The sequence below is a fragment of the Streptomyces sp. NPDC029956 genome (assembly GCF_055574655.1).
In genome coordinates this window covers 2,735-59,135 of record NZ_JBVHZJ010000044.1, presented here as the reverse complement: position 1 = coordinate 59,135, position 56,401 = coordinate 2,735, and the positions used below count along the sequence as shown (strand labels likewise).

The following is a 56,401-nucleotide window of genomic DNA, read 5'->3' as shown; positions in this document are numbered from 1 at the left end:
GGCGCGGGCACGGGCACGGGTGTGCGGGGCTCGCGCGGGGTCGCGGGGAGTATGCCCGTTCGAGGCATCGGGATCACCCGGCGACCGGGGGATCACACGGACGCCGAGGGCGAGCACGGTCGCCGGGAGGGCCGAGCGGAACGCGCACGCCGGGCAGGCGATCCGCCGGCTCGGGGCCGGCGGTCCGCCGACGTCACATGAGGCCGGCCCGCGTGACGAACACGGCCAGCAGGACGACCAGGGTCCAGCCGAGGACGTGCTCGAGGAACTTGGGGCCCCGGTCGTCCTTCGGACCGCCCGTCCGGGCGCGGAGGAGGATTCGGGTGGCGGCGGCGGAGGCGGAGGTCATGGCGACCACCTTGCGGTACGGGGGCGGCCCCGGGGTAGAGACGTCGGTCACGTCCCCTGGGATCCCGCCACCGCGACGGACGCCGCCGAGGACCGCGAGTGCCGTGCGCTGCGCGGGCGAGGGCAGGTCGGGGACCCGGAGGCAGGCGGCCCCTCCTGTGCCGGAGACCACGTTCTCAGAGGTCCTCACGCAGAGCGCCGCCGCGCGTCGTGCCGGTGGGGCTCGACGGCCGGCCTCACGTCCGCGGTGCCGTATGCCGCCTGCGGTGGAGGACGCCGGCCGCCAGGGCGCCGACCAGCGCGGGAACCATCAGGACGGCGAGGGTCGGGTTGACGTACGGGGGGATGAGGATGGTGTAGTCGTGGCCGTTCGACGCCTCGCAGACGAGCCGCAGCGGGAGGAAGTCCCCTCGGCGGCCGACCAGCCTCGGCACCTCTTCGGGCCGCTGCCGCTCACACTCCTCCGCCAACTCCTGGTCCTCCAGGAAGAGGATGTGGAGGATTCCCCACAGGTAGACGGCGGTTCCCGCGGCGACGGCCGCGAGAGCCACGTCCCGCCCTGCCGCGGCGGGCGTGCGCCCCAGCCCGGCTCGCCGTGTGAACCGCGAGCCGAGGTACGCCGTCAGGGCCGCCAGCACGAGCGGCCCGACGAGAAGAACGACGAGCAACATGCCGGGGTCATGCCCCACCCAGGGATCGGACGCGCTGGTCATGTCCCGTCAGGCCTCACGGTCAGAACGATGGCACTTCTCTCAGCGACATACGACACCCCCAGGGCGGCAGGCGGCTCGATCTCCCTGCCGACGCCCCGCACGACGTGCGTCGACACACGGGGCGCTCCGTGTTTCACAACAGTCCCAGCGAGGTTCACCACAGTCCGAGCGAGGTTCACCACAGTCCGAGCGAGGTCAGTACGCGGCGCTGGGTCGGTGCCGGCTTGACCGGCCAGAAGATGTAGCAGACCCCTCCCGTGCCGGAGACCACCTTCCCGCTCGCGTTGTACCGCTTCGTACGCAGCCAGATGTTCTCCCACTCGCGCCGCAGGTACACCCGGCGGACGGCCTCGTTGTCGGGCGAGGCGGGGTCGTTCGCGATGATGTCGCCGTCCGCCGTGAAGCCGATGACCGTCATGAGGTGGCCGGAGGTTCCGTACCCCGCCCCGGTCAGTTCCTCCTTGAGGAAGGACTGGGACGTTATGGCCGGGATGCCGGCCCGGATCAGAGTCTCCAGTTCGGTGAGCGAGCTCAGCCGGGTGACCACGGCGTTCATGTCGGGGTAGGTGGCCGCGTAGGCGGCGTTGAAGGGCCAGTTGCCGCAGCCTTCGTACTGGTGGTCGAAGGTGAAGCGGGCCGCGTGGCAGACCTGGGGGTCGGCGAAGGCCGGGTTCACCCAGGCCAGCTCCTCGGCCGACGGCCGACGCCCCCAGTACTCGACGATCATCTGGGAGGAGGTCGGGCTGCACCACGCCTCGCCGCCGTTGTCGTACTCGGGGTACTGCCCGACGTGGGTGTTCTGCGAGTAGCGCGGCACGTCCAGCTCGCGGGCGGGGCCCGGCGCGGAGGCCGGGACGGTGAAGCGGTCCGGGATGTCCGAGGCCATCGCGCCGAGCCGCCGGACCGTGGGCGTGAGCCCGCTGCCCGGGGTGCGGTACAGCGTCAGACGCAGGCGGTACGAGGCCAGCCGCAGCCCGCTCGTCGCGTCGTCGATCGCGAAGGTGTCGGTCCAGACGGTGCTCCTGCCGTCGGTCTGGTCGTCGACCGAGGTCCGTCGAATGTCGCCGTCCCCGGACGCCCAGCGGCCCAGGACGTACCAGGGGGTGGCGGTGGCGTCGGTGTACGTGCCGGACAGCTCGACCTGGAGCCAGGTGCCGGGCGGGGTGTGGGCGTTCCAGGAGGCGATGACCTCGCTGGCGGGCACGGCCGGGGTGTGCACCGGCGAGGTCCAGCTCGCGTACTCCCAGGCGGAGGTCCGCCCGGTGTGCGGGTCGGTGTAGTCGGTGCGGCCGACCGGGGTGGCGAGCACCAGGCCCGGGCCGTGTCCGGCCACCGCCTTCGTACCGGCCGCGCTGCCACATCTCCAGTCCGTGTACGAGGACCAGAAGCGGTTGTCGACGAGGCCGGGCACGGGGGCGTGGCCCCGCCCCGCTCCCTCGCCGGAGTCCGGAGCCGCGCCCGCGGCCGCGGGCGGGCGGTCGGCGGCTCGGTCGGGGACGGCGGCCACGGCAGGAGCGGCCGTGGCGGCCGTTCCGGCGGCCGCGAGGGCCGCTGCGAGAACGGTTCTGCGCGGGGTGGAGCTGGTCATGAACGGTGACCCCCAGTCGAGAACGGTGGGCGTACGAACCTGTGGACGAGCCGGACGAGCGGGCGCGCGGACGGGCCGCGCGCGCCCCACTATCGCGGCTTCCGCCGCGCCTCCGCCAGCACTTCGCCTCGCGTCGCCGCACCAATATTGGTCTCCACCACTGACGGCGGCACCTCCCTGACCTGCGGCGGTCCCCCGCTCCCCTACCCTGGGCCCATGAACGACCTCGATCGCGCGGCCCACGCGCTGCTCCGGCTGCCACCCTCCTGCGGGCCGGTCCGGCTGATCGCGGTCGACGGCCACGCGGGCTCCGGCAAGTCCACGCTCGCCGCCCGCCTCTCCTCCGCCCTGGGCGACGCCCCCGTCCTTCACCTCGACGACCTCGCCACGCACGAGGAGCTCTTCGAGTGGACCGAGCGGCTGCGGGATCAGGTCCTCGATCCCCTCGCGCGCGGCGAGAGCGCGTCGTACCGCCCGTACGACTGGAACCTCCGTCGCTTCGGCGAGGCGCGCGAGCTCCCGCCGGCCCCGGTCGTCCTCGTCGAGGGGGTCGGCGCGGGCCGGGCGGCGGTGCGGCCGTTCCTCGCGTGGCTGCTGTGGATGGAGCGCGGTCCCGAGGAGTCGTGGGCGCGGGGCCGCCATCGGGACGGCCCGGACCAGGCCGCTTTCTGGGACGGCTGGACCGTGGCGGAGACTCGCCATTTCGCCGGGGACCCTTCCCGGGCCTTCGCCGACACCCTGGTACGAGAGTGCCACGAGGGGTACGGCTGGCTCCCCGGGCCGGGTGTGACAGCGGGCGCGGACCAGATCATCACGTACCGTGACGGCTTCATGTCCGTGAACTGAGGGGCCGAAAGTCCGCTTCCGCAAGTGCCTCAACTCCGCTTGACCCAAGGGGCGTACAGGTCTTACGTTCTGAATGTGCGGCTTTTCGGAGCCGCCGCGGACGCGAAGCCCCCGGTTGTTCCCCCGTGATCGGGGGCTTCGTTCTGCCCCTGACGGCCCTCCCGAGGGCCCTTCGCGGCCCCTGACGCTCACCCAGGGTGACCGCTTCCGGATCATGCGCTTCTCCTTAAGTGCGCACCCCCTGCGCAGGTACGATGCCCCCAGGTGCGGTCAAATCCCGTCCATGCGAAGACGGTTGTGGGGGACCCGATGGACATCGGCACGCAGGGCGCGCAGGCCCCGGCCGAGCTCGCCTGGCTGCGCGGAATCGACGCCTACACGATGGGCGCGTATCCGCAGGCGGAGGACGAGTTCCGGACGGCGGTAAGGATCGACCCCGGGATGGCGGACGCCTGGCTCGGGCTGCACGCGCTCCGGGTGGACACCACGACCGCGCTGCTGCGCATGTACCGCAACCGCGACCGCTTCGGAGAGCAGCGGACCCGGTACCGGCGCACTCTCAACTCCTGGTACTGGCTGGGCTGGTGGGTGCAGCCGGTGCTGGAGAGCCCGCGCGACCTGCTGCTCGCGCACGCCTCCCACTGGCTCGACGGACGCCACGTACCGGAGCTGGACCGGGCCCTCGCGGGGCTCCCCCCGGTCGACACCGACCGTCAGGTCCGCTTCCTGCACGCCTGCCGGGCCTATCTCGTCAAGGACTGGGACCAGCTCGTCCGGCACACCGAGACCCTCGTCGACGACCCGCTGCTCGGCATCGAAGCCGGGCTCTTCGGCGGCATGGCCCGGGTGCGCCTGGAGATGTACGGGCAGGCCGAGCCGCTGCTGTCCGCCTCGCTGATGCGCTGCCGCAGCGAGCAGCCCCAGCGCAAGGAGCTGCGGTACTGGTTGGCCCGCGCCCACGAGGGGACCGGGCGCAGCGCCGCCGCGCTGCCCCTCTACCGGGCCGTGCACCGGATCGACCCGACCTTCATGGACACGGCCGCCCGGCTCGCGGCGATCGCCGAGTACGACGGTTTCGAGGGGTACGACGGCGTCGACGACCCGGCCGGGCTCGCGACGGTCGCCCTGGGCACCGCAGGCGGCGGTCTCGGCCAGGACGTCGTGGACACCGCGCCGGGCGCCGAGCCCGACCCGGCCGGCCCGCTGGGCGACGGGGTGCGGCTCGCGCCCGATCCCGTACCGCCGACGGCACCGGTCACACCGCCGGAGACCGTACGCCAGAAGGCTCCGCTGCCGTCCCAGCCGGTGCCGCCGCGATTCCCGGCGGGTCCCACCGATCCTGTGCGGCTCGCGGAGGCACTCGCCGAACTGGAGGGCATGGTCGGCCTGGAACCGGTGAAGCGGCAGGTCAAGGCGTTGTCGGCGCAGCTGGAGATGGCGCGGCTCCGCGCGGATCAAGGTCTTCCCGTCCAGCCGCCCAAGCGTCACTTCGTCTTCTCCGGCCCCTCGGGCACCGGGAAGACCACCGTCGCCCGGATCCTCGGCCGGGTGTTCTACGCCCTCGGGCTGCTCGGCGGCGACCACCTCGTGGAGGCGCAACGGGCCGATCTGGTGGGCGAGTTCCTGGGGCAGACCGCGGTCAAGGCCAACGAGCTGATCGACTCGGCCGTCGGCGGGGTGCTCTTCGTGGACGAGGCGTACGCCCTCTCCAACACCGGCTACAGCAAGGGCGACGCCTACGGCGACGAGGCCCTCCAGGTGCTCCTCAAGCGCGCCGAGGACAACCGCGACCACCTCGTGGTCATCCTGGCCGGCTACCCGGAGGGCATGGACCGGCTGCTCAACACCAACCCCGGCCTCTCCTCCCGGTTCACCACCCGGGTGGACTTCCCCTCGTACCGGCCGCTGGAACTCACCGCCATCGGCGAGGTCCTCGCGGCGGCCAACGGCGACGGCTGGGACGACGAGGCCCGGGAGGAACTGCGCTCGATCAGCGGGCACGTCGTCGAGCAGGGCTGGATCGACGAGCTGGGCAACGGCCGTTTCCTGCGGACCCTGTACGAGAAGTCCTGCGCCTACCGCGACCTGCGGCTCTCCGGCTACGCCAGCACCCCGACCCGGGATGATCTGGCGACCCTCCGGCTCGCCGACCTGATGCAGGCGTACGGCGAGGTCCTGTCGGGCCGCGGCCCGGTGGACCGCGGGCCTCAGCAGGAGCCACCGGGCTACTAGAAGGCGTGTCTCCGCCGGAGGGGCGAGGTGACGTGACGACCGACGGGGCGGGCCCCGGAGGGCCCGCCCCGCTGTGCGCACGGCTCCTACGCGGTGGGCACCCGGTCCGCCACGACCCGGTGTGCGGGGTCGCGGACCTCGCCCACCAGCATCTCCAGGACGTCCTCCAGGGCGACCAGTCCGAGCACCCGGCCCGAGCCGTCCGCGACCTGCGCCAGATGGGTCGCGGCGCGGCGCATCACGGTGAGGGCGTCGTCGAGGGGCAGTTCGGCGCGGAGCGTGGCCATCGGCCGCCAGAGCCGCTGGGGCACCGCCCGCTCCCGTTCGTCCAGGTCGAGGACGTCCTTCACGTGCACGAAGCCCATGAAGGTGGTGCCCGCGTCGGCGCGGACCGGGAAGCGTGAGTACCCGGTGCGTACGGTCAGCTCCTCGATCTCGCGCGGGGTGACCGTCGGCGGGACCGTGATCAGGGAGGACGGTGCGATGAGGACGTCCGTCACCGGGCGGGTGCCCAGTTCGAGGGCGTCCTCCAGGCGCTCCTGCTCGGCCGGGTCGAGCAGTCCGGCCTGCCCGGCGTCCTCGACGAGGCGGCCGAGCTGGACGCTGGTGAAGACCGCCTCCACCTCGTCCTTCGGCTCGACCTTGAACGCCCGCAGGACCAGCCGGGCGCAGGCGCCGAGCGCGGCCGTCACGGGCCGGCAGAGCCGGGCGAAGCCGACCAGGCCGGGGGCGAGCCAGAGCGCGGTCCGTTCGGGCGCGGCCATCGCCAGGTTCTTCGGGACCATCTCGCCGATGACGAGGTGGAGGAAGACGACCGCGGCGAGGGCTATGACGTAGCCGAGCGGGTGGATGAGCCCCTCCGGGACCCCCACCGTGTGGAAGACGGGTTCCAGCAGGTGGGCCACGGTGGGCTCGGCGACGGCGCCGAGCGTCAACGAGCAGATGGTGATGCCGAACTGCGCGGCCGCCATCATCTGCGGCAGGTTCTCCAGACCGTGCAGGACCTGCTTGGCACGGGCGCCGCCGAGCGGCTCGATCTGGCTGCGGCGGACGGAGACGAGCGCGAACTCGGCCCCGACGAAGAAGCCGTTGGCCAGGACGAGGAGAACGGCGAAGAGGAGTTGCAGGGTGCTCATCGGACGGCCTCCGCCGGGACGGGAGCCTGACCGGAGGCCTGGGCCGGAGCCTGGGCGGACGCCCGAGCCTGAGCGGACGCCGGAGCCGATGCCTGGGCCGGATCCGGAGCCGCCGAGGCCGCGACCGGGTCACGGTCGGGGAAGGGGGCGAAGGTGGCCGCAGTCGGGTCCGGGTCAAGGGCGGTACGGACGATCCGCACCCGCTCGGCACGGTACCGGTCGACCTGGCGCACCGACAGCCGCCAGCCGGGCAGTTCGGCCCGGTCGCCGGGGGCGGGGATGCGCCCCAGGAGATCGGCGACCAGCCCGGCGACGGTCTCGTACGGCCCGTCGGGCACGTCGAGGCCTATCCGGCGCAGGATGTGGACCCGGCAGGAGCCGTCGGCGTCCCAGGCGGGCCGGCCGTCCTCGGCGGGAGCGGAGGCCAGTTCGGGCCGCCCGTCGGCCACCGTGTCGTGCTCGTCGCGGACCTCGCCGACGAGTTCCTCGACGATGTCCTCCAGGGTGACCACGCCGGCCGTGCCGCCGTACTCGTCGACGACCACCGCGATCGGCTGCTCACGGCGCAGCCGCTCCAGAAGCGTCTGGGCGGGCAGCGTCTCGGGCACGAGGAGCGGCGGGACCGCGATCCGGCCGACGGGGGTACGCAGCCGGGCGTGCGGCGAGACGGCGAGCGCGTCCTTGAGGTGGACCATGCCGACGATCTCGTCGATGCGGTCGCGGTAGACGGGGAAGCGCGAGAGGCCCGTGGCCCGGGTGAGGTTGAGGACGTCGGCCGCGGTGGCGTCCCACTGGAGGGCGTTCACCTTCACGCGCGGGGTCATGACCTGCTCGGCGGTGAGGCCGCCGAGGGACAGGGTCCGTACGAAGAGGTCGGCGGTGTCCTGTTCGAGGGCGCCGGCCAGCGCGGAGTGCCGGGCCAGGGAAACCAGTTCGCCGGGGGTGCGGACGGAGTCCAGCTCCTCGGTGGGCTCGACGCCCAGGAGCCGTACGAGCCGGTTCGCGACCCGGTTGAGCAGGGAGATCACCGGCCGGAAGAGGGCGGAGAAGTACCGCTGCGGGGTGGCGACGAAGCGGGCCACCTGGAGCGGCCGGGAGACCGCCCAGTTCTTGGGTACGAGCTCGCCGACCACCATCTGGACGGCGGAGGCGAGCAGCATCCCGATCACCACCGCGATCCCGGAGACGGCCCCGGCGGGCAGTCCGGTGGCGGTGAGCGGTCCCTGCAGCAGTCCGGCGAGCGCGGGCTCGGCGAGCATGCCGACGACGAGGGAGGTGATGGTGATGCCCAGCTGGGTGCCGGAGAGCTGGAAGGACAGCTCGCGCAGGGCGGTGACGACGGTGCGGGCGCGCCGATCGCCGGCGGCCGCGGCCCGCTCGGCCTCGGCGCGCTCGACGGTCACGAGACCGAACTCGGCGGCCACGAAGAAGCCGTTGGCGAGGATCAGGACAAAGGCCGCGATGAGCAGCAGAAGGGAGATGATCATGCCGCCGCCTCCTGGGAGGGGGCGGCGCAGATACTACCGGACGATCCGTCCATTGCTGGAGGGAGTCACTCCTCGGGTCGAAGGGTGGCCCCGCGGGCCACGAGACCGCGGCCCTGCACACGCGAGGCGGTGGTGCCGCTCGGCACCACCGCCTCCAGAGTAGTCACGCGAAGGCCCCGAGGGGCAGGGGGTCGGCCCCGGATGGGGGACGGACGGGGGTCCGCCCGGATCCCCGCACGGGGGCGAGGCACCCGGCCGTCAGGCCGTCCCCTCCGCGCCCGTGCCGTGGCTGTCGGCCAGGGCCCGCAGGGCTCGGGCGTCCCGGATGGCCGACTCCTTGGCGATCCCGGGCTGGATGCCCAGCGCCGGCAGGCTGGTGCCGTCGCTGAGGTCGAGGAAGACCCAGGGGTCGCCGGGGCGCAGGTTGACCTTGAGGATCTCCGCCCAGGCCAGTCGCCGGGTCCGGGTGATGTTGACGACCGTGACGCCCTCGTCGTCGGCGACGACCTTGGGGCGGCTCAGCAGCGCCAGACCTCCGGAGATCAGCGCGGCGGTGAAGAAGAAGCTGGCGCGCTCCCCCGGGCCGAGCCGCTCCAGCATCACCGCGACGATGCTGATGACCGCGAAGATCGCGACGCTCATCGTGAGCATGACGACCCGGGTGCGCCCGGGGCGGAACGTGACCGGGAGGACGGGCGTCTGTGCTGGGGACATCGGTGGTTCCTCGGGGCCTTCGGGGCGGGCGGTCCGTGCCGTCAGAGGCGGCAGGCGTGGATGGCGGTGGTGAGGATGGCGCGGGCACCGATCTCGTACAGATCGTCCATGATCCGCTGCGCCTCCTTGGCGGGGACCATCGCGCGGACGGCGACCCAGCCCTCGTTGTGCAGCGGGGAGACGGTCGGCGACTCCAGGCCCGGGGTGAGGGCGACGGCCTGCTCCAGGTGCTCGGCGCGGCAGTCGTAGTCCATCATCACGTACGAGCGGGCGACGAGGACGCCCTGCAGGCGGCGCATGAACTGCTGGACCTGCGGGTTGTCGTCGGTGGCGCCGTGGCGGCGGATCACGACGGCCTCGGAGGTGAGGATCGGCTCGCCGATGACCTCGAGTCCGGCGTTGCGCAGGCTGGTGCCGGTCTCGACGACGTCCGCGATGATCTGGGCGACGCCCAGCTGGATCGCGGTCTCGACGGCGCCGTCCAGGTGCACGACGGAGGCGTCGATGCCCTGGTCGGCGAGGTGCTTGGCGACGATGCCCTCGTAGGAGGTGGCGATCGTCATGCCGCCGAAGCCCTCGGGGCCGTTCGCGGTGCCCGGGCGGGTGGCGTACCGGAACGTGGAGCGGCCGAAGTTCAGCGCGAGGATCTCCTCGGCGCTGGCGCCGGAGTCCAGGAGCAGGTCACGGCCGGTGATGCCGATGTCCAGCTTCCCGGAGGCGACGTAGATCGCGATGTCCTTCGGGCGCAGGTAGAAGAACTCGACCTCGTTGTCGGGGTCGATGACGACGAGTTCCTTGGACTCCTTGCGCTGGCGGTAGCCGGCCTCATGGAGCATTGCCGACGCAGGTCCGGAGAGGGAACCCTTGTTGGGAACGGCGATGCGCAGCATGGGGTGAGCTTCCTTTGCCTGGGAGTGTTCGGAACGGTGGGACGGGTGTGCTCAGAGGTGGGCGTAGACGTCGTCGAGCGAGATCCCGCGGGCGACCATCATCACCTGGACGTGGTACAGCAGCTGCGAGATCTCCTCGGCGGCGGCTTCCTTGCCCTCGTACTCGGCGGCCATCCAGACCTCGGCGGCCTCTTCGACGACCTTCTTGCCGATGGCATGGACGCCCTTGTCCACCAGTTCCGCGGTGCGGGAGGTGGTCGGGTCGCCGGTCTCGGCCTTGAGCTTGAGCTCGGCGAAGAGCTCTTCGAAGGTTTTACGGGTTCCGTTCGCCATGATGGTTCCTAAGAGTACGGGGTAAGGGTCGCGTACCTAGCGCCAGGGTTCGCTGACCGTGCGCAGCGTGGTCGCGGTGGCGACGGCGGCGGTGACGGCCTCATGGCCCTTGTCCTCGTTGGAGCCTTCGAGGCCGGCCCGGTCGAGGGCCTGCTCCTCGGTGTCGACGGTGAGGACGCCGAATCCGACGGGTACGCCGGTGTCGATCGAGACCTGGGTGAGGCCGTGGGTGACGCCCTGGCACACGTACTCGAAGTGCGGCGTTCCGCCGCGGATGACGACGCCGAGCGCCACGATGGCATCGTAGCCGCGCCCGGCGAGGACCTTCGCCACGACCGGGAGCTCGAAGCTGCCGGGGACGCGGAGGAGGGTCGGCTCCTCGATGCCCAGCTCGCTCAGGGCGCGCAGGGCGCCGTCGACGAGACCGTCCATGATCTTCTCGTGCCACTGCGCCGCGATGACCGCGACCCGGAGGTCGCCGCAGTTCTTCACGCTGAGGACGGGTGCGCCCTTGCCGCTCATGTCTCTCCTTGAACCGTCTGTACGAAGGGTTGCGAAAAGCCGGGTACTACTGGTTACCGCAGGTGGAGGCCGGGGAGCCGTCCAGCCAGGGCAGGTCGTGGCCCATCCGGTCCCGCTTGGTGGTCAGGTACCGGAGGTTGTGCTCGCCGGCCGTGACCGGCATGGGCTCGCGGCCCTCGACCGTGAGGCCGTGCCGGGTCAGGGCGTCGATCTTGTCGGGGTTGTTGGTCATCAGGCGCAGACTGCGCACACCCAGGTCGGTGAGGATCTGCGCGCCGGCCGCGTAGTCGCGGGCGTCGGCGGGGAGTCCGAGCTCCAGGTTGGCGTCGAGGGTGTCGCGGCCGCGCTCCTGGAGCTCGTACGCGCGGAGCTTGGACAGCAGGCCGATGCCGCGGCCCTCGTGGCCCCGGAGGTAGACGACGACGCCCCGTCCGGCCTCGGTGATGCGGTCCATGGAGGCCTGGAGCTGGGGGCCGCAGTCGCAGCGCAGCGAGTGGAAGATGTCGCCGGTCAGGCACTCGGAGTGGACCCGGACCAGGACGTCCTCGCCGTCGCCGACCTCGCCGTGGACGAGGGCGACGTGCTCGACGCCGTCCACGGTGGAGCGGTAGCCGTAGGCGGTGAAGTCGCCGTGCGCGGTGGGGAGCTGGACCTCGGCCTCGCGGCGGACGGTCGGCTCGGCGGAGCGGCGGTAGGCGATCAGGTCCTCGATGGAGATGATCGTGAGGCCGTGCTTGCGGGCGAAGGGGACCAGCTCGGGCAGGCGCAGCATGACGCCGTCCTCGCCGGCGATCTCGACGATCGCGCCGGCCGGGCGGAGGCCCGCGAGGCGGGCGAGGTCGACCGCGGCCTCGGTGTGGCCGTTGCGCGCGAGGACGCCGCCGGACTTGGCGCGGAGCGGGAAGATGTGGCCGGGCCGTACGAAGTCGGAGGGCTCGTGGTTGCCGCTCGCGAGCATCCGCAGGGTGGTGGCGCGGTCGGCGGCGGAGATGCCGGTGGTGACGCCGTGGGCGGGGGCCGCGTCGACGGAGACCGTGAAGGCCGTGCGCATCGACTCGGTGTTGTGCTCGACCATCTGCGGGAGCTGGAGACGCTCCAGTTCGTCGTTCTCCATCGGCGCGCAGATCAGTCCGCGGCACTCGCTCATCATGAAGGCGACGACCTCGGGGGTGGCCTTCTCGGCGGCGATGACGAGGTCGCCCTCGTTCTCGCGGTCCTCGTCGTCGACGACGACCACGGGGCGGCCGGCGGCGATGTCGCGGATGGCCTGCTCGACGGGGTCGAGGGCGAGGTCGGTGGCGTCCCAGAGGGGAAGGGCGGCGCTCATGCGTGGGCTCCTTCCAGAGCGTTGGCGGAGGTCGTGCGCGTCCGGAGCCACCAGTCGCGCATGCCCCAGACGACGAGGGCGAAGTAGATGACGTAGACCAGACCGGAGAAGGCGAGGCCGCTGTTGAAGGCGAGCGGGACGCCGACGAGGTCGACGAGGAGCCAGGCGAACCAGAACTCGACCAGACCGCGGGCCTGGGCGACCATCGCGACGAGGGTGCCGACGAAGATGTACGCGTCGGCCCACGGGCTCCAGGAGAGCGACGGGTAGAGGGTGAACAGGCCGCCGACGGCGAGGGTTCCGACGACCGCGCCGGCGAGGAGCAGTCCGCGCTCCTTCCAGGTGGCGAAGCGGACGGCGATGGAGCCGTCCTGGGCCTGCTGCCTGCCCCGGTTCCACTGCCACCAGCCCCAGGCGGCGACGCCGATGACGAGGAGCTGCTTGCCGACGCCGCCGGAGAGGTGGGCGGAGGCGTAGGCGCCGACGAGGATCAGGCCGGAGAGCAGCTGGGCGGGCCAGGTGAGGATGGAGCGGCGCCAGCCGAGCGCGAGGGCTATGAGTCCGATGGTGTTGCCGATCATGTCGGACCACATGATGTGCTGACCGAAGGCGCTGAAGGCCTCGGAGTTGAGCCAGCTCACTTGTCGCTCTCCTTGGCGTTCGGGCCGAGCAGCCGCTCGACGTACTTGGCGATGACGTCCACTTCGAGGTTGACCGGGTCCCCGGACTGCTTGATGCCGAGCGTGGTCAGGTCGAGGGTGGTGGGGATGAGGCTGATGGTGAACCAGTCGTCGGTGACCTCGACGACGGTGAGGCTGACGCCGTCGACCGTGATCGAGCCCTTCTCGACGACGTACCGGGAGAGGTGGGCGGGCAGGCCGACCTTCACGAGCTCCCAGTGCTCGGACGGGGTGCGCTCCAGGATCGTGCCGGTGCCGTCGACGTGGCCCTGGACGATGTGACCGCCGAGGCGGCCGCCGAGGGCCATGGGCCGCTCCAGGTTGACGCGGGAGCCGACCTCCAGGGCGCCGAGGCTGGACCGCTTGAGGGTCTCGGCCATGACGTCGGCGGTGAACTCGCCGTCGCCGAACTCGACGACCGTGAGACAGACACCGTTGACGGCGATGGAGTCGCCGTGCTGGGCGCCTTCCGTGACCAGGGGGCCGCGCAGGCGGAAGCGGGAGGCGTCCTCCAGCTGCTCGACGGCGGTGACCTCGCCCAGTTCTTCGACGATTCCGGTGAACACGGTCAGGCTCCCTTGACGGTGGCGGTGAGGTGCGGGGTGGCGGTGATGCGGAGGTCGGATCCGATGTGCGCGGTCTCGGTGACATCGAGCCGCAACGCTTCGGCGATGGTGGTGATTCCGGCGTCGGCGAGGGCGTGCGGGCCCGCGCCGAGGAGGACCGGGGCGAGGTAGCCGACGACCTGGTCGACGGCGCCCGCGGCGACGAAGGCGCCCGCGAGAGTGGGGCCGCCTTCGAGGAGGACGGAGCGGACGCCGCGCGCGTGGAGGGCGTCCAGGAGGGCCGGTACGGACAGGCCGCGCTCGGCCCTGGGGAGGCGTACGACGTCGGTGTCGTCGAGGGAGGTCCCGGCGTCCTCGGCGACGGCGATCAGGGTCGGGGCCGCGTCGTCCAGGACCCGGGCGCCGGGCTTCACGGCGGTCGCCTCGGTGTCGACGACGACCCGGAGCGGCTGGACGGCCCCCTCGATGCCGCGGACGGCCAGATGGGGGTCGTCCGCGCGGGCGGTGCCGGAGCCGACCACGACGGCGTCGGACTCGGCGCGCAGCCGGTGGACGTCGGCGCGGGACTCGGCGGAGGTGATCCAGCGGGAGGTGCCGTCGGCGGCGGCGATCCGGCCGTCGAGGGTGGCGGCGTACTTCCAGCGGACGAAGGGGCGGCCGTGGCGTACGGAGGTGAGCCAGGCGATGTTGCCGGCCTCGGCCTCGGCCTCCAGGAGGCCCTGCTCGACCTCGGCCCCGGCGGCGCGCAGGGTGTCGGCACCGCCGGTGGCCTGCGGGTTCGGGTCGCCGACCGCGTACACGACCCGGCTGACGCCGGCCTCGATCAGCGCCTGGGCGCAGGGGCCGGTGCGACCGGTGTGGTTGCAGGGTTCGAGGGTGACGTAGGCGGTTCCGCCGCGGGCGAGGACGCCTGCCTCGCGCAGGGCGTGGACCTCGGCGTGGGGGCCGCCGGCGCGCTGGTGGAAGCCTTCGCCGACCACGTGTCCGGAGGCGTCGGTGATGACGCACCCGACGACCGGGTTGGGGCTGGTGGCGCCGAGACCGCGTGCGGCGAGCTCGACGGCGCGTCGCATGGCGGTGATGTCGGCCTGCTGGGCCACCGGGTCCTCCTGCCTCTTCGGGCACGGACTCCGGGGCCTGTCGATGACGACAGAGAACGGAACGACGCCTCGCGCAGGGTGCGCCGAGGCCGCGTCCTCCGGGTACGCCGATCGACGTCGTCGATACGGCGACCAGCGGAGGTACGGCCGACACACCCCTGACAGGGGTCGCCCGCCGCGCACTGCCTCCCATCCGGACTTTCACCGTCGGTCCAGGAATCTCACCTGGTCAACCGGCCGCTGGCTGCGGACGGGTCGCGGACTATACCGCCGGTTCGGAATTACACCGACCCCGGAGTGCGCTGCTGCTGATACAGGGCCAGTGTGCCACGAGCCGCGGGAAGCGATGTGGCCGAGTTCCTGTGGTCTGGCTCACAGAGTCCCACAGAACTCTTCGATGGTCCAGACCTATTGACGCACTGGTCTAGTCCTCTTAATCTCCGTGTCACCTCCTAGGAACGGCCCGGCGGCGTGCGCACTCCACGGGCCCAACACGACCCACCCCTTTGTTCGTTGTGTTCTGTCGACTCCTCCTACGCCCCGCCGGCGTGGGGGGACCCCCACCCCAGGAGGACCCGATCGTGTTGTCCCCCACCGCGAAAAGAGCCTCGCTGCTCTCCTCCGGCGCGGCCGTCGCCGGGCTGCTGCTCAGCTCGCTCTCCGGCGGCGTCTCGTACGCGGCCGACAACGAGTCCTGTCGCCCCGACGGTCTCTACAAGACCCCCGGCGTCGAGGTCCCGTACTGCTCGGTCTACGACGCCGAGGGCCGCGAGAAGATGGGCGCGGACCACCAGCGCCGGGTCATCGGCTACTTCACCGGCTGGCGCGACGGCAAGAACGGCCAGCCCGCCTACCTGGCCAAGGACATCCCGTGGGAGAAGATCACCCACATCAACTACGCCTTCGGCCACATCGGCGGGGACAACAAGCTCTCCGTCGGCACGGACGGTCCGAACAACGCCGCCACCGGGATGACCTGGCCGGGTGTCGCAGGCGCCGAGATGGACCCCGCGTACGCCTACAAGGGCCACTTCAACCTGCTCAACAAGTTCAAGAAGCAGCACCCGAACGTGAAGACGCTGATCTCGGTCGGCGGCTGGGCCGAGACCGGCGGCTACTTCGCGGACAACGGCGACCGGGTGAACTCCGGCGGCTTCTACTCGATGGCCACCAACGCCGACGGTTCGGTCAACCAGGCCGGGATCGACACCTTCGCCGCCTCGTCCGTCGACTTCATCCGCAAGTACGGCTTCAACGGCGTCGACATCGACTACGAGTACCCGACGACCATGAAGGACGCCGGAAACCCGCTCGACTGGCAGTTCGCCAACGCGCGCCGCGCCGGCCTCGTGCAGGGCTACGCGGCCCTCATGAAGTCCCTGCGCGAGAAGCTCGACGCGGCGGGCGCCGCCGACGGCAAGCACTACCTGCTGACCGTCGCCGCCCCCTCCTCCGGCTACCTGCTGCGGGGCATGGAGACCTTCCAGATGCAGAAGTATCTGGACTACGTCAACATCATGTCCTACGACCTGCACGGTGCCTGGAACGAGTACGTCGGGCCCAACGCCTCCCTCTTCGACGACGGCAAGGACGGCGAGCTCGCCGCCGCCAACGTCTACGGCTCGGCGCAGTACGGCAACATCGGGTACCTCAACACCGACTGGGCGTACCACTACTTCCGCGGCTCCATGCCGGCCGGCCGCATCAACATCGGCCTGCCCTACTACACCCGCGGCCACAAGAACGTGCAGGGCGGCACCGACGGCCTCTGGGGCAAGGCCTCCGCGACCACCTGTCCGGCCGGAGCCGGTCTGACCAAGTGCGGTGACGGCGCCACCGGCATCGACAACCTCTGGCACGACAAGGACACCAACGGTGTCGAGTCGCCCGCCGGCTCCAACCCGATGTGGCACGCCAAGAACCTCGAGAAGGGGATCGTCGGCGACTACGTCACGCAGTACGGCTTCCCGGCCAACACCACCCTGACCGGCACCTACGCCCGCAAGTACGACTCGACCCTGGTCGCGCCGTGGCTGTGGAACGCGCAGAAGAAGGTCTTCCTCTCCACCGAGGACGAGCAGTCGGTGGCCGCCAAGGCCGACTACGTGGTCAGCAAGGGCATCGGCGGCACGATGGTCTGGGAGATGGCCGGCGACTACGACTGGAACGCCACCAAGGGCCAGTACGAGATCGGCGACACGCTCACCTCGCTGATGTACGACAAGTTCAAGGCGGCCACCCCGTACGGCGCGAAGAAGTCCAACGCGACCCTGCCGACGCAGGCCGTGAAGATCGACGCGCAGTTCACCGAGTTCAAGCTGGGCGACTCGAACTACCCGATCACCCCGAAGATCAAGATCACCAACAACACGGCGGCCACCCTCCCGGGCGGCACGGAGTTCCAGTTCGACTACGGGACCTCGGCCCCGGCCAACGCCTCCGACCAGTCGGGCTTCGGCACGAAGGTGATCAGCAGCGACCACACGGGCAGCAACGTGGGCGGCCTGAAGGGCGACTTCCACCGCGTCTCCCTGAAGCTCCCGGCCTGGCAGTCGCTGGCCCCGGGCGCCACGGTCGACCTGGCGTTCAACTACTACCTGCCGGTGTCCACCCCCTCCAACTGGACGGTGAACATCAACGGCACGACGTACGCCCTCGCCGGTGACCTGGCGCGCGGCACGACGGTGGTGGAGCCGGGCACGACGACCCCGCCGACCACTCCGCCGACGACGCCGCCCACCACCCCGCCGACGACCCCGCCCACGACTCCCCCGACCACGCCTCCGACGACGCCGCCCACCGGCTGCGGCACGGTCCCGGCGTACGTCGCCGGCACGGTCTACAACGCGGGCAACGAGGTCTCCCACAACGGCCGCAAGTACAAGGCCCAGTGGTGGACGCAGAACGAGACGCCGGGCACGACCGGCGACTGGGGTGTCTGGAAGGACCTCGGTCCCTGCTGACGCACCCCCTCCGAAACCCCCGGCGGCGGAAACATCACGGCCCTTGCCGCCGCCGGGCTCCCACAGCGCCGCGCCCCCCCTGTCCGGGGCGCGGCGCGCCCGCATGTGCGGAGGACGCCGGGGGCGGTCAGTCTGGAGACATGAGCACCATCCTGGTGACCGGTGGCACGGGAACCCTCGGCCGGCCCGTCTGTGAGCGGCTGCGCGCGGACGGCCATGACGTACGGGTCCTCAGCAGGCACTCGCCGCCCTACGCGGTCGACCTCAGGCAGGGCGGGCCGCTGCTCGACCGGGCCGTCGACGGGGTCGACGCGATCGTCCACTGCAGCAACATCCTGCGCGGCGACAAGGACGCCGCGCGCATCCTGATCGAGGCGTCCCGGCGCGCCGCGGTGCCCCATCTGCTCTACATCTCGATCATCGGCGTCGACCGGGTGCCGCTCGGCTACTACCGCACCAAGTACGCGGTGGAACGCATGATCCAGAGCTCGGGCATCGGCTGGACGCTGCTGCGCACCACCCAGTTCCACGACCTGATCCTCCAGCTGCTCCAGGGCCTGGCCAAGCCGCCCGTGATGCTGCTGCCCAAGGAGGTGCGGGATCAGCCCCTCGAGGTGACGGAGGCGGCCGCGCGCCTCGCCGAGCTGGCCGCGGGACCGCCTGCGGGCCGGGTGGAGGACATGGGCGGCCCCGAGATCCGGACCTTCGTCGAGCTGGCCCGCTCCTATCTGCGGGCGAGCGGCCGCAATCGCCGTCTCGTCGAGGTGCCGTTGCCGGGCGGGGCCTACCGGGGGCTGCGGCGCGGCGAGCACCTGGCACCGGACCGCGCGGTGGGGCGCGTGACGTTCGACGAGTTCCTGGCACGGCGGTTCGGCGGGGCGGGAGGTCCGGGCGGGGCGGGCGGGCCGAACGGGTCGCCAGGGCCGTCGACGGGCGCCTGACACCCGCCCGAAGCCCTGGCCTGGCCTGGAGGACTGGGCTGGACTGGGCTGGCCTGGGCTGGCCTGGGCTGGGCTGGCCTGGGCTGGACTGGGCTGGCTTGGACTGGCCTGGCCTAGAGTCCCGCCGTCGGCGCCCCGAAGAGCGCGTCCTGCGCCGCGTCCCGGGCCAGGAGCAGGGCGCCGCGCAGCACCGCCGCACCGCCCAGGGCCGTCGCGCGGACCTCCGTACGGAGCGGGGACAGGGCGGCGAGTTCCGCCTCCACGCGCGCGGCGAGCGCGGCGCCGCCCAGGTGTCCGGTCTCCCCGGCGAGGACCACGCAGCCGGGGTCGAGGACCGCGACGACGGCGGCCGCGCCGATGGCGAGGCGGCGGGCCAGGGCGTCAAGGAAGGCGGCGTGGCCCGGAGCGAGCACATCGGCCGGAGCGAGCACCTCTCCCGGAGCGGGTGCATCGGCCGGAGCGAGCACCTCTCCCGGAGCGGGTGCATCGGCCGGCGCGAGCGACTCCCCCGGAGCGGGCGCATCCCCCGGGGCGAGTGCCCGCGGCCCGGCCTGCCTCCCCTGCGTACCGGCCCGAGGCCACCCCCCGGCATCGCCCGGCGCCAGCGCCTCCGCCGCCGTGAGGCCGTGGGCGGCGGCCAGGGACTCGACGGCCGCCGCGCAGGCCAGCTCGTGGAAGCCGCCGTCGCAGCCGGTGGCCGACGGGAGCCCCGAGGTACCGGGAACGGGCAGGAAGCCGATCTCGCCCGCGCCGCCCGAGGCCCCGCGGCGCAGCCGCCCGCCGAGGACGACGGCCGCGCCGACGCCCTGGCCGAGCCAGAGCAGGACGAAGTCCTCGCGGTCGCGGGCCGCGCCCTCCCGCAGTTCGGCGACGGCGGCGAGGTTGGTCTCGTTCTCGACGAGGACGTGCGCGGGCAGCCGTTCCTGGAGGACGCCGACGAGCCGCCGGTGCCAGGCGGGCAGTCCGGAGGAGTCCCGGAGTTCGCCGGTGGCCGGGTCGATGAGGCCGGGGGCGCCGACGGCCACGCTGTGCAGCCGGTCCGCGCCGGCCTCCTTCACGGTCCGCTCCAGGAGCCCGACCGCGTTCTCGACGGCGGGGCCGGTGTCGCTGTCGTCGCCGACGGGCACGGAGGCCTCGGCGAGGGTGGTGCCGAGCAGGTCGGCGACGGTGACGGAGACCGAGCGGGTCCGTACGTCCAGGGCGGCGAGGTGCGCACGGTCGGCGACGAGTCCGTACAGCTTGGCGTTGGGTCCCCGGCGTTCGGCTCCGGACTCCCCGACGACATGGACGAGCCCGGAGCCCTGGAGCCGCTCGACGAGGTCGGCGACGGTGGGCCGGGAGAGTCCGGTGAGGGTCTTGAGCTGAGTGGCCGTCAACGGGCCTTCGTCCTGGAGCAGTCGCAGGGCGAACCGGTCGTTGATGGCTCGTGCGGTGCTCGGGGATGCGGCCATGCGGCGATCCTCTCAGACGCGCCCGGGTGCGGAGGCCGCCCCGCGGTCTATTTATCAGGCAGGGTTCCTGATAGTTTACGGCCGCACCATCCGGCAACGCCACACCACACCCAGGGAGGGCCCATGGCGGCGGAGACCGTCACCAGCACCGAACGCCTGCGGCGGGCACGCTTCGCCGTCGCCGCCGTCTTCTGCGTCCACGGCGCCGTGACCGGCAGTTTCGCCACCCGAATCCCCTGGATCCAGGAGCACGCGGGCGTGAGCGCGGGGCAGCTCGGGCTGGCGCTCGCCTTCCCGGCCCTCGGCGCCTCCGTGGCGATGCCGCTGGCCGGGGCGATCTCCCACCGGTTCGGGGCGCGCACGGCGCTGCGCGGCCTGCTCACCCTCTGGACGCTCTCCCTGACGCTGCCCGCGCTCGCCCCGAACATCTGGGGCCTGTGTGCCGCGCTGTTCGTGTACGGCGCGACCGCCGGCATGTCCGACGTGGCGATGAACGCGCTCGGGGTCGAGACCGAGAACCGGCTCGGCAAGTCCATCATGTCGAGCCTGCACGGCATGTGGAGCGCGGGCGCCCTCATCGGCTCCGCCGCCGGCACCGTCGCCGCCCACCTCGGTGGCGACGCCCGGCTTCACCACCTGATCGCGGCCCTCGTCCTCACCGCGCTCGGTCTGGTCTTCTGCCAGGGCGTCCTGGACGTGCACAGCACGCCGGACGAGGAGGCGCCGCCGCGCTTCTCGCTCCCGCCGAAGTCCGCGCTGATCATCGGCGCGATCGGTTTCTGCGCGGTGTTCGCCGAGGGTGCCAGCCTCGACTGGTCGGCCGTCTACCTCCGGGACGAGCTGGGCAGCTCCGCCGGGCTCGCGGCCGCCTCCACGACCGCCTTCGCGCTGACGATGACCGTCGCGCGCCTGGCCGGCGACCGGGTCGTGGACCGCTTCGGCGCGGTCCGTACGGTACGGGTCGGCGGCGCCGTCGCGACCCTCGGCGGGATCCTGGTCGTCGTCGCCCCGCACGCCGCCGTCGCCATGGCCGGATTCGGTCTCATCGGGCTCGGGGTCGCGGTCGTCGTCCCCCTCGCCTTCGCCGCGGCCGGGCGCAGCGGCCCGAACCCGAGCCAGGCCATCGCGGGCGTCGCCACCATCACGTACACCTCGGGGCTCATCGCCCCCTCGGCGATCGGCGGCATCGCCGACGCGACCTCGCTGGTCTTCTCGTTCGGCCTGGTCACCCTGCTCGCCCTGGGGCTCGTGGTGGGCGCGGGCGTCCTCAGGTCGGGCGGGCGGGAGGCCACGCCGACGAAGCCCGCCCCGGAGAAGACCCCGGGTCCCGTCGGGTAGCCGTCACGGGCCCGGGCGCCCGGGCAGGGACCGGGGCCCGGGCGGACATCCCCGGCCCTCACCGGCCCGGGGCGGCGCATAGCATGTGGCTGATCTTTTGCGGTCACGACACGGCCGCCGGAACCGGAGAACGGGAGCCACCTCATGAACCTCGGCGTGCGCTGGACCTTGCACGGCGACGGGAAGACACCCGCTCCCGGAGCCGTCGTCCGCCCGGACGAACGGCTCTCCTGGCCCCGCACGGCCGGGCTCGGCGCCCAGCACGTGGTCGCCATGTTCGGGGCGTCGTTCGTCGCTCCGGTGCTCATGGGTCTGGACCCGAACCTCGCGATCATGATGTCGGGTGTCGCGACCGCGATCTTCCTCCTCGCGACCCGCGGCACCGTCCCCTCCTACCTGGGCTGCTCGCTCTCGTTCGTCGGCGTCGCCGCCGCCATCCGGGCCTCCGGCGGCACCAGCGCCACCGTGACCGGCGCGGTCCTCGTCGTCGGCGCGGTGCTCTTCCTCGCCGGTCTCGCGGTCAGGAGGTTCGGCGCGCGGATCATCCACGCGGCGATGCCGCCGATCGTGACCGGCGCCGTCGTCATGCTGATCGGCTTCAACCTGGCCCCGGTCACCGCGGCGACGTACTGGCCGCAGGACCAGTGGACGGCCCTGCTCGTGATGCTGTTCACCGGCCTCGCCGTCGTCTGTCTGCGCGGCTTCTGGTCCCGGATCGCGATCTTCCTCGGCCTGGTCTTCGGCTACGCCGTCTCGTGGATCTTCGACCTGGTCTTCGGCAGGATCAACTCGATGTCCGCGAGCGGCCAGGTCACCGACCACTGGCGGCTCGACCTCTCCGGTGTCTCCCGGGCCGACTGGATCGGCCTGCCCTCGTTCCACGGCCCGAGCTTCGAGTGGTCCGCGATCCTGGTCGCGCTGCCCGTCGTGATCGCCCTGATCGCCGAGAACGCCGGCCACGTCAAGGCCGTCGGCGAGATGACCGGGGACGACCTGGACGACAAGCTCGGCACCGCGATCGCCGCCGACGGCGCCGCCTCGATGCTGTCGACGGCCGTGGGCGGCCCGCCGAACACCACGTACTCCGAGAACATCGGCGTCATGGCCGCCACCCGCGTCTACTCGACGGCCGCCTACTGGGCCGCCGCCGGCTTCGCCCTGCTCTTCGGCCTCTGCCCGAAGTTCGGCGCGGTCGTCGCCGCCATCCCCGGTGGTGTCCTCGGCGGCATCACCGTGATCCTCTACGGCATGATCGGCCTGCTCGGCGCCCAGATCTGGATCAACGCCAAGGTCGACCTGCGCAACCCGCTCAACCTGGTCCCGGCCGCCGCGGGCATCATCATCGGCGTCGGCGGGGTGAAGCTGACCTTCACGGACACCTTCGAGCTGGGCGGCATCGCACTCGGCACGATCGTCGTCATCACCGGCTACCACGTGCTGCGGGCCTTCGCGCCGGCCCACCTCAAGCAGCAGGAGCCGCTGCTCGACTCCGGCACCAGCTCGTACGAGGGCAAGGCCGGCGAGAGCACGACCGGTGGGAGCGCGACCGGCGAGAGCACGTCCGGCGACGAGCCGCTGTCGAAGAACTGAGTGATTCGCCCGTTCTGGGTAAGCCGGGCCGGAGGAGTTCCCTCCCGGGCCCGGCGACTGGGAGCCTGCCCGCATGGCGCAGACCCAGCAGATCGGGCAGAGCGAACAGACACAGCGGGTCGGGCGGCAGCCCGGCCCGTTCCTCGCGGTCGACCCCGTGGTGGACCGGATGCGGGCGTTCCGCTCGGCCTGGCATCCGGCCGACGGGGTCGCCGTCTTCAACCGGGTCTATCTCACGGTCACCGAGGAGATCGGCCACGCCATCGAGGCGGGCGGCTTCGCCGACCGGCGTGCCGCCACCACCCTCGACGTGCGGTTCGCCGAGCGGTACCTGACCGCGGTCGACGCGGCGGCGACCGGCCTCCCCTCCCCCGCCTGCTGGCGGCCGCTGTTCCGCTACCGCCGCCATCCCGGCGTACGGCCGCTCCAGTTCGCGCTGGCCGGGATCAACGCCCACATCGGCCACGACCTGGCCCTCGCGGTGGTCGACACCTGCCGGGTCCTGGAGTGCGCGCCCGCCGACCTGGAGGACGAGTTCGACCGGGTCGGCGACGTCCTGGTCCTCCTGGAGGAGCGCATCAGGGAGGAACTGATGCCGGGCCCGGACCTCCTGGAGGTCGCGGACCCGCTGACACATCTGCTCGGCTGCTGGAGCCTCGACCGGGCCCGCGACGGGGCCTGGCTCGCGGCGCGCTCGCTGTGGCAGCTGCGCGGCCTGCCCGAGCTGGCCGAGGAGTTCACGGAACGCCTCGACCGCTCGGTGGGCCTGGTGGGCCGGATGCTCCTCACACCCCTGACCAGGCCCTGAACCGGGGCCCTGCCGCATCCGGCCGGCCCCGCGCCGTACGGCTCAGTCCTCCGGCAGTTCGACCGGGGCGATCTCGTCGTACACGTCGCCCGGACCCGGGTTCGTGGCGTCGGTGCCGCCGCCGAAGTGGTGCATCACGCCCCACACCGCGTTGAGCGCCGTCTGCACCGCGCCCTCGGCCCAGCCGGCCGTCCAGGAGATGTCGTCGCCCGCGAGGAAGATGCCGCGCTTGTCCTCGGGCAGCCGGTCCTGCATGAAGTGGGTGAACAGGCGCCGCTGGTAGCGGTAGTGACCGGGCAGGTTGGCCTTGAAGGCGCCCATGAAGTAGGGCTCGTTCTCCCAGGAGACCGTCACCGGGTTGCCGATGATGTGCTTCCGGATGTCGACCTTCGGGTAGATCTCGCCGAGCGACTTCAGCATGACCTCCATCCGCTCGTTCGCGGACAGCGGCAGCCACTTCAGGCTGTCGTCGCACCAGGTGTACGACAGGCAGATCGTGGCGGGCTTGTCCGGGCCGTCGTCGAGCAGGTACGTGCCGCGGGTCATGCGGTCGGTGAGCGTCATCGACATGACGTCCCGGCCGGTCGGGTTTCCCCCGTCGTCGACGGCCTCGTCCAACCAGAACGGCCGGTCCACCGGCACGAAGAGCTTCGAGGACTCCATGTAGTGGGTGCGCTCGATCGCCGTCCAGTGGTCGATCGGGAAGAGCGAGTCGTCACAGGCGATCTTGGAGAGCAGCATCCAGGACTGGGCGGTGAAGATCGCCGCCTGGAAGGTACGGATGTCGCCGGAGGCGTCGGTGACGGTGATCCGGTTGCCGGCGGTCCGGTTCAGCCGGGTCACGGCCGGCTTGGGGGTGCCCTCGTGCAGGGAGCTGAGCGAGGTGCCCTGCGCCCAGTGGAGGATCTTCTCCGGCTCGCGCTCCCACAGGCGCAGCGGCAGCTGCTGCGAGCCGCCGACGATGCCGCGGTGGTGGTCGTCCGCCTCGGTGTAGACGACGCGGAGGATCTCCAGGATGGAGTTGGGGAAGTCGGTGTCCCAGCCGCCGGTGCCGAAGCCGACCTGGCCGAAGATCTCGCGGTGCCGGAAGGACTTGAAGGACTCCGACTCGCAGAGGAAGCCGTAGAAGGTCTGGTTGTCGAGCTTCTCGACGAGCTTCGACCAGATCTCGCGGATGCGCGGGACGTCGCGCTCGCGCATGGCCTGGTTCATGTCGGAGAAGTCGGCGCCCTCGTCGAGGCAGGCGTTCCACGCGTTCATCACGTCGCGGTAGACCTGCGGGAGGTCGTCGACGGTGGTGGCGTAGTGCGACTCGCCCTTGAGGTCGACGACGGTCGAGGGGGTCGTCTCGGCCAGCGGGTTCGGGAAGGGCGTGGTCTCCAGGCCGACCAGGTCGATGTAGTGCTGGAGCGCGGTCGAGGAGGGCGGGAAGCGCATGGCGCCCATCTCGGCGGTGAGGCCCTCGGTGCCGGTGCCCTCGAAGCCGACGGTGCGCAGCCGGCCGCCGATCTGGTCGGCCTCGTAGACGACGGGCTTGAGGCCCATCTTCATGAGCTCGTAGGCGGCGATGATGCCGGAGAGCCCGCCGCCGATGACGGCGACCTCGGTGCCGTGCTCGGTCGCCGGTATCTGGCCGAGCCCGGCCGGGTGGGCCAGGAAGTCGTCGTAGGCGTACGGGAAGTCCGGACCGAACATGGTGATCGGCGGCTGGCCGTCGCTGTGGGGGACGGCGGTCGTGGGCACCGTGGACGTCATGGGGTACGGACTCCTTGCACGGAAAAAGGGTGAGTCTTGGCGACTGCGCGAGCTGGGGGCGGTGCGGCTCAGACGAGTGAGCCGTAGAGGCCCGGGCGCCGGTCGCGGAGGTAGGGGTTCTCCTCGCGGGAGGCCGCGAGGAAAGCCGGGTCGACGTCACCGAGGACGAGGTCCTCGCCGCGCCCGGCGCGAGCCCGGGCGGTGCCGTCGGGGCCCGCGAGGGTGGAGAGGCCGACGAACTCGAACTCCTTCTCCGGGCCGGTCCGGTTGGCGTACGCGATGTAGAGCTGGTTCTCGAAGGCGCGGACCGGCACCACGGACAGCGGCACGACCTCGGCGGGGTGCATGAGCGCGGTCGGTACGAGGAGGAGGTCCGTACCGGCCAGCGCGTGCGCCCGCACGTTCTCGGGGAACTCGACGTCGTAGCAGATCATCATCCCGACGGTGAGGCCGTCGAGCTCCGTCTGGACGACGGCCCGGTCGCCGGGGGTGAACCACTTCAGCTCGAAGTCTCCGAAGAGGTGGGTCTTCCGGTACTGCGCGAGCGGCACGCCGTCGGCGCCGATGAGCTGCGCGGAGTTGTACAGGACCCCGTGCCGCCCGGTGTCGCGCTCCGGGTAGCCGTAGCCGACGGCCAGGCCGTGGCGCACGGCGATCGCCGCGACGGCGCGGGCGGAGGGGCCGTCGGAGGGCTCGGCCAGGCGCGCGATGTCGGCGCCGATGGCGTACCCGGTGAGGAAGAGCTCGGGGGCGAGCAGCAGTCCCGCTCCGGCGGCGGCGGCGCGGCCGGCGGCCTCGTCGAGGATCTTGAGGTTGGCGGCCACGTCACCGAGTTCGCCGGAGCTCTGGAGCAGGGCGGTGCGCAGCGCGGGCATGCGTGATCCTCGGGGGTCGAAGTACAGGGGGAAGACGTCAAAAACGGTACGGTTTCGCGCTCGGTCGGGACAAGACGGCAGCGTTGCGGACCGACCGTCGAACCGTTGCGCGATCGGCCGATGGGGCGGCGATTCGTTGCGTACGGCTCCGCCCGGGGTCTCGGTCCCGCTCCGCCGCGCGGCGGAGGCGGAACCGTCCTGCGGCTCGACGCCGGGGCGGCGGGCGCCGCGGAAGAGTGGTGGTCGTCCGGAAGACCCCGGACGACCTGCCGAAAGGACCGACGTAGCCATGAACCGTCGTACGAAGATCGTCGCCGTCTCCGCCGCCGTTCTGCTCACCCTGGGGGCGGGGGGCATGGCCGCCGCCTCGGCGGACGACAGCCACCGCCCCGTCGCGGCGCCGGCCGCCGTGAAGGAGGCCGCGGCCCTGACCGGCTCGGCCAAGCTGTACCGCCCGGCCGGGGACGACATCACGTTCACCTTCGACGCGCACCTGGCGGAGAAGAACCGGCAGGATCCGATGAAGGCCACCGGCACGTTCCGCTTCAGCCACTACAAGGGCGACTGGGGCGGCTACGCCAAGGTGAAGGTCGACTGCCTCACCACGGGCGGCAAGGTGGCCGTCGTGTCCGGTGTCGTCGTCGAGACGGATGTGAAGGAGTTCCGGAAGGCGCGGGTGGGCGTCACGGTGCACGACACCCCCGGCGGGGACCGGCTCGGCTACACCTGGATGACCGCCGACCCGCAGAAGGACAAGGTGCAGCCGTGCCTCAGCGGCGCGCCGTTCGAGAAGGTCGAGAAGGGGACGGGCGACTTCGAGGTCGTGCCGTGGGAGTTCGTCTACCCGACCGAATAGACCGCCCCACGGGGGTGGGCGGGCGAAGGGCGGTGCGGGAACCACGGCCCGCACCGCCCCGGCCCACGGACCGTCCCTACGCGGGCGAACCCGAGGAGAAGCGCCGCAGGAGCGGCGACAGCACCAGGACGGACTTGGTGCGTTCCACGAACGGCTCGCCCGCGATCCGCTCCAGGACCCGCTCGAAGTGGCGCATGTCCGAGGCGAAGACCTGGACGACGGCGTCCGCGTCACCGGTGACGGTCGACGCGGACACCACCTCGGGGTACCGCTCCAGGCCTCGCCTGATGTCGTCCGGCGAGGTGTTGTGGCGACAGTAGATCTCGACGAAGCCCTCGGTCTCCCAGCCGAGCGCCGCCGGGTCCACCCGTACGGTGAATCCGGTGATGGCGCCCTCGGCCCTGAGCCGGTCCACGCGCCGCTTCACGGCAGGGGCGGAGAGTCCGACGAGCGAGCCGATGTCGGCGTAGCTGCGGCGGGCGTCTTCCGCGAGGGCGTGGACGATGCGTTCGTCGAGGTCGTTGAGTCGCACTACGGGTGGATCACTTCTCTGCTGAGGTCTCTGCCACGGTCGGCGCGGAGGCCAGTCGGGAGCGGCGCATGCCGTACAGGAAGTAGAACACGAGGCCCGCGGCCATCCAGCAACCGAAGACCACCCAGGTGACCGCGTCCAGGCTGAACATGTTGTACACGCAGAACAGGAAGCCCAGGATCGGGAAGGTCCAGCCGAGCGGCACGCGGAAGGTGCGGTCGATGGTCGGGCGGGTGCGGCGCAGCACGATCACCGCGATGTTGACCAGGGCGAAGGCGAACAGGGTGCCGATGCTGGTGGCGTCGACGAGCTTGCCCAGCGGGATGACCGAGGCGAGGGCGCCGCAGAACAGCGACACGAGGACGGTGTTCACCCGCGGGGTGCCGGTCTTGGCGTTGACCTTGCCGAAGACCTTGGGAACGAGGCCGTCGCGGGACATCGCGAAGAGCACGCGGGTCTGGCCGTAGAGCACGGTGAGCACGACGCTGGCGATCGAGATGACGGCGCCGGCGGCGAGCAGGGTGCCCCAGAACTTCTGGCCGCTGACGTCGTTCATGATCGCGGCGAGCGTGGCCTCGGAGCCGTCGAAGTCCTTCCAGTTCCACGCGCCGACGGCGACGGCCGCGACCAGGACGTAGAGGACCGTGACGATGAGCAGCGAGAGCATGATCGCGCGGGGCAGGTCGCGCTTCGGGTCCTTCGCCTCCTCACCGGCGGTGGAGGCGGCGTCGAAGCCGATGTAGGAGAAGAAGAGGCTGGCTCCGGCGGCGCTGACGCCGGCCATGCCGAGCGGCATGAAGTCGGCGTAGTTGCCGGACTTGAAGCCCATGAAGCCGATGGCGCAGAAGAGCACGAGGGCGGCGATCTTCACGAAGACCATGATCGTGTTGACCACGGCGGACTCGCGGGCGCCGCCGAGCAGGAACACCATGGCGAGCAGCACCACGATCAGGCCGGGCAGGTTGATCACGCCGCCCTCGCCCGGGGCGGAGGAGAGCACGTCGGGGATGGTGACCCCGATCGTTCCGTCGAGCAGCTCGTTGAGGTACTCGCCCCAGCCGACGGCCACGGCGGCGACCGAAACGCCGTACTCCAGGACCAGGCACCAGCCGCAGACCCAGGCGACGAGTTCACCCATCGTTGCGTAAGCGTACGAGTAGGAGGAGCCGGCGACCGGTATGGAGCCGGCCAGCTCGGCGTACGAGAGGGCGGAGAAGAGAGCCGTGAGGCCGGCGATGACGAAGGCGATGGTGACCGCGGGGCCGGCCTTCGGAACGGCGTCGCCGAGGACGACGAAGATGCCGGTGCCGAGCGTGGCACCGATGCTGATCATGGTCAGCTGCCACATGGAGAGCGAGCGGCGGAGGCTGCCACCCTCGCCCTGCCCACCCTCTGCGACCAGCTGTTCCACCGGCTTGCGCCGGGTCAGTGCGCCGAGAGCGGAGGTCTTGCGGGTGGTCGATTCCTCGACCGGTGGGGCTGCGCCATGGTCCAGCACTGCGGAGGCTCCTTATCGCTGCCTGTCGTCGTGACGGGGGACCGCAGCGGTACGCGGGCATGCCGAAAGAGGCCCACGGGGGAGGGGAACCGCCGAGCAGGCGGTCCCCGCCACTCCTGGTACGAGGCATGAGCCTAAGGGGCAGAGGTTCGCACTCGTAATGCAGGGTTGTTGCGCACTGCCGGATGATCATTGCGCGCTTGGGGCGCAGACGGGGAAACATTGTCCTCCCCCGCATGAATCCACACATTGGGGGTGTGAACCGGTCCTCTCCGAGCATTGACTCCTTGTGCCCCATGACCCACGCTGCGAGCGCTCGACGACCCCCCGATCGGAGGTACAGGTGGGCTGGCTCGACCCCACGCCGTTCCTGCGCGGCACGGCCTGGCTGGACGGGAACCGGCCGGTACGCGCCGACCCCGACGACCTGGAACGGCTGCCGTGGGACATCGCCGAGCGGGCCGCGCTGCCCATCGGCGTACGGATGGAGTTCACGGCCGCCCCCGGCACGCGCGCGGTGCTGCTGCGCTACCGGGCGGCCGTCCCCGAGCCCGGCGACCCGCTCGCCGGACTCCGCCACTGCTTCGCGCTCTGGAGCGGTACGCGGCTCGTCGGCGAGGCCTGTGCCGCTCCGGCCCCCGAGGCCACCGTCACGCTCCCGCTGCCCCCGGGCGGCGGCGTCTTCACCGTCCACCTCCCGGAGGGCCAGGCGCCGGTGCCGCTCGCCCTGCGGGCCCTGGGCGGCGCCCTCTCCCCCGCCCCCGTGCAGCCCCGCTGGCTGGTCCACGGCGATTCGATCACCGAGGGCTGGTGGTCGACCCGCCCCGCCCACTCCTGGCCGGCCACGGCGGGACGGCTCCTCGGCCTCGACGCGGTGAACCTCGGGTACGCGGGCGGGGCACGCGGCGAACTCCCGCTCGCCGAACATCTGGCGCGGCTCCCCGGCGAGGTGATCACCCTCGCGTTCGGCACCAACTGCTGGTCGAAGGCGCCCGCGACGGCCGACTGGCTGTACGCCACCGTCCGGGCCTTCGTGGGCCTGGTCCGCCGAGGCCACCCGGACACCCCGCTGCTGATCGTCTCGCCCGTGCTGCGCCCGGCGGCCGAGCACACCCGCAACGCCCTCGGAGCGACCCTCACGGAGCTGCGCAGGGCCATGGAGCGGGCCGGCCGGGATCTGGCGGCCGAGGGCGACACACGGCTCCTGGTCCTGCCGGGACGGCCCCTGCTGGGCCCGGAGCACCTGGCGGACGGACTGCACCCGGACGACCGGGGCCACGCCAGGATCGCGGCGGCGGTCGCCGAGGCCCTCGGCGGCGTCCTGGAGCCTTCGCTCAGGCCCCCGGCGCCGTGAGGTCCCTGACCAGGAAGGTGCAGGGGTCTGCCTCGTCGTGCGGACGTCCGTCCGCGTCCGTCCAGCTCCAGCGGTCCGTGTAGGCGACGACGGGTGCGTAGCCCAGCCGGGCGTACAGCGCCGCCGCCCGCGGGTTGTCGTGCCCCACGCCGATCCCCAGGGCGGTCCCGCCGCGCTCCCTCGCCAGCTCCTCGGCCGCGTGGATCAGCGCCGTACCGATGCCCTGGCCCCGGAGCTCCGCCCGTACGTCGAGGCCGTTGAACTCCGGGCACTCCCCGACCACGGCCCGCACCTCGGGGGCCGCGCAGCCGTCCCAGCGGACCTGGCCGTGACCGACGGGCACCCCGTCCCGCCAGCCGATGAGGTACGTGCCTGTCCCGGCGCCCTGGCGCGCGAAGCGGTCCGCGTGGCGGGTCGGCGCCCCGGGCGCGGGAAGGTGCCGGTCGAGCAGGAACAGGTCGGCGGCGCGGCAGGGCCGGATCTCCGTACGGTGCGCAGGGTCCATGCGGCGACCGTACGGGACGACGACGGGCCCCCGGGAAGGATTTCCCGGGGGCCCGCTCATGTCACGAGGTGACGGGACCAGGTCCCGTCGTCACACAGCCGTCGTCACCCGAAGGGCGGGAGTTCGACGACAGGGCCTAGCTCCAGCTGGCGTGCAGCGGCTTGCCCTCGGCGTAGCCCGCGGCGGACTGGATGCCGATCACGGCCTTCTCCTCGAACTCGGCGAGCGAGCCGGCACCGGCGTAGGTGCAGGAGGAGCGGACGCCCGCGATGATCGAGTCGATCAGGTCCTCGACGCCCGGGCGGGCCGGGTCGAGGAACATGCGCGAGGTGGAGATGCCCTCCTCGAAGAGACCCTTGCGGGCGCGGTCGTAGGCCGACTCCTCGCTCGTGCGGTTCTGCACGGCGCGGGCCGATGCCATGCCGAAGGACTCCTTGTACGGGCGGCCGTCGGCGGTGTGCTGGAGGTCGCCCGGGGACTCGTACGTCCCGGCGAACCAGGAGCCGATCATCACGTTGGACGCGCCCGCGGCGAGCGCCATGGCGACATCGCGCGGGTGCCGGACGCCACCGTCGGCCCAGACGTTCTTGCCGTACTTCTTCGCCTCGGCGGCGCACTCCAGGACGGCGGAGAACTGCGGACGGCCGACGCCGGTCATCATGCGCGTGGTGCACATGGCGCCGGGGCCCACGCCGACCTTGATGATGTCCGCGCCGGCCTCGATGAGGTCGCGCACACCCTCGGCCGCGACGATGTTGCCGGCGACGATCGGGACGTGCGGGTCGAGGGCGCGGACGGCCTTGATCGCGGTGATCATCGACTCCTGGTGGCCGTGCGCCGTGTCGATGACGAGCGTGTCGACGCCCGCGTCGAGGAGCTGCTTGGCCTTGCCGACGAAGTCGCCGTTGATGCCGACGGCGGCGGCGATGCGCAGCTTGCCGTTCGCGTCGACGGCGGGGCTGTACAGCGTCGCGCGCAGCGCGCCCTTGCGGGTCAGGATGCCGACGAGACGGCCGTCCTTGTCCACGGCCGGGGCGTAGCGGCGGTTGGCGTGGTCGAGCGTGTTGAACGCGTCGCGCGGCTCGATGTCGGCGTCGAGGAGCAGCAGGTCCTTCGACATGACCTCGGAGAGCTGCGTGAAGCGGTCCACCCCGGACAGGTCGGCGTCGGTGACGACACCGACGGGACGGCGGTCCTCGTCGACGACGACGGCGGCGTCGTGCGCCCGCTTGGGCAGCAGCGAGAGCGCGTCGGCGACGGTCTGGTGGGGGGCGAGGACGATCGGGGTGTCGAGCACGTGGTGACGGCTCTTGACCCACGAGATCACATCGGTGACGACCTCGATCGGGATGTCCTGCGGGATGACGACCAGTCCGCCCCGGCGGGCGACGGTCTCGGCCATACGGCGGCCGGCGATGGCGGTCATGTTGGCCACGACCAGCGGGATCGTGGTCCCGGTTCCGTCCGGCGAGGAGAGGTCCACCGCCTGGCGGGAACCGACGGCCGAGCGGCTCGGCACCATGAACACATCGTCGTACGTCAGGTCGTAGGGCGGCTTGACGTCATTGAGGAAACGCACGTGCTGACATCCCAGTCGTTCGGATCGGCCCCTAGGCATTTCAGCCAGGGGAAAAAGCACGTAGTTCATTGTCCCACGCCAGTACGAATACCAGCCCCGGGCGATTCATCCGAGGCTTCCGGCAGTGGCTTCGTCGGATCCTCCGAATGCCGCCCCCAGGGCGACGAGGACCATGAGGTGGGTGGGGCGCTGATCGACGGCTGCGGCGAAGACGTCCTGGGCGGTCCGCCACTCGCGCGGGCGCGTCCCGGCGTACTCCCGCCAGCCGGTGACGACGAGGGTGACCGGCCCGGGCAGATCGGTGAGGCAGTCGGCGAGGGCGTCCCAGTTCCGGCCGAACCAGTCGGGCAGGGCGAGGGCGGTGGCGCACCGGTCCATGAGTCCGGCCTTGTCGGTGACGCCGGTCAGATCGAGGACGACCGGATCGTCAATCCTCATCCGTGATCACCTCCCGGAAGCTCTCGTAGTGATCGTCGGTCCAGTAGATCTCGCCGCCCCGCCCGGTGACGATCCGGCGCGCTCCGCGGTCGCGTTCGCCGGGGGTCCGCACGGTGTACTCGCGGTAGTAGCCGCGTGGCTCGCGGGGCAGGATCCGCTCGAAGTTGGAGAAGACGACGCCGTCCCTGGCGTACGGGTAGGGGCCGCCGCGCGCGATGAGGCCGAGCGTCTTGCGCGCCTCGGGAGGCAGGTCGGCGGCCCGCACGGTGGGCAGCCCCGAGGTTCCGGTGGGCGCGGCGGCCTCGGCCGTGGCGCCGGCCGTGGTGCGGGCGCCCGTGACCGGTCCGGCACCGCCGCTCGACGAGGAGCACCCGGCCAGGAGGACGCAGAGGACGAGCGCGAGGAGCACGCGAGAGGGCCGGAGCGACATGTCCCGAACATACCGTTACGGGATGGCTCCGGCCCTCGGCCGACTCGATCAGCTGACGCGGTCCTCGTTCAGACGCCGTCCGGGTCCGTCCGGTCGAGCGCCGGGTGGGTACCCGGGCTGGACTCGGTGAGCAGGTAGTCCGCCGCGGCGCGGTCGGTGACCAGGCTGGTGACGAGGCCGGAGCGGAGCACCGCGCCGATCGCCGCCGCCTTGCGCTGGCCGCCCGCGATGGCGACGACCTCGGGGATCCGGCGCAGCCGGTCCGCCTCGACGGTGATGCAGCGCTCGCCCAGGTCGCGGCCGACCCGGCGCCCCTCGGCGTCGAAGAGGTGCGCGGACATCTCGGCGGCGACGCCGAGCGAGGCGTAGTGGGCACGCTCCTCGTCCGAGAGCATGTCGTGGACGGTCGAGATGCCCGGCTCCCAGGAGCCGATGGAGACGCAGGCGACGGTCACCTTGTCGAAGTACTCGAAGGCCCGCGCGATACCGGTCTGGCTGCGCAGCGCCGCCGCGGTCGCCGGGTCCGGGAGCAGCATGGGCGCGTAGATCGGGTGCGCCTCACCGCCGGAGACCTGGGCGGCGCGGCGGACGGCCTCGACGGAGCCGCGCTCGGCGGTCCCGGCGTCGTACACACCGGTGAGCTGGACGACGGTGCACGGGGGCAGCCGGTCGAGCGCCGCCGCCATGTGGATGGTGGAGCGGCCCCAGGCGAGACCCAGGACGTCGCCCTCGGTCACGAGCTCGCCGAGCAGGTCGGCCGCGACCTCGCCGAGGTTCTCGGGGTCGGGCGACTCGTCCTCGCCCTCCGCCGGGGACTCGACGACGACGGCGTGACGGAGCCCGTAGCGGGCACGGAGCGCGTCGGAGCGCTCGGCGTCCAGCTCGGCCGGTACGCGGATCTCGATGCGTACGAGATCACGCTCCAGGGCGGTCTCCAGGACCCGGGCCACCTTGAAGCGGCTCACGCCGAACTCCTCGGCGATCTGGATCTTGGACTTGCCCTCGAGGTAGAAGCGACGGGCCATGGCCGCCGCCTGCACCAGCTCCGCGGGGCCCATCCGCAGGGCTGACCGTCCCGCCGACATACCCGCCACCGCGATCTCCTCACCTGTTCACGTACCGCTGTTCACGTACCGACGTTCATGTACCGCTGTTCGCGTACCGCTGTCGTTCACACTCTGGACTCGCCGTCCATCCTGTCAGATACGGCGCGCCTTGATCAGTCCTGTCGACGGCCCGACGGACCGCGTTCATCAGCCGGAGGCTCAGTGGCCACACGCCCACGGGGCGGCGGCCGTCGCGACCTCCGCGCGGGCCCGCAACGAGGCGACGGCGGCGGCCGGATCTGCCGCGCCGTAGACCGCGGAACCCGCCACGAAGACATCGGCGCCGGCCTCCGCGCACCGCTCGATCGTGGACTCGGCGACCCCGCCGTCGACCTGGAGCCACAGCTCCAGACCGTGCTTGGAGATCAGCTCACGGGTTCGGCGGATCTTCGGCAGCATGATGTCGAGGAAGGCCTGACCGCCGAAGCCGGGCTCGACGGTCATGATCAGCAGCATGTCGAGCTCGGGGAGCAGGTCCTCGTACGGCTCGATGGGGGTGGCCGGCTTGAGCGCCATGGAGGCGCGCGCGCCCTTGGCCCGGATCTCGCGCGCGAGCCGGACCGGCGCCGCGGCGGCCTCGACGTGGAAGGTCACCGAACCGGCGCCCGCCTCGACGTACTGGGGCGCCCAGCGGTCGGGGTCCTCGATCATCAGATGGCAGTCGAGGGGGGTGTCGGTCGCGCGGGCGAGCGACTCCACGATCGGCACACCCAGGGTCAGGTTGGGCACGAAGTGGTTGTCCATGACATCGACGTGGAGCCAGTCGGCCCCGTCGACGGCCTTCGCCTCATCGGCGAGCCGGGCGAAGTCCGCGGACAGAATGCTGGGGTTGATCTGCGCCATGGACCAAGCCTCCCACGTTCTTGGGCACTTCTTTGCCGCCGAGCGGTTTCGGATGCGGTCCAGACCATTTTCGGTGCGAAGCGACGAGCCGGGACCGGCGCAGACCGGGATATTACGGTCAGGTGATCGAAGGGTCGGAAGACCGCCGGGTCACGCCGTGCGGCGGATGAGCGCCAGATACATGGCGTCCGTACCGTGCAGATGCGGCCAGAGCTGGAGGTCCGGACCGTCACCGAGCGCCGGTACGCCCGGCAGCAGCGGGCGGGCGTCGATCAGCTCGGCGCCGCCGACCTTCTTCAGGACGTCGTCGACGACCACCCGGGTCTCGGCGAGGTGCGGCGAGCAGGTCGCGTACCCCACGACACCGCCGACCCGGACCGCGGCGAGCGCCTCCGTGAGCAGGGCGCGCTGGAGCGGCGCGAAGCCGTCCAGGTCCTCGGGACGACGGCGCCAGCGGGCCTCGGGGCGACGGCGCAGCGCGCCGAGGCCCGAGCAGGGCACATCCATGAGGACCCGGTCGAAGGAGCCGGGGCGCCACGGCGGCCGGGTGCCGTCGGCGGCGATCACCTGGTACGGGCCGGGGTTCCCGGCGAGGGCGCGCTCGACGAGGCGCGCGCGGTGCGGCTGCTTCTCGGAGGCGAGCAGGGCGGCGCCCCGCTCGGAGGCGAGGGCCGCCAGGAGGGCGGCCTTGCCGCCGGGCCCCGCGCAGCCGTCGAGCCAGCGGGCGTCGGGGCCGTCGAGCGGCGCATCGGCGAGGGCGATCGCGACGAGCTGACTGCCCTCGTCCTGGACGCCGGCCCGGCCGTCCTTGACCGCCTCGATGGCACCGGGCTCGCCGCCCTCGGCCATCCGCACGGCGTACGGCGACCAGCGGCCCGGCAGGGTCTCGGTGGCCTCGGCGAGCTCGTCGGTGGTGGACCGGCCGGGACGGGCGACGAGGGTGACCTCGGGGCGCTCGTTGTCGGCCTCCAGGAGGTCCTCGATCCCGGCACGGCCGCCGCCGAGGGAGTCCCAGAGCGCCGAGACGACCCAGCGGGGGTGCGAGTGGACGACGGCGAGGTGGTCCTCGGGGTCCGCGTCGTACGGCGGGGCGACCTGAGCCACCCAGGCGTCGAGATCCTGCTGCGAGATCTTCCGCAGCACGGCGTTCACGAACTTGGCCCGCCCGTCGCCGAGCACGACCCGCGCCAGCTCGACGCTGGCGGAGACGGCGGCGTGGGTGGGGATCCGGGTGCCGAGCAGCTGGTGGGCACCGAGCGCGAGCACATCGAGCACGGGCGGGTCGACCTCGCGCAGCGGCCGGTCGATGCAGGCGGCGATGATCGCGTCGTACGTGCCCTGGCGGCGCAGCGTCCCGTAGACCAGCTCGGTCGCGAGCGCCGCGTCCCTGCCGTCGAAGTCCCCGCCCTCGCGGGCCTTCTTGAGCAGCGGCGGCAGCACCAGGTTCGCGTAGGCGTCCCGCTCGTCCACCGCCCTCAGCGCCTCGAAGGCGAGCATCCGGACGGGGTCCTTCTGGGGCCGCCGGTAGGGCTTGTGGGGACGGCGACGTGCCTGCTCGCTCAAAGGTGCTCCGCGTGACGAAATGAAGAGGTCGAACCCCCCAAGCCTACGTCCGCCGCGCCGCCGCCCGCTCCCGGGCCCTGGGGACCCCTGCCCCCGCCGCCCCACGGGCCCCCGGAGGCCTCAGACGCCCAGGACCTCGCCCGGCGCGATGCGCACGCCGCGCGCCCAGTCGGCGGCCTTCATCGGCTTCTTGCCCTGGGGCTGCACCCAGAGGAGCTCGACGGCGTACGAGCCGGTGCCCGCGTACACGTTGTTCTTGCCCGCGGCGAGCTGCCCCGGGGCCAGGTCGGTGCGGTCGGGCAGCGGGGTGACCTGGATCAGCTTGAGGCGCTCGCCCCGGAAGACCGTCCAGGCGCCGGGGGCCGGGGTGCAGCCGCGGACCACGCGGTCCACCCGCAGCGCGGGGGCGGCGAAGTCGACGTGGGCGTCCTCGACCTGGATCTTCGGAGCGAGGGTGATCCCCTCGACCGGCTGCGGGACGGCCTGGAGCGCGCCGTCCTCGATGCCGTCCATGGTGGCGGCCAGCAGCCCGGCGCCCGCGAACGCGAGCCGGGTGAGCAGGTCACCGCTGGTGTCGGTCGGCCGGATGTCCTCGGTGACGACGCCGTAGACCGGCCCGGAGTCCAGCCCCTCCTCGATCAGGAAGGTGGACGCGCCCGTCACCTCGTCGCCCGCCATCAGCGAGTGCTGCACGGGGGCCGCGCCCCGCCAGGCCGGCAGCAGCGAGAAGTGCAGGTTGACCCAGCCGCGGGTGGGGATGTCGAGAGCGACCTTGGGCAGCAGCGCGCCGTAGGCGACGACCGGGCAGCAGTCCGGGGCGATCTCCCGCAGCCGGGCGAGGAAGCCCTCGTCACGGGGCCTGGTCGGCTTCAGGACCTCGATCCCGGCCTCCTCGGCCCGCTGGGCCACCGGGCTGGCGACGAGCCGCCTGCCCCGCCCCGCCGGGGCGTCCGGCCGGGTGACGACGGCGGCCACCTCGTGCCGGCCGGAGGCGAGCAGGGCGTCCAGGGCGGGAACGGCGACCTCGGGGGTGCCTGCGAAGACGAGCTTCATGAGTGTCGACTGCCTGTCTCTCCGGGGGCTTTACGGGCAGCGCACCAGTCTAGGGCGCCCGCGGCTCCGCGGCGCCGGGACCCCGACGCCCCTGACGGAGGGGGCGTACGGAAGGGCGAGCGCCCCGCGCATATGCGTGTACGCCCCCGCAGCGTGACCCAACCCCCGGTGGCGCGTTGGTCAAGAGAGATTGACCGAATCGGGTCGCCGTTCCCCCCTGCGGCCCTTCCCCTTACATGCCGGTTCGAGAGGCTTTCACATGGCCGACCACGCAACCCACGACGCCCAGGCTCGGGCGAGTCTGCACCTGCTGGTGCGGGACATCGAGCGGGTCCGGCGGCAGGTGGACGCACTGCGCACGCTCACGGCCCAGCTGGGCAATGTCTACCGCCCTCGCCGCTCCGGCCCTTCCACGGGCTTCGTCGTCTACGGGCGGGCCCCCGCCCCCACCGTCCGTCTCGCCCAGGAGCTGCGGGACAGTGTCGAGACCCTGGTGACCGCCGCGGTCGACTTCGACCGCTCGCTCGGGTTCTCCTGGGACGCCGTGGGCTCCGCGCTCGGAGTCACCAAGCAGGCCGTCCACCGCCGTTACGGTGCCCGGCGCGCACCCCAGCCGGGCGTCGGGATCGACCAGGATCCGATCGTGGAGCCGAGCGCGACCCGCGCGCTCCCCTCGGTGCCCGCGGCCCGGTCGATGCCCCCGCAGCCGACCTCGGGCAGCGCCTCCCTCCGCGAGGAGCCGCGCACGTCGGCCTTCCCCGGCCCCCGCAACGGCTGACCCGCGAGCGCCGTACGGCCGCCCGTCCCCATGGGGGCGGGCGGCCGCCCCGTGTCCGGGGCGCAAGCCGAGCCGTGTCCGGGGCGCAAGGCGCTCCCGTGTCCGGGCCGGAAGGCCGAGCCGTGTCCGGGCGTTCGCCCGACGGACCCGACGCCCGGTCGTCAGGGTTCGCCCGGCGGCCGGCCGTCAGCCGATGTCCGGCGGGTCCACCCGGATCCGCACCGGGTCCCCGCCGCCCCGCGTCATCCGGGCCGCCCTGGCCTGCTTGAGCGCGGTCGCCAGGGCCGCGCCGCTGCCCGGCGGGACCCGGACCAGGGCGCGCTCCCACTGCTCGCCCGGCGGCGGGTCGCCCGGTCTCCGGGGGCCCCCGGGGCGGACCACCGGCAACGGCACCGGGCCGAGCACCTCGGCGTCGGCGGGCAGCCCCGCCGCGGCCAGCAGTCCCGCGACCGCCTCCGGCGGACCTGTGACCGCCGCCATCCGGGAGACCGGCGGGAAGCCGAGCTCGGCCCGTTCGGCCAGCTCGCGCTGGGCGTGCCCGACGGGGTCCCAGCGGACCAGCGCCTGGACGGGCCGGAGCGTCGGCTCGGCGACCACGACCACGGTGCCGCCGTCGGGCTGCCCCCGGACGAGCGAGGCCGCGTCGATCCAGCGCCGCAGGGCCTCCTCGCCCGCCCGCAGATCGGGTCGGCCGAGCATGGCCCAGCCGTCGAGGAGCAGCGCGGCCGCGTAGCCGCCCTCGGCGACCGGCTCGGCGCCGGGGGTGCAGACGACGAGCGCGGGGCGCCCCGGCACGGTGTCCAGGATGTGGTCCCGTCCCGAGGTCCTGACCGGCACCGCGGGGAACGCCCGGCCGAGTTCCTCCGCCGTCCGGCGCGCGCCGACGACCTGGGCCCGCAGCCGGGTGGAGCCGCACTCCACGCAGTGCCAGTCGGAGGCCCCGCGCCCGCACCAGCCGCAGTGCAGCTCCTGCTGCTCGGGAGCCTCCAGGGGCCCGGCGCAGTGGCGGCAGCGGGCGGGCGTCCGGCACCGCTCGCAGGCGAGCCTCGGTACGTACCCCCGACGGGGCACCTGGACCAGGACGGGTCCTGTCTTGAGCCCTTCGCGTACGGTCTGCCAGGCCAGGGAGGGCAGTCGGGCGGCGCGCGCCGCCTCGTCGCGGGCCAGTTCGCCGTCGCCCACGGTCCTGATCAGCGGGGCGGCCCTGCGGACCTGCTCGCGTCCGGCGAACAGGGCCTTGGCCCAGCCGGACTCGACGAGCTGGGCGGCCTCGACGGTGCAGCCGGTGCTGCCGAGGAGGAAGGCGCAGCGGTCGTGGGCGGCGCGGAGCAGCAGGACGTCGCGCGCGTGCGGCTGCGGGGCGTGCGGCTCGCTGTGGCTGCCGTCGCCGTCGTCCCAGATGACGACGAGACCGAGGTCGCGGACGGGGGCGAACATCGCGGCCCGGGTGCCGACGACCGCCCGTACCGCGCCGCGCCGTACGGCGAGCCACTGCGCGTACCGCTTCTCGGGGCCCGCCTCTGCCGTGAGCAGGGCGTGCCGCCCCTCCCCCAGGACGGTGGTGAGCGCCTCGTCGACCCGACCCGCCGCACGGCCGTCGGGTACGACGACGAGGGCGCCCCGGCCGGAGGCCAGGGTGGCGCCGACGGCGCGGGCGATCTCCTCGGCCCAGTGCGGTCCCGGGAGCGCGTTCCAGACGGCGCGGGGGGTCCCGCCGCGCGCGAGGGAGTCGAGGAACGCGGGCCCCCGCTCGTACCGCGACCAGCTGCCCGGTTCCGGAGCGGCGGGCGGCGGCAGCGGCTCCGGCGAAGGGCGCCCCTCGGCGCGGGCGCTGCGCGGCGGCACGGCGAGCTGGAGCACGTCGGCGAGGCTTCCGGCGTACCGGTCGGCGACGGCCCGGGCGAGTCCGAGCAGCTCGGGGCCGAGGACCGGTTCCGGGGAGACGACGTCGGCGAGTGCGGCCAGCGGTCCCGAGTAGTCGGAGGTGGCCCGGCGCTCGACGAGGAAGCCGTCGATGAGCCGTCCGCCCTCCCGGCGTCCGTTCTTGACCTGGTGCGCCCCCGCGCCGAACCGCACCCGCACCCGCACCCCGGGCCGGGCGGCCTCGTCCAGTTCCTCGGGGACGGCGTAGTCGAAGAACTGGTCGAGATGGAGCGACCCCTTGTTCACGACGACCCGCGCGACGGGCAGCTCCTTGGCCAGCGCGGCCCCGCGCCAGGTGCGCGGCTTGGCGCGCGGCACCTTCGCCTGCCGCACGGTCTCCCGAATGAGCGCGAGCTGCTCGGGTTCAGCGGTCTCGTCGGGATTCTCTTTCTCGCTGCTCACAGCCCCATACCTACCAGACGGCGCCGACAGTCGGGCATGCCGAAGCCCGGCACCCCGAGGGGGTACCGGGCTTCGGTCGTGCGGGTCGGGGAGACCTACAGGCCGGCGGCCTGCTTCAGGGCGTCCACGCGGTCCGTGCGCTCCCAGGTGAAGTCCGGCAGCTCTCGGCCGAAGTGGCCGTACGCGGCGGTCTGGGAGTAGATCGGGCGGAGCAGGTCGAGGTCACGGATGATCGCGGCCGGGCGGAGGTCGAAGACCTCGGCGATGGCGTTCTCGATCTTCTCGTTGTCGACGGTGTTGGTGCCGAAGGTCTCGACGAAGAGACCGACGGGCTCGGCCTTGCCGATCGCGTAGGCGACCTGGACCTCGCAGCGCGCGGCGAGGCCGGCGGCGACGACGTTCTTGGCGACCCAGCGCATGGCGTAGGCGGCCGAGCGGTCGACCTTGGACGGGTCCTTGCCGGAGAAGGCGCCGCCACCGTGGCGGGCCATGCCGCCGTAGGTGTCGATGATGATCTTGCGTCCGGTGAGGCCGGCGTCGCCCATGGGGCCGCCGATCTCGAAGCGGCCGGTCGGGTTCACCAGGAGGCGGTAGCCGTCCGTGTCGAGCTTGATGCCGTCCTCGACGAGCTGCTTGAGCACGTGCTCGACGACGAACTCGCGGATGTCGGGCGCGAGCAGCGACTCCAGGTCGATGTCGGACGCGTGCTGCGAGGAGACGACGACCGTGTCGAGGCGGACGGCCTTGTCGCCGTCGTACTCGATGGTGACCTGGGTCTTGCCGTCGGGGCGCAGGTACGGGATGGTGCCGTTCTTGCGGACCTCGGTCAGCCGGCGGGAGAGCCGGTGCGCGATGTGGATCGGCAGCGGCATCAGCTCGGGGGTCTCGTCCGACGCGTAGCCGAACATCAGGCCCTGGTCGCCGGCGCCCTGCTTGTCCAGCTCGTCCTCATCGCCCTCGACCCGCTGCTCGTAGGCGGTGTCCACGCCCTGGGCGATGTCCGGGGACTGAGACCCGATGGACACCGACACGCCGCAGGAGGCGCCGTCGAAGCCCTTCTTCGAGGAGTCGTAACCGATCTCGAGGATCTTGTTCCGGACGAGGGTCGGGATGTCCGCCCACGCCTTGGTGGTCACCTCACCGGCGACGTGCACGAGGCCGGTGGTGATCAGCGTCTCGACGGCGACGCGCGAGGTGGGGTCCTCTCGCAGCAGTGCGTCGAGGATGGTGTCGCTGATCTGGTCAGCGATCTTGTCGGGGTGTCCCTCGGTGACGGACTCCGAGGTGAACAGACGACGGGACACAACGCTCCCTGGGGTTGCAGCGGCTGCTGGCTCTTCGTTGACGGACCGGCAGGGGGCTGCGCCCCAAGACGTTCCGCGGACAGTCTATCGGTCGTGGTCGCGGGATGGACCAGGTGTCTCGCCTGGCGAATGCCCTGAGCGGGTGAATCCGGCCGCTTCGCGCCGGGTGAACCCCCTGATGGGGCGTACATCACACGCGTCCGGCTGGATTCCCGGTCCTCGTGGGGCCGGATGCGTCAGGTCGTGGCGCGCAGCCGCGGCAGGACCAGGTCCCAGACCGTCTCGGCGAGCGCTTCCTTCGGACCGTACGGTACGGGGGTCTCGGCGCCGTCCGAGGCGAGCACGACGGCCTCGTTCTCCTCGGAGCCGAAGGTCTTTCGCTCCCCCACCTCGTTGACGACGAGGAGGTCGCAGCCCTTGCGGCGGAGCTTCTCGCGGCCGTTGGCGAGGACGTCGTCGGTCTCGGCGGCGAAGCCGACGACCACCTGCCCCGGCAGCGCACGGTCGGCGGAGAGCTCGGCGAGGATGTCGGGGTTGCGGACGAGTTCGACGGTGGGCGCTCCGCCGTCGTCCTTCTTCTTGATCTTCCCGGTGGCGTAGACGGCCGGGCGGAAGTCGGCCACCGCGGCCGCCATGACCACGGCGTCCGCGTCGGCGACGGCCTTGAGCACGGCCTCGCGGAGCTGGAGGGCGGTGCCGACGTGGACGACGTCGACGCCGGCCGGGTCGGGGATGCCGGTGTTGGCCTCGACGAGGGTGACCCTTGCCCCGCGGGCGGCGGCGGCCCGCGCGAGCGCGTACCCCTGCTTCCCGGAAGAACGGTTGCCCAGGTAGCGGACGGGGTCGAGGGGCTCCCGCGTGCCGCCGGCGCTGACCACGACGTGCCGTCCCGCGAGGTCGGGGGCCGCGGTGCCGCGGGCGAGGATCCTCCGGCAGATCTCGAAGATCTCCGCCGGGTCGGGCAGTCGGCCCTTGCCGGTGTCGACGCCGGTGAGGCGGCCGACGGCCGGCTCGATGACGACGGCGCCACGGCGGCGCAGCGTCGCCACGTTCTCCTGGGTCGCCGGGTGCTCCCACATCTCGGTGTGCATGGCGGGGGCGAAGACGACGGGACAGCGCGCGGTGAGCAGGGTGTTGGTGAGCAGGTCGTCCGCGAGGCCGTGGGCGGCCTTGGCGAGCATGTCGGCAGTGGCGGGGGCGACCACGACGAGGTCGGCGGCCTGGCCGATCCGGACGTGCGGCACCTCGTGGACGCTCTCCCACACCTCGGTCGAGACGGGGTTGCCGGAGAGCGCGGACCAGGTGGCCGCGCCGACGAAGTGGAGGGCGGAGTCGGTGGGGACGACGCGGACGTCGTGGCCCGACTCGGTGAGCCGCCGGAGCAGCTCGCAGGCCTTGTAGGCGGCGATGCCGCCGCTGACCCCCAGAACGACCTTCGGCTTGGTCACCACTGCCACTCCCCGCACTCGGATGCCTACGACTCCATGAGACACCACAGGCCCGGCGGATGTTCCGCCGGGCCTGTGGTGAATGAACGTGACGTGCTTACGTCGCCGGGCCCTCGATGGCCTCGGACGTCAGCAGACCCGCGTTGATCTCGCGCAGGGCGATCGAGAGCGGCTTCTCGTGGACGTGGGTGTCGACCAGCGGACCCACGTACTCCAGCAGGCCCTCGCCGAGCTGGGAGTAGTACGCATTGATCTGACGCGCGCGCTTGGCCGCGTAGATCACGAGGCTGTACTTCGAGTCCGTGGCCTCGAGCAGCTCGTCGATCGGCGGGTTGATGATGCCCTCGGGCGCGGTGATGGAAGAGGACACGCTCTACCTTCCGAAGATGGAAAAAGGATCGGACAGCCGTTGGGTGTCCGGGGGAACAAATGGATCATTCCCCAGAAGTCAACAGCATCAACGTTAGCAGCTCACGCGCAACGTCCTCGACGGAGGTGTTGACGAGCGTGGTGTCGAACTCCGACTCGGCGGCCAGCTCGACCTTCGCGGCGGCGAGACGGCGCTCGATGACCTCGGGCGACTCGGTGCCGCGGCCGGTGAGGCGGCGGACCAGTTCCTCCCAGCTCGGCGGGGCCAGGAAGACCAGCTGGGACTCTGCCATCGAGTCCTTCACCTGGCGGGCGCCCTGGAGATCGATCTCCAGGAGCACGGGCTCGCCGGCGTCGAGGCGGTCGAGGACCGCGCGACGCGGGGTGCCGTACCGGTTGCCCGCGAACTCGGCCCATTCGAGGAGCTCACCGTTGGCGATCAGCTTGTCGAACTCGTCGTCCGTCACGAAGAAGTAGTGGACGCCGTGCTTCTCGCCGGGGCGGGGCTTCCGTGTCGTCGCCGACACCGAGAGCCAGACCTCGGGGTGGACCTTGCGCATATGAGCGACGACCGTGCTCTTGCCGACCCCTGAGGGGCCGGAGAGCACGGTCAGCCGCGGACGTGCCTCTGCTGCCATGCAGCGATTATTCCAGCTTCACCGGGGTGCCCGGGACGCGTGTCCCGGATCGGTGGCCGGACCGGTCGCCGGATCAGGCGCCGGTGCTGCCGAACTCGCGCTCCAGGGAGGCGATCTGGTTGGAACCGAGACCGCGCACTCGGCGGCTCTCGGAGATGCCGAGCCGCTCCATGATCTGCTTGGCGCGGACCTTGCCCACGCCGGGCAGGGACTCGAGCAGCGCGGAGACCTTCATCTTGCCGATGACGTCGTTCTCCTGGCCGGTCTTGATGACCTCGTGGAGGGAGGCGCCGGAGTGCTTGAGTCGATTCTTGACCTCGGCCCGCTCCCGGCGAGCCGCGGCGGCCTTCTCGAGCGCGGCTGCGCGCTGTTCAGGGGTAAGGGGCGGAAGAGCCACGCCTACGTCACCTCGGATGTCGATCTGTCGGATACGGACCGGTGAGGAACCTCGCGCCCCACACCAGTGGAGCAACGCTCAACGGAGTGGTCGTTGAACGCCTGCTCTGCCCCGGAGACTAGCGGCCGAGGCCGCTCCAGTCAGCGAGAACGAAGGAAAAGTCCTGGTCAGCATCGACCGACCGGGACTTTTCCGGCAAAACGACCCGGTTTTGAGCCAAGATTTCGTCAAGTAGTGAGACGGCCCGGCGGGACAGGTCGTCCCACCGGGCCGAAACAGTGCCGACATCCGGGTCGATCCGCTCCGACCTGCGGAGAGACCGTGGAGCTCGTCAGCCGCCGACGGCCGCGCGGATCTCGTCCGCGTACCGGTGCGCCGAGTCCCGCAGGGCGGCCGCGTCGGGTCCGTTCCGCAGGACCCCGCGGCTGACGTTCGGGACGACGTTGCCGACGGCCGCGCCGAAGACGGCCGGGAGGTCGGCCGGGGTCGCGCCCTGGGCGCCGATGCCGGGGGCGAGGAGCGGGCCGTTGATGTCCAGGTCGAACGAGGACAGATCCCCGAGGGTGGCACCGACGACCGCGCCGAAGGAGCCCATCGGGGTCTCCCCCGCGTTCTCCGCGGCGAGGTGGCCCAGCATGGTGGCGCCGATCGTGCGGCCGTCCTCACGGACGGCCCGCTGGACCTCCGCGCCCTCCGGGTTGGACGTCAGGGCCAGGACGAAGAGACCGGCGCCGGACTCGCGGGCCAGGTCGACGGCCGGCTTGAGGGAGCCGTAGCCGAGGTACGGGGAGACCGTGAGCGCGTCGGAGAAGAGCGGGGAGTCCTTGCGCAGGTAGGTCTCGGCGTACGCGGCCATGGTCGAGCCGATGTCACCGCGCTTGGCGTCCATGACGACCAGACCGCCCGCCGCCCGCAGATCGGCGACGGCGCGCTCCAGGACGGCGACACCGCGCGAGCCGAAGCGCTCGAAGAAGGCGGACTGCGGCTTGAAGACGGCCACGGTGTCCGCGAGTGCCTCGACGACGGTGAAGGTGAACCGCTCCAGACCGGCGATGTCGTCGGTCAGGCCCCAGGAGCCGAGCAGGGCGGCGTGCGGGTCGATGCCGACGCAGAGCGGGCCGCGCTCGTCCATGGCGGAGCGCAGGCGGGTGCCGAAGGAGAGGGTCACGGGGTGGCCTTTCGGGAGTCGGCGCCGACGGCCTCGGCGAGGGTGGCGTACGGGGAGGCCGCGAGGCGCGCGGCGAGGCCCTTGTGGATCGCGCGGGCGTAGAACGGGCCCTCGTAGATGAAGGCGCTGTAGCCCTGGATCAGGGTGGCGCCGGCGAGGATGCGCTGCCAGGCGTCCTCGGCGTTCTCGATGCCGCCGACGCCCACGAGGACCAGCCGGTCGCCCACGCGCGCGTGGAGGCGCCTGAGGACCGCGAGGGACCGCTCCTTGACGGGCGCGCCGGACAGCCCGCCGGTCTCCTTGATCAGCGCGGGGTCGGACAGCAGACCGAGGCCCTCGCGCGCGATGGTGGTGTTGGTGGCGATGATGCCGTCGAGGCCGAGCTCCAGGGCCAGGTCGGCGACCGCGTCGACGTCCTCGTCGGCCAGGTCGGGGGCGATCTTGACCAGGAGCGGGACCCGGCGGTCGGTGACCGTGCGGTCGGCGGCCTCCCGTACGGCGGTGAGGAGCGGCCGCAGGGACTCGGTGGCCTGGAGATTGCGCAGGCCGGGGGTGTTCGGCGAGGAGACGTTCACGACGAGGTAGTCGGCGTGCGCGGCGAGACGCTCGGTGGACTTCACGTAGTCGGCGGCGGCCTCGGCCTCGGGGACGACCTTGGTCTTGCCGATGTTGACGCCGACGACGGTCCTGAAGACCGGCACGCGCGCGTGGAGGCGTTCGGCGACGGCGGCGGAGCCCTCGTTGTTGAAGCCCATGCGGTTGATGAGCGCGCGGTCCGGGACCAGCCGGAAGAGGCGCTTCTTCGGGTTGCCGGGCTGGGCCTCGCCGGTGACGGTGCCGATCTCGACGTGGTCGAAGCCGAGCATCGACATGCCGTCGATGGCGACGGCGTTCTTGTCGAAGCCGGCGGCGAGCCCGAAGGGGCCGTGCATCCGCAGGCCGAGGGCCTCGGTGCGCAGCTCCTTGTACCGGGGCGCGAGGACGGCGGCGACGAAGGTCCGCAGGACGGGGACGCGGGCGGCGAGGCGGATCCAGCGGAAGGCCAGGTGGTGGGCCTCCTCGGGGTCCATGCGCTTGAAGACGAGGTTGAAGAAGAACTTGTACATGTGGGTGTCCTCAGCAAGAGGGGGACACCGTTTCCGGTGTCCCCCTCGTGGGTTGCTAGTCGCGGGCCGCGGTCAGGTGTTCCGCGTGTTCCTGGAGCGAGCGGACCCCGACATCGCCCCGGTTGAGCGCGTCGATGCCCTGGACGGCCGCGGCGAGCGCCTGGACCGTGGTGAGGCACGGGACGCTGCGCGCCACCGCGGCCGTACGGATCTCGTAGCCGTCGAGGCGGCCGCCGGTGCCGTACGGGGTGTTGACGATCAGGTCGACCTGGCCGTCGTGGATGAGCTGGACGATGGTCTTCTCGCCGTTCGGGCCCGCGCCCTCGCTCAGCTTGCGCACGATCGTGGCGTTGATGCCGTTGCGCTTGAGGACCTCGGCGGTGCCGGAGGTGGCGAGCAGCTCGAAGCCGTGGGCGACCAGCTCGCGCGCCGGGAAGATCATCGAGCGCTTGTCGCGGTTGGCGACCGAGATGAACGCGCGGCCGCTGGTGGGCAGCGGGCCGTAGGCGCCGGCCTGCGACTTGGCGTACGCCGTGCCGAAGACCGCGTCGATGCCCATGACCTCGCCGGTGGAGCGCATCTCCGGGCCGAGGACCGTGTCGACGCCGCGGCCGTGCACGTCGCGGAAGCGCGACCACGGCATGACGGCCTCCTTGACGGAGATCGGCGCGTCGAGCGGCAGGGTGCCGCCGTCGCCGGTCCTCGGGAGCAGGCCCTCGGCGCGCAGCTCGGCGATGGTGGCGCCGAGCGAGATGCGGGCGGCGGCCTTGGCGAGCGGGACGGCGGTCGCCTTCGAGGTGAAGGGGACGGTCCGGGAGGCCCGCGGGTTCGCCTCGAGGACGTAGAGGATGTCGCCGGCCATGGCGAACTGGATGTTGATCAGGCCGCGCACGCCGACGCCCTTGGCGATGGCCTCGGTGGAGGCGCGCAGGCGCTTGATGTCGAAGCCGCCGAGGGTGATCGGGGGCAGGGCGCAGGCCGAGTCGCCGGAGTGGATGCCGGCTTCCTCGATGTGCTCCATGACGCCGCCGAGGTAGAGCTCGTGGCCGTCGTAGAGGGCGTCGACGTCGATCTCGATGGCGTCGTCGAGGAAGCGGTCGACCAGGACCGGCCGGGTGGGGCTGATCTCGGTGGACTCGGCGATGTACGACTCCAGGCGGGTCTCGTCGTACACGATCTCCATGCCGCGGCCGCCGAGCACGTACGAGGGGCGTACGAGGACGGGGTAGCCGATCTCGTCGGCGATGGCCTTGGCGCCGGCGAAGGTGGTCGCGGTGCCGTGCTTGGGGGCCGGGAGGCCCGCCTCGGCGAGGACCTGGCCGAAGGCGCCGCGGTCCTCGGCGGCGTGGATGGCCTCCGGGGAGGTGCCGACGACGGGCACGCCGTTGTCCTTGAGCGCCTGCGAGAGGCCCAGCGGGGTCTGGCCGCCGAGCTGGACGACGACACCGGCGACGGGGCCGGCGAGGGTCTCGGCGTGGACGATCTCCAGCACGTCCTCGAGCGTCAGCGGCTCGAAGTACAGACGGTCGGAGGTGTCGTAGTCCGTGGAGACGGTCTCCGGGTTGCAGTTGACCATCACGGTCTCGTAGCCGGCGTCGCTCAGGGCGAAGGAGGCGTGGACGCAGGAGTAGTCGAACTCGATGCCCTGGCCGATGCGGTTCGGGCCCGAGCCCAGGATGATCACCGCGGGCTTGGTGCGGGGCGCGACCTCGGTCTCCTCGTCGTACGAGGAGTAGAAGTACGGGGTCTTGGCGGCGAACTCGGCGGCGCAGGTGTCGACCGTCTTGTAGACCGGGCGGACGCCGAGGGCGTGCCGGACCTCGCGGACGACGTCCTCGCGCAGACCGCGGATCTCGGCGATCTGGGCGTCGGAGAAGCCGTGGCGCTTGGCCTCGGCGAGGATCTCCGGGTTGAGCTTGTCGGCGGCGGCCAGCTCGTCGGCGATCTCCTTGATCAGGAAGAGCTGGTCGACGAACCACGGGTCGATCTTCGTGGCGTCGAAGACCTCCTCCGGGGTGGCTCCGGCACGGATGGCCTGCATGACGGTGTTGATGCGGCCGTCGGTCGGGCGGACCGCGTCGCGGAGCAGTTCGGCCTTGTCGCCGGGCTCGCCGACGAAGGTGAACTGCGAGCCCTTCTTCTCCAGGGAGCGCAGGGCCTTCTGGAGGGCCTCGGTGAAGTTGCGGCCGATCGCCATGGCCTCGCCGACCGACTTCATGGTCGTGGTGAGGGTGGAGTCGGCCTGCGGGAACTTCTCGAAGGCGAAGCGCGGGGCCTTGACGACGACGTAGTCGAGCGTGGGCTCGAAGGACGCCGGGGTCTTCTCCGTGATGTCGTTCGGGATCTCGTCCAGCGTGTAGCCGACGGCGAGCCGGGCCGCGATCTTGGCGATCGGGAAGCCGGTCGCCTTCGAGGCGAGCGCCGAGGAGCGGGAGACGCGCGGGTTCATCTCGATGACGATGATCCGGCCGTCGACCGGGTCGATCGCGAACTGGATGTTGCAGCCGCCGGTGTCGACGCCGACCTCGCGGATGATCGCGATGCCGATGTCGCGCAGCCGCTGGTACTCGCGGTCGGTGAGGGTCATCGCCGGGGCGACGGTGATCGAGTCACCGGTGTGGACGCCCATCGGGTCGAAGTTCTCGATGGAGCAGACGACCACGACGTTGTCGTTCTTGTCGCGCATCAGCTCCAGCTCGTACTCCTTCCAGCCGAGGATGGACTCCTCCAGGAGCACCTCGGTGGTCGGGGAGAGCGTGAGTCCCTGGCCGGCGATGCGGCGCAGCTCTTCCTCGTCGTGGGCGAAGCCGGAGCCGGCGCCGCCCATGGTGAAGGAGGGGCGGACGACGACGGGGTAGCCGCCGAGGGTGTCGACGCCCTTGATGACGTCGTCCATCGTGTGGCAGATGACCGAGCGGGCGGACTCGCCGTAGCCGATCTTGGCCTTGACGGCCTCGACGACGCCCTTGAAGAGGTCGCGGTCCTCGCCCTTGTTGATCGCCTCGACGTTGGCGCCGATGAGCTCCACGCCGTACTTCTCCAGGACGCCCTGCTCGTGCATGGAGATCGCGGTGTTGAGCGCGGTCTGGCCGCCGAGGGTGGGCAGGAGGGCGTCGGGGCGCTCCTTGGCGATGATCTTCTCGACGAACTCGGGGGTGATCGGCTCGACGTACGTGGCGTCGGCGATCTCCGGGTCGGTCATGATCGTGGCCGGGTTGGAGTTGACCAGGATCACCCGCAGGCCCTCGGCCTTGAGGATGCGGCAGGCCTGGGTGCCGGAGTAGTCGAACTCGGCGGCCTGGCCGATGACGATCGGGCCGGAGCCGATGACCAGGACGGACTGGATATCGGTGCGCTTAGGCACGCTCGGCCTCCATCAGGGATACGAAACGGTCGAAGAGGTACGCGGCGTCGTGCGGGCCCGCGGCCGCCTCGGGGTGGTACTGGACGGAGAAGGCCGGCTGGTCGAGCAGCTGGAGGCCTTCCACGACGTCGTCGTTCAGGCAGACGTGCGAGACCTCGGCACGCCCGAAGGGGGTCTCGGAGACCTTGTCGAGGGGCGCGTCGACGGCGAAGCCGTGGTTGTGCGCGGTGATCTCGACCTTGCCGGTCGTACGGTCCTGGACCGGCTGGTTGATGCCCCGGTGGCCGTACTTCAGCTTGTAGGTGCCGAAGCCGAGCGCGCGGCCGAGGATCTGGTTGCCGAAGCAGATGCCGAACAGCGGCGTCTTCCGCTCCAGGACGGCCTGCATGAGGGCGACGGGGCCGTCCGCGGTGGCCGGGTCGCCCGGGCCGTTGGAGAAGAACACACCGTCCGGGGCGACCGCGTACACGTCCTCGACGGTCGCGGTGGCGGGCAGCACGTGGACCTCGATGCCACGCTCGGCCATGCGGCGCGGGGTCATGCCCTTGATGCCGAGGTCGATCGCGGCGACGGTGAACTTCTTGGTGCCGATCGCGGGGACGACGTACGTCTCCTGGGTGGCGACCTCGGCGGAGAGGTTCGCGCCCTTCATCTGGGGCTGCTCCTGCACCCGGGCGAGGAGGGCCTCGTCGCGGATGCCGGACCAGGCGTCGCCGGAGAAGATGCCGACGCGCATGGCGCCGCGCTCGCGCAGGTGGCGGGTGAGGGCGCGGGTGTCGATGCCGGAGATGCCGACGACGCCCTGGCGCTCCAGCTCCTCGTCCAGCGAGCGCCGGGCGCGCCAGTTGGAGGAGACGCGGGCGGGGTCGCGGACGACGTAGCCGGAGACCCAGATGCGGCCGGACTCGGGGTCCTCGTCGTTGACGCCCGTGTTGCCCACGTGCGGGGCGGTCATGACGACGACCTGGCGGTGGTACGACGGGTCGGTGAGGGTCTCCTGGTAGCCGGTCATGCCGGTGGAGAACACGGCCTCGCCGAAGGTCTCCCCCACGGCCCCGTAGGCGCGGCCGCGGAAGATGCGGCCGTCCTCCAGGACGAGTACGGCGGGAACCTTGCTGGTTCCCCGGGTGGAGGTCGTCATCGTGCGATGCCTTCCGTCGTGGTGGTCATGGAGTTGATGGCCTCGACCCAGGCGGTGTGCTCGGCCGCCCGGTCGGACCGGAAGCCGGAGTCGAGCAGCTGGTCGCCGTGCGCCCAGGTGATGATCAGCAGGCCGCCCTCGGCGAGGACCTTGCCCGCGATGCCCTTGTCGAGGCGGGCCTCGCGCAGGGCCTCGGCCGGGACGAAGAAGTCGTTCGCGCCGGGGCGCACGACCGCGAGCCCGGCGTCGGTGAGCGTGAGCTCGACGCGGCTGCGGGTGCCGAGACCGTGGGCCACGATCCGGTCGAGCCACTGCCCGGCGGTCGTGGAGCCGTGGTAGCGGCCGCCGAGAGTCAGTTTCGCCGTACCGGCCTGCTCCGGCACGGTGAGGAGCTCGGGGAGGTCCGACTGGAGGCTGCCGCGCCACTTCCAGCCCTGGCGCATCAGCCAGTACACGAAGGCGATGAAGAGCAGCAGTCCGGCGACCCAGCCGAGCCGTCCGGCCCAGTCGGTCACCTCCGCCGACTTCTGATCGGCAGCCTCTGCGGCGATTGCGATGAGTGGTGTCACGCCAGCTTCCCGTCCACGACCGTTGCCCGGCCCCGCAGGAAGGTGTGGGTGACGCGTCCCGGCAGCTCACGGCCCTCGTAGGGGGTGTTTCGGCTGCGGGAGGCGAAGTCCGCGGGGTCCACGACACCACGGTAAGCCGGATCGACCAGCGTCAGGTTCGCGGGCTCACCAGCCGAGACGGGTCGTCCGTGGCCCGTGGCCCGCCCGATGCGGGCGGGCGCGAAGGACATCCGGTCGGCGACGCCGGCCCAGTCGAGCAGGCCGGTCTCGACCATCGTCTGCTGGACGACGGAGAGCGCGGTCTCCAGGCCGACCATGCCCATGGCGGCCGCGGCCCACTCGCAGTCCTTGTCCTCGTGGGGGTGCGGGGCGTGGTCGGTGGCGACGATGTCGATCGTGCCGTCGGCCAGCGCCTCGCGGAGCGCGAGGACGTCCTTCTCGGTGCGCAGCGGCGGGTTGACCTTGTAGACCGGGTTGTAGCTCCGGACCATCTCGTCGGTGAGGAGGAGGTGGTGCGGGGTGACCTCGGCGGTGACGTCGATGCCGCGGGACTTGGCCCAGCGGACGATCTCGACGGAGCCGGCGGTGGAGAGGTGGCAGATGTGGACGCGGGAGCCGACGTGCTCGGCGAGGAGGACGTCGCGGGCGATGATCGACTCCTCGGCGACGGCGGGCCAGCCGCCGAGACCGAGCTCGGCCGAGACGATGCCCTCGTTCATCTGGGCGCCCTCGGTGAGGCGGGGCTCCTGGGCGTGCTGGGCGACGACGCCGTCGAAGGCCTTCACGTACTCCAGGGCGCGGCGCATGATCACGGCGTCGTCGACGCACTTGCCGTCGTCGGAGAAGACGGTGACGCCGGCGGCGGAGTCGTGCATGGCGCCGAGCTCGGCGAGCTTCCTGCCCTCCAGGCCGACGGTGACGGCGCCGATGGGCTGCACGTCGCAGTAGCCGGACTCCTTGCCGAGCCGGTAGACCTGCTCGACGACACCGGCGGTGTCGGCGACCGGGTGGGTGTTGGCCATGGCGAAGACGGCGGTGAAACCGCCGGAGGCGGCGGCGCGGGTGCCGGTGAGGACGGTCTCGGAGTCCTCGCGGCCGGGCTCGCGCAGGTGGGTGTGGAGGTCGACGAGGCCGGGCAGCAGGATCTGGCCCTGGGCCTCGATCACGGTGGCGCCCTCGGCGGACAGACCGGTGCCCACCTCGGCGACGGTCTCGCCGTCGATCAGCACGTCCTGGACGGCACCGCCCAGCACCTGCGCACCGCGGATCAGAGTCTTGCTCATGGTTACTTGTTCTCCGAATCGATGGTGTGCGCGGAGCGCTCGTCAGAAGGGTGGTGGTGGGCGGCGGGAGGGCGGGTGTGGGTGACGGCGGAGTCGTTGCCGCCCAGAAGCAGGTAGAGGACCGCCATCCGGACGGAGACGCCGTTGGCGACCTGCTCGACGACCGTGCAGCGGTCGGAGTCGGCCACCTCGGCGGTGATCTCCATGCCGCGGACCATGGGGCCGGGGTGCATGACGATGGCGTGCTCGGGCATCTTCGCCATCCGCTCGCCGTCGAGCCCGTACCGGCGCGAGTACTCGCGCTCGGTGGGGAAGAAGGCGGCGTTCATCCGCTCGCGCTGCACACGCAGCATCATGACCGCGTCGGACTTCGGCAGCACGCGGTCGAGGTCGTACGAGATCTCGCAGGGCCAGGTCTCGACGCCGACGGGGACCAGGGTGGGCGGGGCCACCAGGGTGACCTCGGCGCCGAGGGTGTGCAGCAGGTCGACGTTGGAGCGGGCGACCCGGCTGTGCAGGACGTCGCCGACGAGCGTGATCCGCTTGCCCTCGAGGTCGCGGCCGAGACCGGCGTCCCGGCCGACCAGGCGGCGGCGCATGGTGAAGGCGTCCAGGAGGGCCTGGGTGGGGTGCTGGTGGGTGCCGTCGCCGGCGTTGACGACGGGGGCGTCGATCCAGCCGGAGGTGGCGAGGCGGTACGGGGCTCCGGAGGCGCCGTGGCGGATGACGACCGCGTCGACGCCCATGGCCTCCAGGGTCTGCGCGGTGTCCTTGAGGGACTCGCCCTTGGAGACGCTGGAGCCCTTGGCCGCGAAGTTGATGACGTCGGCGGAGAGGCGCTTCTCGGCGGCCTCGAAGGAGATCCGGGTCCGGGTGGAGTCCTCGAAGAACAGGTTGCAGATGGTCCGGCCGCGCAGGGTCGGCAGCTTCCGGATGGGCCGGTCGGCCACCCGGGCCATCTCCTCGGCGGTGTCGAGGATCAGGACGGCGTCGTCGCGGGTGAGGTCGGCGGCCGAGATGAGGTGACGCATCATCGGTGTGTCTCTCCGTGGTGGGGAGGTGTGAGGGCATGCGGGGGCGCAGGGGGGTGCCCCGGCCCCGCGGGGGAATGCCGGTCCGGCTAGGCGGTGGGCCTGGCGCCGAGCAGGACGGTGTCGCGACCGTCCTCCTCGGCGAGCTGGACCTTGACCGTCTCCCGCAGCGACGTGGGGAGGTTCTTGCCGACGTAGTCGGCTCGGATCGGAAGCTCGCGGTGGCCGCGGTCGACGAGGACGGCGAGCTGGACCGCACGGGGGCGGCCGATGTCGCCGAGGGCGTCAAGGGCGGCGCGGATGGTGCGGCCGGAGAAGAGCACGTCGTCGACGAGGACGACCAGGCGGCCGTCGATGCCGTCACCGGGGATCTCGGTGCGGCCGAGGGCGCGGGCCGGCTTCATCCGCAGGTCGTCCCGGTACATGGTGATGTCCAGGGAGCCGACGGGGATCTTGGTGCCGGTGATCGATTCGAGCTTCTCGGCGAGCCGGCGGGCGAGGAACACACCGCGGGTGGGAATGCCGAGGAGAACCACGTCGTCCGCGCCCTTGGCACGCTCGACGATCTCGTGTGCGATGCGGGTGAGGACCCGCGCGATGTCCGGGGCCTCGAGAACGGGCCGCGCGTCGTCGCCGTACTTCTGCTGGGTGTCCATGAAGAAACGGACCTCCTTCTCCGCCTCACGGGACGGCTCTTAAAGGACGTCGGATTTGCGACGTCAACGATACCAGGGGCGGACGGAGGCATCCCTCGCACCCCCGGCGCCGCTCCGGTCACCGTCCCCCGGGAGGGGGCGGTACGGACCATTCGGCTTGACGGGAAAGAGTAACGCTGCGTAACCTCACAGTGAGTTACCAGCCGCGCGGCGCAGCCGCATGTCGTCACAGCGTCCGGGAGCGTTATGTCCAGCGAATACGCAAAGCAGCTCGGGGCCAAACTCCGTGCCATCCGCACCCAGCAGGGTCTCTCGCTCCACGGGGTGGAGGAGAAGTCCCAGGGCCGCTGGAAGGCCGTGGTGGTCGGTTCGTACGAGCGCGGCGACCGCGCGGTGACCGTGCAGCGTCTTGCCGAGCTGGCCGACTTCTACGGGGTTCCGGTGCAGGAGCTCCTGCCGGGCACCACGCCGGGCGGGGCCGCCGAGCCGCCGCCGAAGCTCGTCCTCGACCTGGAGCGCCTGGCGCACGTCCCCCAGGAGAAGGCCGGCCCGCTCCAGCGCTACGCGGCGACGATCCAGTCGCAGCGCGGCGACTACAACGGCAAGGTGCTGTCGATCCGTCAGGACGACCTGCGCACCCTCGCCGTCATCTACGACCAGTCCCCCTCGGTCCTCACCGAGCAGCTCATCAGCTGGGGCGTCCTCGACGCGGACGCGCGCCGCGCGGTCGCCCACGAGGAGAACTGACCCCTTCCGGGGACTCAGCAGAAACGTACCGCCGGGGGCGGGGGGGGGGGGGGGGGGGGGGGGGGGGGGGTGCGGGGGGGGGGGGGGGGGGGGTCGGGGTGGCACCGCGCCTCGCAT

The 56,401-nt window shown here is 72.0% G+C and carries 51 protein-coding genes and 1 riboswitch; of the genes, 11 read left to right on the top strand and 40 right to left on the bottom strand.

Annotation, left to right across the window (positions count from 1 at the left end; all coding sequences use genetic code 11):
* Positions 1-193 precede the first annotated feature (193 nt).
* From ACZ4XX_RS28930 to ACZ4XX_RS28920, 3 genes are all read right to left on the bottom strand, one after another.
* The gene (locus ACZ4XX_RS28930) at positions 194-400 is read right to left on the bottom strand and encodes an SCO1431 family membrane protein (RefSeq protein WP_468510805.1); all 207 of its coding nucleotides are present in this window, start codon (positions 398-400) and stop codon (positions 194-196) included.
* A gap of 184 nt (positions 401-584) precedes the next feature.
* Positions 585-1,019, bottom strand: coding sequence for a hypothetical protein (locus ACZ4XX_RS28925; RefSeq protein ID WP_468510804.1), 435 nt, complete (start codon positions 1,017-1,019; stop codon positions 585-587).
* A gap of 217 nt (positions 1,020-1,236) precedes the next feature.
* Positions 1,237-2,649, bottom strand: coding sequence for a peptidase C39 family protein (locus tag ACZ4XX_RS28920; protein ID WP_468510803.1), 1,413 nt, complete (start codon positions 2,647-2,649; stop codon positions 1,237-1,239).
* 216 nt (positions 2,650-2,865) lie between these two features.
* On the opposite strand from ACZ4XX_RS28920, the gene ACZ4XX_RS28915 reads away from it, so the two are divergent.
* Both ACZ4XX_RS28915 and ACZ4XX_RS28910 read left to right on the top strand, forming a co-directional pair.
* Positions 2,866-3,495 carry a uridine kinase family protein gene (locus ACZ4XX_RS28915; protein WP_468510802.1) on the top strand — a complete coding sequence of 210 codons (630 nt, stop codon included), beginning with the start codon at positions 2,866-2,868 and terminating at the stop codon, positions 3,493-3,495.
* Between the two features lie 309 nt (positions 3,496-3,804).
* Positions 3,805-5,727, top strand: a complete 1,923-nt coding sequence (locus tag ACZ4XX_RS28910; RefSeq protein WP_468510801.1) for an AAA family ATPase — start codon at positions 3,805-3,807, stop codon at positions 5,725-5,727.
* Between the two features lie 86 nt (positions 5,728-5,813).
* On the opposite strand, the gene ACZ4XX_RS28905 is transcribed toward ACZ4XX_RS28910, so the two are convergent.
* The 10 genes from ACZ4XX_RS28905 to ribD all read right to left on the bottom strand — a co-directional run bounded on the left by ACZ4XX_RS28905 (position 5,814) and on the right by ribD (position 14,482).
* The gene (locus ACZ4XX_RS28905; RefSeq protein ID WP_468510800.1) at positions 5,814-6,863 is read right to left on the bottom strand and encodes a hemolysin family protein; all 1,050 of its coding nucleotides are present in this window, start codon (positions 6,861-6,863) and stop codon (positions 5,814-5,816) included.
* On the bottom strand, positions 6,860-8,350 hold the full coding sequence (locus ACZ4XX_RS28900) for a hemolysin family protein (RefSeq protein WP_468510799.1): 1,491 nt from the start codon (positions 8,348-8,350) through the stop codon (positions 6,860-6,862). Before ACZ4XX_RS28900 ends, ACZ4XX_RS28905 begins: the two co-directional genes overlap by 4 nt.
* A gap of 258 nt (positions 8,351-8,608) precedes the next feature.
* Positions 8,609-9,064 carry a PH domain-containing protein gene (locus tag ACZ4XX_RS28895; RefSeq protein WP_468510798.1) on the bottom strand — a complete coding sequence of 152 codons (456 nt, stop codon included), beginning with the start codon at positions 9,062-9,064 and terminating at the stop codon, positions 8,609-8,611.
* A gap of 41 nt (positions 9,065-9,105) precedes the next feature.
* Positions 9,106-9,954, bottom strand: coding sequence for an ATP phosphoribosyltransferase (gene hisG / locus ACZ4XX_RS28890; RefSeq protein ID WP_468510797.1), 849 nt, complete (start codon positions 9,952-9,954; stop codon positions 9,106-9,108).
* Positions 9,955-10,005: 51 nt separating this feature from the next.
* Entirely contained in the window at positions 10,006-10,287 is a 282-nt protein-coding gene (locus ACZ4XX_RS28885) for a phosphoribosyl-ATP diphosphatase (RefSeq protein WP_327160953.1), read from the bottom strand.
* Positions 10,288-10,323: 36 nt separating this feature from the next.
* Positions 10,324-10,809, bottom strand: coding sequence for a 6,7-dimethyl-8-ribityllumazine synthase (ribH, locus tag ACZ4XX_RS28880; protein ID WP_468510796.1), 486 nt, complete (start codon positions 10,807-10,809; stop codon positions 10,324-10,326).
* 46 nt (positions 10,810-10,855) lie between these two features.
* The gene (locus ACZ4XX_RS28875) at positions 10,856-12,136 is read right to left on the bottom strand and encodes a bifunctional 3,4-dihydroxy-2-butanone-4-phosphate synthase/GTP cyclohydrolase II (RefSeq protein ID WP_468510795.1); all 1,281 of its coding nucleotides are present in this window, start codon (positions 12,134-12,136) and stop codon (positions 10,856-10,858) included.
* Entirely contained in the window at positions 12,133-12,729 is a 597-nt protein-coding gene (locus ACZ4XX_RS28870; protein ID WP_468510815.1) for a nicotinamide mononucleotide transporter family protein, read from the bottom strand. The genes ACZ4XX_RS28875 and ACZ4XX_RS28870 overlap by 4 nt, the downstream gene beginning before the upstream one ends.
* 44 nt (positions 12,730-12,773) lie before the next feature.
* Positions 12,774-13,382 carry a riboflavin synthase gene (locus tag ACZ4XX_RS28865; protein ID WP_468510794.1) on the bottom strand — a complete coding sequence of 203 codons (609 nt, stop codon included), beginning with the start codon at positions 13,380-13,382 and terminating at the stop codon, positions 12,774-12,776.
* A gap of 2 nt (positions 13,383-13,384) precedes the next feature.
* Positions 13,385-14,482, bottom strand: coding sequence for a bifunctional diaminohydroxyphosphoribosylaminopyrimidine deaminase/5-amino-6-(5-phosphoribosylamino)uracil reductase RibD (gene ribD / locus ACZ4XX_RS28860; RefSeq protein WP_468510793.1), 1,098 nt, complete (start codon positions 14,480-14,482; stop codon positions 13,385-13,387).
* A gap of 175 nt (positions 14,483-14,657) precedes the next feature.
* A riboswitch (FMN riboswitch) is annotated at positions 14,658-14,787 on the bottom strand.
* Between the two features lie 276 nt (positions 14,788-15,063).
* Between ribD and ACZ4XX_RS28855 the strand changes: the two genes are divergently transcribed.
* Entirely contained in the window at positions 15,064-17,445 is a 2,382-nt protein-coding gene (locus ACZ4XX_RS28855; protein WP_468510792.1) for a chitinase C-terminal domain-containing protein, read from the top strand.
* Between the two features lie 140 nt (positions 17,446-17,585).
* Entirely contained in the window at positions 17,586-18,386 is an 801-nt protein-coding gene (locus tag ACZ4XX_RS28850; RefSeq protein ID WP_468510791.1) for an SDR family oxidoreductase, read from the top strand.
* 113 nt (positions 18,387-18,499) lie between these two features.
* Here the strand turns inward: ACZ4XX_RS28850 and ACZ4XX_RS28845 are convergent, their stop codons facing one another.
* Positions 18,500-19,837, bottom strand: coding sequence for an ROK family transcriptional regulator (locus tag ACZ4XX_RS28845; protein ID WP_468510790.1), 1,338 nt, complete (start codon positions 19,835-19,837; stop codon positions 18,500-18,502).
* A gap of 123 nt (positions 19,838-19,960) precedes the next feature.
* Here ACZ4XX_RS28845 and ACZ4XX_RS28840 point away from each other — a divergent pair, with 123 nt between their 5' ends.
* From ACZ4XX_RS28840 to ACZ4XX_RS28830, 3 genes are all read left to right on the top strand, one after another.
* Positions 19,961-21,175, top strand: a complete 1,215-nt coding sequence (locus ACZ4XX_RS28840) for an MFS transporter (protein WP_468510789.1) — start codon at positions 19,961-19,963, stop codon at positions 21,173-21,175.
* Positions 21,176-21,319: 144 nt separating this feature from the next.
* Positions 21,320-22,765, top strand: coding sequence for a uracil-xanthine permease family protein (locus ACZ4XX_RS28835; RefSeq protein ID WP_468510788.1), 1,446 nt, complete (start codon positions 21,320-21,322; stop codon positions 22,763-22,765).
* A gap of 73 nt (positions 22,766-22,838) precedes the next feature.
* Positions 22,839-23,573, top strand: coding sequence for a DUF5995 family protein (locus ACZ4XX_RS28830; protein WP_468510787.1), 735 nt, complete (start codon positions 22,839-22,841; stop codon positions 23,571-23,573).
* A gap of 42 nt (positions 23,574-23,615) precedes the next feature.
* Here ACZ4XX_RS28830 and ACZ4XX_RS28825 read toward each other — a convergent pair whose 3' ends face one another.
* The gene (locus ACZ4XX_RS28825) at positions 23,616-25,328 is read right to left on the bottom strand and encodes a flavin monoamine oxidase family protein (RefSeq protein ID WP_468510786.1); all 1,713 of its coding nucleotides are present in this window, start codon (positions 25,326-25,328) and stop codon (positions 23,616-23,618) included.
* Positions 25,329-25,396: 68 nt separating this feature from the next.
* The gene (locus tag ACZ4XX_RS28820) at positions 25,397-26,203 is read right to left on the bottom strand and encodes a carbon-nitrogen hydrolase family protein (RefSeq protein ID WP_468510785.1); all 807 of its coding nucleotides are present in this window, start codon (positions 26,201-26,203) and stop codon (positions 25,397-25,399) included.
* 289 nt (positions 26,204-26,492) lie between these two features.
* Between ACZ4XX_RS28820 and ACZ4XX_RS28815 the strand changes: the two genes are divergently transcribed.
* The gene (locus ACZ4XX_RS28815) at positions 26,493-27,059 is read left to right on the top strand and encodes a Repetin (RefSeq protein ID WP_468510784.1); all 567 of its coding nucleotides are present in this window, start codon (positions 26,493-26,495) and stop codon (positions 27,057-27,059) included.
* Positions 27,060-27,135: 76 nt separating this feature from the next.
* Here the strand turns inward: ACZ4XX_RS28815 and ACZ4XX_RS28810 are convergent, their stop codons facing one another.
* Both ACZ4XX_RS28810 and ACZ4XX_RS28805 read right to left on the bottom strand, forming a co-directional pair.
* Positions 27,136-27,591 carry an Lrp/AsnC family transcriptional regulator gene (locus ACZ4XX_RS28810; protein ID WP_015032260.1) on the bottom strand — a complete coding sequence of 152 codons (456 nt, stop codon included), beginning with the start codon at positions 27,589-27,591 and terminating at the stop codon, positions 27,136-27,138.
* Positions 27,592-27,601: 10 nt separating this feature from the next.
* The gene (locus ACZ4XX_RS28805; protein WP_468510783.1) at positions 27,602-29,089 is read right to left on the bottom strand and encodes an amino acid permease; all 1,488 of its coding nucleotides are present in this window, start codon (positions 29,087-29,089) and stop codon (positions 27,602-27,604) included.
* Between the two features lie 343 nt (positions 29,090-29,432).
* Between ACZ4XX_RS28805 and ACZ4XX_RS28800 the strand changes: the two genes are divergently transcribed.
* Positions 29,433-30,443 carry a GDSL-type esterase/lipase family protein gene (locus ACZ4XX_RS28800; protein WP_468510782.1) on the top strand — a complete coding sequence of 337 codons (1,011 nt, stop codon included), beginning with the start codon at positions 29,433-29,435 and terminating at the stop codon, positions 30,441-30,443.
* On the opposite strand, the gene ACZ4XX_RS28795 is transcribed toward ACZ4XX_RS28800, so the two are convergent.
* The 8 genes from ACZ4XX_RS28795 to fmt form a co-directional block, all read right to left on the bottom strand.
* Positions 30,424-30,948 carry a GNAT family N-acetyltransferase gene (locus tag ACZ4XX_RS28795; protein ID WP_468510781.1) on the bottom strand — a complete coding sequence of 175 codons (525 nt, stop codon included), beginning with the start codon at positions 30,946-30,948 and terminating at the stop codon, positions 30,424-30,426. The genes ACZ4XX_RS28800 and ACZ4XX_RS28795 overlap by 20 nt on opposite strands.
* Before the next feature lie 136 nt (positions 30,949-31,084).
* Positions 31,085-32,527 carry a GuaB1 family IMP dehydrogenase-related protein gene (locus ACZ4XX_RS28790; RefSeq protein WP_468510780.1) on the bottom strand — a complete coding sequence of 481 codons (1,443 nt, stop codon included), beginning with the start codon at positions 32,525-32,527 and terminating at the stop codon, positions 31,085-31,087.
* A 105-nt stretch (positions 32,528-32,632) separates the two neighbouring features.
* On the bottom strand, positions 32,633-32,965 hold the full coding sequence (locus ACZ4XX_RS28785) for a barstar family protein (RefSeq protein WP_468510779.1): 333 nt from the start codon (positions 32,963-32,965) through the stop codon (positions 32,633-32,635).
* Positions 32,955-33,395 carry a guanyl-specific ribonuclease gene (locus tag ACZ4XX_RS28780; protein WP_468510778.1) on the bottom strand — a complete coding sequence of 147 codons (441 nt, stop codon included), beginning with the start codon at positions 33,393-33,395 and terminating at the stop codon, positions 32,955-32,957. Before ACZ4XX_RS28780 ends, ACZ4XX_RS28785 begins: the two co-directional genes overlap by 11 nt.
* Positions 33,396-33,463: 68 nt before the next feature.
* Positions 33,464-34,480: a sugar-binding transcriptional regulator gene (locus tag ACZ4XX_RS28775; RefSeq protein WP_030316333.1), complete on the bottom strand. Its 1,017-nt coding sequence runs from the start codon at positions 34,478-34,480 to the stop codon at positions 33,464-33,466.
* A gap of 180 nt (positions 34,481-34,660) precedes the next feature.
* Positions 34,661-35,344: a ribulose-phosphate 3-epimerase gene (gene rpe / locus ACZ4XX_RS28770; protein ID WP_468510777.1), complete on the bottom strand. Its 684-nt coding sequence runs from the start codon at positions 35,342-35,344 to the stop codon at positions 34,661-34,663.
* A 150-nt stretch (positions 35,345-35,494) separates the two neighbouring features.
* A complete protein-coding gene (locus tag ACZ4XX_RS28765; RefSeq protein WP_468510776.1) occupies positions 35,495-36,907 on the bottom strand; it encodes an RsmB/NOP family class I SAM-dependent RNA methyltransferase in 1,413 nt (470 codons plus the stop codon).
* A gap of 120 nt (positions 36,908-37,027) precedes the next feature.
* Positions 37,028-37,960, bottom strand: coding sequence for a methionyl-tRNA formyltransferase (fmt, locus tag ACZ4XX_RS28760; RefSeq protein WP_468510775.1), 933 nt, complete (start codon positions 37,958-37,960; stop codon positions 37,028-37,030).
* Between the two features lie 259 nt (positions 37,961-38,219).
* Here fmt and ACZ4XX_RS28755 point away from each other — a divergent pair, with 259 nt between their 5' ends.
* Positions 38,220-38,738 carry a hypothetical protein gene (locus ACZ4XX_RS28755; RefSeq protein WP_468510774.1) on the top strand — a complete coding sequence of 173 codons (519 nt, stop codon included), beginning with the start codon at positions 38,220-38,222 and terminating at the stop codon, positions 38,736-38,738.
* 186 nt (positions 38,739-38,924) lie between these two features.
* On the opposite strand, the gene ACZ4XX_RS28750 is transcribed toward ACZ4XX_RS28755, so the two are convergent.
* The 14 genes from ACZ4XX_RS28750 to pyrR all read right to left on the bottom strand — a co-directional run bounded on the left by ACZ4XX_RS28750 (position 38,925) and on the right by pyrR (position 55,537).
* Positions 38,925-41,063 (bottom strand): primosomal protein N', encoded by a 2,139-nt coding sequence (locus ACZ4XX_RS28750; RefSeq protein WP_468510773.1) that lies wholly within the window; start codon positions 41,061-41,063, stop codon positions 38,925-38,927.
* A gap of 95 nt (positions 41,064-41,158) precedes the next feature.
* Positions 41,159-42,367: a methionine adenosyltransferase gene (gene metK, locus ACZ4XX_RS28745; protein ID WP_030316322.1), complete on the bottom strand. Its 1,209-nt coding sequence runs from the start codon at positions 42,365-42,367 to the stop codon at positions 41,159-41,161.
* Positions 42,368-42,603: 236 nt separating this feature from the next.
* Entirely contained in the window at positions 42,604-43,815 is a 1,212-nt protein-coding gene (coaBC, locus tag ACZ4XX_RS28740) for a bifunctional phosphopantothenoylcysteine decarboxylase/phosphopantothenate--cysteine ligase CoaBC (RefSeq protein WP_468510772.1), read from the bottom strand.
* Positions 43,816-43,912: 97 nt separating this feature from the next.
* Positions 43,913-44,185: a DNA-directed RNA polymerase subunit omega gene (rpoZ, locus tag ACZ4XX_RS28735; RefSeq protein WP_030316319.1), complete on the bottom strand. Its 273-nt coding sequence runs from the start codon at positions 44,183-44,185 to the stop codon at positions 43,913-43,915.
* Between the two features lie 64 nt (positions 44,186-44,249).
* Positions 44,250-44,822 (bottom strand): guanylate kinase, encoded by a 573-nt coding sequence (gene gmk / locus ACZ4XX_RS28730; protein ID WP_468510771.1) that lies wholly within the window; start codon positions 44,820-44,822, stop codon positions 44,250-44,252.
* 73 nt (positions 44,823-44,895) lie between these two features.
* On the bottom strand, positions 44,896-45,219 hold the full coding sequence (locus tag ACZ4XX_RS28725; RefSeq protein ID WP_030204477.1) for an integration host factor: 324 nt from the start codon (positions 45,217-45,219) through the stop codon (positions 44,896-44,898).
* A gap of 331 nt (positions 45,220-45,550) precedes the next feature.
* Complete coding sequence (gene pyrF, locus ACZ4XX_RS28720; protein ID WP_468510770.1) at positions 45,551-46,387, bottom strand: orotidine-5'-phosphate decarboxylase; 837 nt, start codon at positions 46,385-46,387, stop codon at positions 45,551-45,553.
* Entirely contained in the window at positions 46,384-47,493 is a 1,110-nt protein-coding gene (locus ACZ4XX_RS28715) for a quinone-dependent dihydroorotate dehydrogenase (RefSeq protein ID WP_468510769.1), read from the bottom strand. Before ACZ4XX_RS28715 ends, pyrF begins: the two co-directional genes overlap by 4 nt.
* A 55-nt stretch (positions 47,494-47,548) precedes the next feature.
* On the bottom strand, positions 47,549-50,857 hold the full coding sequence (gene carB, locus ACZ4XX_RS28710; protein WP_468510768.1) for a carbamoyl-phosphate synthase large subunit: 3,309 nt from the start codon (positions 50,855-50,857) through the stop codon (positions 47,549-47,551).
* The gene (gene carA, locus ACZ4XX_RS28705) at positions 50,850-51,998 is read right to left on the bottom strand and encodes a glutamine-hydrolyzing carbamoyl-phosphate synthase small subunit (protein WP_468510767.1); all 1,149 of its coding nucleotides are present in this window, start codon (positions 51,996-51,998) and stop codon (positions 50,850-50,852) included. The genes carB and carA overlap by 8 nt, the downstream gene beginning before the upstream one ends.
* Complete coding sequence (locus tag ACZ4XX_RS28700; protein ID WP_468510766.1) at positions 51,995-52,567, bottom strand: PH-like domain-containing protein; 573 nt, start codon at positions 52,565-52,567, stop codon at positions 51,995-51,997. Before ACZ4XX_RS28700 ends, carA begins: the two co-directional genes overlap by 4 nt.
* On the bottom strand, positions 52,564-53,850 hold the full coding sequence (locus ACZ4XX_RS28695) for a dihydroorotase (protein ID WP_468510765.1): 1,287 nt from the start codon (positions 53,848-53,850) through the stop codon (positions 52,564-52,566). The genes ACZ4XX_RS28700 and ACZ4XX_RS28695 overlap by 4 nt, the downstream gene beginning before the upstream one ends.
* 2 nt (positions 53,851-53,852) lie before the next feature.
* Complete coding sequence (locus ACZ4XX_RS28690) at positions 53,853-54,884, bottom strand: aspartate carbamoyltransferase catalytic subunit (RefSeq protein ID WP_468510764.1); 1,032 nt, start codon at positions 54,882-54,884, stop codon at positions 53,853-53,855.
* Positions 54,885-54,970: 86 nt separating this feature from the next.
* Positions 54,971-55,537 carry a bifunctional pyr operon transcriptional regulator/uracil phosphoribosyltransferase PyrR gene (gene pyrR, locus ACZ4XX_RS28685; protein ID WP_355963768.1) on the bottom strand — a complete coding sequence of 189 codons (567 nt, stop codon included), beginning with the start codon at positions 55,535-55,537 and terminating at the stop codon, positions 54,971-54,973.
* 246 nt (positions 55,538-55,783) lie between these two features.
* Here pyrR and bldD point away from each other — a divergent pair, with 246 nt between their 5' ends.
* Positions 55,784-56,284, top strand: coding sequence for a transcriptional regulator BldD (bldD, locus tag ACZ4XX_RS28680; protein WP_015032294.1), 501 nt, complete (start codon positions 55,784-55,786; stop codon positions 56,282-56,284).
* The last annotated feature ends 117 nt before the right edge of the window (positions 56,285-56,401 follow it).

Excerpts from the sequence above, each read along its gene's own strand:
- carA (WP_468510767.1), bottom strand. The coding sequence starts at position 51,998 with ATGACGACCTCCACCCGGGGAACCAGCAAGGTTCCCGCCGTACTCGTC.
- rpe (WP_468510777.1), bottom strand. The coding sequence starts at position 35,344 with ATGGCGCAGATCAACCCCAGCATTCTGTCCGCGGACTTCGCCCGGCTC.
- ACZ4XX_RS28905 (WP_468510800.1), bottom strand. The coding sequence starts at position 6,863 with ATGAGCACCCTGCAACTCCTCTTCGCCGTTCTCCTCGTCCTGGCCAAC.
- hisG (WP_468510797.1), bottom strand. The coding sequence starts at position 9,954 with ATGCTGCGCATCGCCGTTCCCAACAAGGGTTCCCTCTCCGGACCTGCG.
- ACZ4XX_RS28695 (WP_468510765.1), bottom strand. The coding sequence starts at position 53,850 with ATGAGCAAGACTCTGATCCGCGGTGCGCAGGTGCTGGGCGGTGCCGTC.
- ACZ4XX_RS28915 (WP_468510802.1), top strand. The coding sequence starts at position 2,866 with ATGAACGACCTCGATCGCGCGGCCCACGCGCTGCTCCGGCTGCCACCC.
- ACZ4XX_RS28715 (WP_468510769.1), bottom strand. The coding sequence starts at position 47,493 with ATGTACAAGTTCTTCTTCAACCTCGTCTTCAAGCGCATGGACCCCGAG.
- fmt (WP_468510775.1), bottom strand. The coding sequence starts at position 37,960 with ATGAAGCTCGTCTTCGCAGGCACCCCCGAGGTCGCCGTTCCCGCCCTG.
- ACZ4XX_RS28895 (WP_468510798.1), bottom strand. The coding sequence starts at position 9,064 with ATGTCCCCAGCACAGACGCCCGTCCTCCCGGTCACGTTCCGCCCCGGG.
- ACZ4XX_RS28835 (WP_468510788.1), top strand. The coding sequence starts at position 21,320 with ATGAACCTCGGCGTGCGCTGGACCTTGCACGGCGACGGGAAGACACCC.
- ACZ4XX_RS28815 (WP_468510784.1), top strand. The coding sequence starts at position 26,493 with ATGAACCGTCGTACGAAGATCGTCGCCGTCTCCGCCGCCGTTCTGCTC.
- ACZ4XX_RS28755 (WP_468510774.1), top strand. The coding sequence starts at position 38,220 with ATGGCCGACCACGCAACCCACGACGCCCAGGCTCGGGCGAGTCTGCAC.
- ACZ4XX_RS28780 (WP_468510778.1), bottom strand. The coding sequence starts at position 33,395 with ATGTCGCTCCGGCCCTCTCGCGTGCTCCTCGCGCTCGTCCTCTGCGTC.
- ACZ4XX_RS28850 (WP_468510791.1), top strand. The coding sequence starts at position 17,586 with ATGAGCACCATCCTGGTGACCGGTGGCACGGGAACCCTCGGCCGGCCC.
- ACZ4XX_RS28845 (WP_468510790.1), bottom strand. The coding sequence starts at position 19,837 with ATGGCCGCATCCCCGAGCACCGCACGAGCCATCAACGACCGGTTCGCC.
- pyrR (WP_355963768.1), bottom strand. The coding sequence starts at position 55,537 with ATGGACACCCAGCAGAAGTACGGCGACGACGCGCGGCCCGTTCTCGAG.
- ACZ4XX_RS28900 (WP_468510799.1), bottom strand. The coding sequence starts at position 8,350 with ATGATCATCTCCCTTCTGCTGCTCATCGCGGCCTTTGTCCTGATCCTC.
- ACZ4XX_RS28825 (WP_468510786.1), bottom strand. The coding sequence starts at position 25,328 with ATGACGTCCACGGTGCCCACGACCGCCGTCCCCCACAGCGACGGCCAG.
- bldD (WP_015032294.1), top strand. The coding sequence starts at position 55,784 with ATGTCCAGCGAATACGCAAAGCAGCTCGGGGCCAAACTCCGTGCCATC.
- ACZ4XX_RS28840 (WP_468510789.1), top strand. The coding sequence starts at position 19,961 with ATGGCGGCGGAGACCGTCACCAGCACCGAACGCCTGCGGCGGGCACGC.
- gmk (WP_468510771.1), bottom strand. The coding sequence starts at position 44,822 with ATGGCAGCAGAGGCACGTCCGCGGCTGACCGTGCTCTCCGGCCCCTCA.
- ACZ4XX_RS28925 (WP_468510804.1), bottom strand. The coding sequence starts at position 1,019 with ATGTTGCTCGTCGTTCTTCTCGTCGGGCCGCTCGTGCTGGCGGCCCTG.
- ACZ4XX_RS28875 (WP_468510795.1), bottom strand. The coding sequence starts at position 12,136 with ATGAGCGCCGCCCTTCCCCTCTGGGACGCCACCGACCTCGCCCTCGAC.
- ACZ4XX_RS28820 (WP_468510785.1), bottom strand. The coding sequence starts at position 26,203 with ATGCCCGCGCTGCGCACCGCCCTGCTCCAGAGCTCCGGCGAACTCGGT.
- ACZ4XX_RS28870 (WP_468510815.1), bottom strand. The coding sequence starts at position 12,729 with ATGTGGTCCGACATGATCGGCAACACCATCGGACTCATAGCCCTCGCG.
- ACZ4XX_RS28910 (WP_468510801.1), top strand. The coding sequence starts at position 3,805 with ATGGACATCGGCACGCAGGGCGCGCAGGCCCCGGCCGAGCTCGCCTGG.
- ACZ4XX_RS28690 (WP_468510764.1), bottom strand. The coding sequence starts at position 54,884 with ATGATGCGTCACCTCATCTCGGCCGCCGACCTCACCCGCGACGACGCC.
- ACZ4XX_RS28775 (WP_030316333.1), bottom strand. The coding sequence starts at position 34,480 with ATGTCGGCGGGACGGTCAGCCCTGCGGATGGGCCCCGCGGAGCTGGTG.
- ribH (WP_468510796.1), bottom strand. The coding sequence starts at position 10,809 with ATGAGCGGCAAGGGCGCACCCGTCCTCAGCGTGAAGAACTGCGGCGAC.
- ACZ4XX_RS28920 (WP_468510803.1), bottom strand. The coding sequence starts at position 2,649 with ATGACCAGCTCCACCCCGCGCAGAACCGTTCTCGCAGCGGCCCTCGCG.
- ACZ4XX_RS28830 (WP_468510787.1), top strand. The coding sequence starts at position 22,839 with ATGGCGCAGACCCAGCAGATCGGGCAGAGCGAACAGACACAGCGGGTC.
- ACZ4XX_RS28885 (WP_327160953.1), bottom strand. The coding sequence starts at position 10,287 with ATGGCGAACGGAACCCGTAAAACCTTCGAAGAGCTCTTCGCCGAGCTC.
- ACZ4XX_RS28785 (WP_468510779.1), bottom strand. The coding sequence starts at position 32,965 with ATGAGGATTGACGATCCGGTCGTCCTCGATCTGACCGGCGTCACCGAC.
- ACZ4XX_RS28795 (WP_468510781.1), bottom strand. The coding sequence starts at position 30,948 with ATGGACCCTGCGCACCGTACGGAGATCCGGCCCTGCCGCGCCGCCGAC.